Source organism: Cytophagaceae bacterium ABcell3 (genome assembly GCA_030913385.1).
Classification (GTDB): Bacteria; Bacteroidota; Bacteroidia; order Cytophagales; family Cytophagaceae; genus ABcell3.
The window spans coordinates 695,172-752,842 of record CP133159.1 but is presented as its reverse complement, the minus strand read 5'-3'; the positions used below and the strand labels follow the sequence as shown (position 1 = coordinate 752,842).

The 57,671-nt window shown below is 39.0% G+C and carries 49 protein-coding genes and 1 tRNA gene (1 of these 50 only partly in view); 18 read left to right on the top strand and 32 right to left on the bottom strand.

The annotated features are described in order from the left end of the window. Window positions 1-2 precede the first annotated feature (2 nt). Window positions 3-884, bottom strand: coding sequence for a PorP/SprF family type IX secretion system membrane protein (locus RCC89_03200; protein WMJ72177.1), 882 nt, complete (start codon window positions 882-884; stop codon window positions 3-5). A 112-nt stretch (window positions 885-996) separates the two neighbouring features. Beyond that, a complete protein-coding gene (locus RCC89_03195) occupies window positions 997-2,490 on the bottom strand; it encodes a glycosyltransferase family 39 protein (GenBank protein WMJ72176.1) in 1,494 nt (497 codons plus the stop codon). Window positions 2,491-2,662: 172 nt separating this feature from the next. Here RCC89_03195 and RCC89_03190 point away from each other — a divergent pair, with 172 nt between their 5' ends. Both RCC89_03190 and RCC89_03185 read left to right on the top strand, forming a co-directional pair. Beyond that, window positions 2,663-3,742 (top strand): site-2 protease family protein, encoded by a 1,080-nt coding sequence (locus RCC89_03190; GenBank protein WMJ72175.1) that lies wholly within the window; start codon window positions 2,663-2,665, stop codon window positions 3,740-3,742. A gap of 1 nt (window position 3,743) precedes the next feature. Continuing rightward, window positions 3,744-4,679 (top strand): calcium/sodium antiporter, encoded by a 936-nt coding sequence (locus RCC89_03185; protein WMJ72174.1) that lies wholly within the window; start codon window positions 3,744-3,746, stop codon window positions 4,677-4,679. A 13-nt stretch (window positions 4,680-4,692) separates the two neighbouring features. Here the strand turns inward: RCC89_03185 and RCC89_03180 are convergent, their stop codons facing one another. The 10 genes from RCC89_03180 to RCC89_03135 all read right to left on the bottom strand — a co-directional run bounded on the left by RCC89_03180 (window position 4,693) and on the right by RCC89_03135 (window position 20,027). Continuing rightward, on the bottom strand, window positions 4,693-5,727 hold the full coding sequence (locus tag RCC89_03180) for a type IX secretion system membrane protein PorP/SprF (GenBank protein ID WMJ72173.1): 1,035 nt from the start codon (window positions 5,725-5,727) through the stop codon (window positions 4,693-4,695). Between the two features lie 15 nt (window positions 5,728-5,742). Next, on the bottom strand, window positions 5,743-11,862 hold the full coding sequence (locus RCC89_03175) for a PKD domain-containing protein (GenBank protein WMJ72172.1): 6,120 nt from the start codon (window positions 11,860-11,862) through the stop codon (window positions 5,743-5,745). Between the two features lie 358 nt (window positions 11,863-12,220). Continuing rightward, window positions 12,221-13,807, bottom strand: a complete 1,587-nt coding sequence (locus tag RCC89_03170) for a transferase (GenBank protein ID WMJ72171.1) — start codon at window positions 13,805-13,807, stop codon at window positions 12,221-12,223. Window positions 13,808-13,918: 111 nt separating this feature from the next. Next, complete coding sequence (locus RCC89_03165) at window positions 13,919-14,131, bottom strand: DUF1653 domain-containing protein (protein ID WMJ72170.1); 213 nt, start codon at window positions 14,129-14,131, stop codon at window positions 13,919-13,921. Window positions 14,132-14,186: 55 nt separating this feature from the next. Further along, window positions 14,187-14,795: a hypothetical protein gene (locus RCC89_03160; protein ID WMJ72169.1), complete on the bottom strand. Its 609-nt coding sequence runs from the start codon at window positions 14,793-14,795 to the stop codon at window positions 14,187-14,189. A 120-nt stretch (window positions 14,796-14,915) separates the two neighbouring features. Further along, complete coding sequence (locus RCC89_03155) at window positions 14,916-15,182, bottom strand: hypothetical protein (GenBank protein WMJ72168.1); 267 nt, start codon at window positions 15,180-15,182, stop codon at window positions 14,916-14,918. An 829-nt stretch (window positions 15,183-16,011) separates the two neighbouring features. Then, window positions 16,012-16,596, bottom strand: coding sequence for an outer membrane beta-barrel protein (locus RCC89_03150; protein WMJ72167.1), 585 nt, complete (start codon window positions 16,594-16,596; stop codon window positions 16,012-16,014). Window positions 16,597-16,687: 91 nt separating this feature from the next. After that, window positions 16,688-17,272 carry an outer membrane beta-barrel protein gene (locus RCC89_03145; GenBank protein WMJ72166.1) on the bottom strand — a complete coding sequence of 195 codons (585 nt, stop codon included), beginning with the start codon at window positions 17,270-17,272 and terminating at the stop codon, window positions 16,688-16,690. 102 nt (window positions 17,273-17,374) lie between these two features. After that, window positions 17,375-18,865 carry a HAMP domain-containing sensor histidine kinase gene (locus RCC89_03140; protein ID WMJ72165.1) on the bottom strand — a complete coding sequence of 497 codons (1,491 nt, stop codon included), beginning with the start codon at window positions 18,863-18,865 and terminating at the stop codon, window positions 17,375-17,377. Between the two features lie 4 nt (window positions 18,866-18,869). Continuing rightward, window positions 18,870-20,027, bottom strand: a complete 1,158-nt coding sequence (locus RCC89_03135; GenBank protein WMJ72164.1) for an acyl-CoA dehydrogenase family protein — start codon at window positions 20,025-20,027, stop codon at window positions 18,870-18,872. 240 nt (window positions 20,028-20,267) lie between these two features. Between RCC89_03135 and RCC89_03130 the strand changes: the two genes are divergently transcribed. Next, window positions 20,268-21,425, top strand: a complete 1,158-nt coding sequence (locus RCC89_03130; protein ID WMJ72163.1) for a serine hydrolase — start codon at window positions 20,268-20,270, stop codon at window positions 21,423-21,425. A gap of 56 nt (window positions 21,426-21,481) precedes the next feature. Here RCC89_03130 and RCC89_03125 read toward each other — a convergent pair whose 3' ends face one another. Then, window positions 21,482-22,507 carry a hypothetical protein gene (locus RCC89_03125; protein ID WMJ72162.1) on the bottom strand — a complete coding sequence of 342 codons (1,026 nt, stop codon included), beginning with the start codon at window positions 22,505-22,507 and terminating at the stop codon, window positions 21,482-21,484. Between the two features lie 213 nt (window positions 22,508-22,720). Here RCC89_03125 and RCC89_03120 point away from each other — a divergent pair, with 213 nt between their 5' ends. The 4 genes from RCC89_03120 to RCC89_03105 are packed head-to-tail and all read left to right on the top strand — an operon-like array spanning window position 22,721 to window position 25,437. After that, complete coding sequence (locus RCC89_03120) at window positions 22,721-23,581, top strand: AI-2E family transporter (protein ID WMJ72161.1); 861 nt, start codon at window positions 22,721-22,723, stop codon at window positions 23,579-23,581. 18 nt (window positions 23,582-23,599) lie between these two features. Beyond that, window positions 23,600-24,817 (top strand): ISL3 family transposase, encoded by a 1,218-nt coding sequence (locus RCC89_03115; GenBank protein WMJ72160.1) that lies wholly within the window; start codon window positions 23,600-23,602, stop codon window positions 24,815-24,817. Next, window positions 24,784-25,104 (top strand): AI-2E family transporter, encoded by a 321-nt coding sequence (locus RCC89_03110; protein ID WMJ75631.1) that lies wholly within the window; start codon window positions 24,784-24,786, stop codon window positions 25,102-25,104. Before RCC89_03115 ends, RCC89_03110 begins: the two co-directional genes overlap by 34 nt. Window positions 25,105-25,149: 45 nt before the next feature. Continuing rightward, complete coding sequence (locus tag RCC89_03105; GenBank protein WMJ72159.1) at window positions 25,150-25,437, top strand: 2TM domain-containing protein; 288 nt, start codon at window positions 25,150-25,152, stop codon at window positions 25,435-25,437. A gap of 271 nt (window positions 25,438-25,708) precedes the next feature. Here the strand turns inward: RCC89_03105 and RCC89_03100 are convergent, their stop codons facing one another. The 5 genes from RCC89_03100 to thpR form a co-directional block, all read right to left on the bottom strand. After that, a complete protein-coding gene (locus tag RCC89_03100; protein ID WMJ75630.1) occupies window positions 25,709-26,314 on the bottom strand; it encodes a lipoprotein signal peptidase in 606 nt (201 codons plus the stop codon). A 55-nt stretch (window positions 26,315-26,369) separates the two neighbouring features. Beyond that, window positions 26,370-29,666, bottom strand: coding sequence for an isoleucine--tRNA ligase (gene ileS / locus RCC89_03095; protein ID WMJ72158.1), 3,297 nt, complete (start codon window positions 29,664-29,666; stop codon window positions 26,370-26,372). 16 nt (window positions 29,667-29,682) lie between these two features. Further along, window positions 29,683-32,166 (bottom strand): MMPL family transporter, encoded by a 2,484-nt coding sequence (locus RCC89_03090; GenBank protein WMJ72157.1) that lies wholly within the window; start codon window positions 32,164-32,166, stop codon window positions 29,683-29,685. Between the two features lie 782 nt (window positions 32,167-32,948). Continuing rightward, window positions 32,949-33,701, bottom strand: a complete 753-nt coding sequence (locus tag RCC89_03085) for a DUF72 domain-containing protein (GenBank protein ID WMJ72156.1) — start codon at window positions 33,699-33,701, stop codon at window positions 32,949-32,951. Continuing rightward, on the bottom strand, window positions 33,682-34,230 hold the full coding sequence (thpR, locus tag RCC89_03080) for an RNA 2',3'-cyclic phosphodiesterase (GenBank protein WMJ72155.1): 549 nt from the start codon (window positions 34,228-34,230) through the stop codon (window positions 33,682-33,684). The genes RCC89_03085 and thpR overlap by 20 nt, the downstream gene beginning before the upstream one ends. Window positions 34,231-34,490: 260 nt before the next feature. On the opposite strand from thpR, the gene RCC89_03075 reads away from it, so the two are divergent. The 3 genes from RCC89_03075 to RCC89_03065 all read left to right on the top strand — a co-directional run bounded on the left by RCC89_03075 (window position 34,491) and on the right by RCC89_03065 (window position 37,204). Next, entirely contained in the window at window positions 34,491-35,387 is an 897-nt protein-coding gene (locus tag RCC89_03075) for a lysophospholipid acyltransferase family protein (protein WMJ75629.1), read from the top strand. 22 nt (window positions 35,388-35,409) lie between these two features. After that, window positions 35,410-36,207: a DUF481 domain-containing protein gene (locus RCC89_03070; GenBank protein ID WMJ72154.1), complete on the top strand. Its 798-nt coding sequence runs from the start codon at window positions 35,410-35,412 to the stop codon at window positions 36,205-36,207. Between the two features lie 262 nt (window positions 36,208-36,469). Continuing rightward, entirely contained in the window at window positions 36,470-37,204 is a 735-nt protein-coding gene (locus tag RCC89_03065; GenBank protein WMJ72153.1) for a DUF481 domain-containing protein, read from the top strand. 252 nt (window positions 37,205-37,456) lie between these two features. Here the strand turns inward: RCC89_03065 and RCC89_03060 are convergent, their stop codons facing one another. From RCC89_03060 to era, 5 genes are all read right to left on the bottom strand, one after another. Next, window positions 37,457-37,825, bottom strand: coding sequence for a preprotein translocase subunit SecB (locus tag RCC89_03060; GenBank protein ID WMJ72152.1), 369 nt, complete (start codon window positions 37,823-37,825; stop codon window positions 37,457-37,459). 109 nt (window positions 37,826-37,934) lie between these two features. Beyond that, window positions 37,935-38,483, bottom strand: a complete 549-nt coding sequence (locus RCC89_03055) for a hypothetical protein (GenBank protein ID WMJ72151.1) — start codon at window positions 38,481-38,483, stop codon at window positions 37,935-37,937. Between the two features lie 365 nt (window positions 38,484-38,848). Then, window positions 38,849-40,969 carry a M1 family metallopeptidase gene (locus RCC89_03050; GenBank protein ID WMJ72150.1) on the bottom strand — a complete coding sequence of 707 codons (2,121 nt, stop codon included), beginning with the start codon at window positions 40,967-40,969 and terminating at the stop codon, window positions 38,849-38,851. A gap of 86 nt (window positions 40,970-41,055) precedes the next feature. Next, window positions 41,056-41,718, bottom strand: a complete 663-nt coding sequence (gene hxpB, locus RCC89_03045; GenBank protein ID WMJ72149.1) for a hexitol phosphatase HxpB — start codon at window positions 41,716-41,718, stop codon at window positions 41,056-41,058. Between the two features lie 401 nt (window positions 41,719-42,119). Further along, a complete protein-coding gene (gene era / locus RCC89_03040; protein WMJ72148.1) occupies window positions 42,120-43,007 on the bottom strand; it encodes a GTPase Era in 888 nt (295 codons plus the stop codon). Window positions 43,008-43,247: 240 nt separating this feature from the next. On the opposite strand from era, the gene RCC89_03035 reads away from it, so the two are divergent. The 6 genes from RCC89_03035 (at window position 43,248) to RCC89_03010 (ending at window position 48,159) form a co-directional block, all read left to right on the top strand. After that, window positions 43,248-44,255 (top strand): hypothetical protein, encoded by a 1,008-nt coding sequence (locus RCC89_03035; GenBank protein ID WMJ72147.1) that lies wholly within the window; start codon window positions 43,248-43,250, stop codon window positions 44,253-44,255. Between the two features lie 65 nt (window positions 44,256-44,320). Further along, window positions 44,321-44,506, top strand: a complete 186-nt coding sequence (locus tag RCC89_03030; protein ID WMJ72146.1) for an HNH endonuclease — start codon at window positions 44,321-44,323, stop codon at window positions 44,504-44,506. After that, window positions 44,503-44,952 (top strand): SMI1/KNR4 family protein, encoded by a 450-nt coding sequence (locus tag RCC89_03025; protein WMJ72145.1) that lies wholly within the window; start codon window positions 44,503-44,505, stop codon window positions 44,950-44,952. The genes RCC89_03030 and RCC89_03025 overlap by 4 nt, the downstream gene beginning before the upstream one ends. Window positions 44,953-44,967: 15 nt before the next feature. Next, window positions 44,968-45,414, top strand: coding sequence for an SMI1/KNR4 family protein (locus tag RCC89_03020; GenBank protein WMJ72144.1), 447 nt, complete (start codon window positions 44,968-44,970; stop codon window positions 45,412-45,414). 622 nt (window positions 45,415-46,036) lie between these two features. Then, window positions 46,037-46,378, top strand: a complete 342-nt coding sequence (locus tag RCC89_03015) for a hypothetical protein (protein ID WMJ72143.1) — start codon at window positions 46,037-46,039, stop codon at window positions 46,376-46,378. A 146-nt stretch (window positions 46,379-46,524) separates the two neighbouring features. Next, window positions 46,525-48,159, top strand: a complete 1,635-nt coding sequence (locus RCC89_03010) for a hypothetical protein (protein ID WMJ72142.1) — start codon at window positions 46,525-46,527, stop codon at window positions 48,157-48,159. Here RCC89_03010 and RCC89_03005 read toward each other — a convergent pair whose 3' ends face one another. The 3 genes from RCC89_03005 to RCC89_02995 are packed head-to-tail and all read right to left on the bottom strand — an operon-like array spanning window position 48,160 to window position 53,554. Next, window positions 48,160-49,461 carry a restriction endonuclease subunit S gene (locus RCC89_03005; GenBank protein ID WMJ72141.1) on the bottom strand — a complete coding sequence of 434 codons (1,302 nt, stop codon included), beginning with the start codon at window positions 49,459-49,461 and terminating at the stop codon, window positions 48,160-48,162. Then, window positions 49,458-51,104: an N-6 DNA methylase gene (locus RCC89_03000; GenBank protein ID WMJ72140.1), complete on the bottom strand. Its 1,647-nt coding sequence runs from the start codon at window positions 51,102-51,104 to the stop codon at window positions 49,458-49,460. The genes RCC89_03005 and RCC89_03000 overlap by 4 nt, the downstream gene beginning before the upstream one ends. Before the next feature lie 56 nt (window positions 51,105-51,160). Then, window positions 51,161-53,554: a DEAD/DEAH box helicase family protein gene (locus tag RCC89_02995; GenBank protein ID WMJ72139.1), complete on the bottom strand. Its 2,394-nt coding sequence runs from the start codon at window positions 53,552-53,554 to the stop codon at window positions 51,161-51,163. A gap of 310 nt (window positions 53,555-53,864) precedes the next feature. Between RCC89_02995 and RCC89_02990 the strand changes: the two genes are divergently transcribed. Then, the gene (locus tag RCC89_02990; protein ID WMJ72138.1) at window positions 53,865-54,518 is read left to right on the top strand and encodes a hypothetical protein; all 654 of its coding nucleotides are present in this window, start codon (window positions 53,865-53,867) and stop codon (window positions 54,516-54,518) included. 71 nt (window positions 54,519-54,589) lie between these two features. On the opposite strand, the gene RCC89_02985 is transcribed toward RCC89_02990, so the two are convergent. From RCC89_02985 to RCC89_02970, 4 genes are all read right to left on the bottom strand, one after another. Then, window positions 54,590-55,012 (bottom strand): protein-export chaperone SecB, encoded by a 423-nt coding sequence (locus tag RCC89_02985; GenBank protein WMJ72137.1) that lies wholly within the window; start codon window positions 55,010-55,012, stop codon window positions 54,590-54,592. Next, a complete protein-coding gene (locus RCC89_02980) occupies window positions 55,009-55,245 on the bottom strand; it encodes a hypothetical protein (GenBank protein ID WMJ72136.1) in 237 nt (78 codons plus the stop codon). The genes RCC89_02985 and RCC89_02980 overlap by 4 nt, the downstream gene beginning before the upstream one ends. Before the next feature lie 4 nt (window positions 55,246-55,249). Continuing rightward, complete coding sequence (locus tag RCC89_02975) at window positions 55,250-55,792, bottom strand: hypothetical protein (GenBank protein ID WMJ72135.1); 543 nt, start codon at window positions 55,790-55,792, stop codon at window positions 55,250-55,252. A 209-nt stretch (window positions 55,793-56,001) separates the two neighbouring features. Then, window positions 56,002-56,074, bottom strand: a tRNA-Met gene (locus RCC89_02970). Between the two features lie 174 nt (window positions 56,075-56,248). On the opposite strand from RCC89_02970, the gene RCC89_02965 reads away from it, so the two are divergent. Next, the gene (locus RCC89_02965; GenBank protein WMJ72134.1) at window positions 56,249-56,518 is read left to right on the top strand and encodes a GIY-YIG nuclease family protein; all 270 of its coding nucleotides are present in this window, start codon (window positions 56,249-56,251) and stop codon (window positions 56,516-56,518) included. 43 nt (window positions 56,519-56,561) lie between these two features. Here the strand turns inward: RCC89_02965 and RCC89_02960 are convergent, their stop codons facing one another. Both RCC89_02960 and RCC89_02955 read right to left on the bottom strand, forming a co-directional pair. Beyond that, window positions 56,562-57,218, bottom strand: a complete 657-nt coding sequence (locus RCC89_02960; protein WMJ72133.1) for a DUF4276 family protein — start codon at window positions 57,216-57,218, stop codon at window positions 56,562-56,564. Next, window positions 57,215-57,671 carry the final stretch of an AAA family ATPase gene (locus tag RCC89_02955; GenBank protein WMJ72132.1) on the bottom strand. Its footprint extends 653 nt past the window's final position, so only the last 457 of its 1,110 coding nucleotides appear in the window; its start codon lies beyond the right edge, outside the window — the gene reads right to left on this strand; its stop codon occupies window positions 57,215-57,217. Before RCC89_02955 ends, RCC89_02960 begins: the two co-directional genes overlap by 4 nt.

Genomic DNA, 57,671 nt, shown 5'->3' with positions numbered 1-57,671 from the left:
GATTAAAAAAACCTGTAGTTTATCATGATTTCATGAATGCTAAAGGCAATATTTCGGCTTGTTCCGAGAGGGATATCGTAAAAATAAGCCATCCGAAAACTTTTAGAAATATCCAGCCCGGTCATAAAATTGACTAGGGAGACGGTTCGATAGCCTAGCCCAAATTTGAATGTATCATGAAAGGTCATAACAGCGTTGAAATCTGCTTGGGCTGGTGCACCATATACATACTTGACAAGGGTATTGAGGTGCAATTTTGTAAAGGCACTGGTCTCCAGATGAACGCCACTATTCAAAAAAATATGCCTGTTCAAATTTATGTTGTCAGCCCCAAAGTTGTTCATCAGTTGAGGGATAGAAGCACCTATATAGAAAGGATCTTTACTATAGAAAACACCGAAACCGAACGTAGGAAGAAACCTATTCACATTAGCAGCAAAATTAGGATCATTATCAATGTTCAAGCTTGTAAGATTCTCATAGTATCTAGTAACTCCAGCACTAAGTCCAAACGAGAGCATTTCAGGCACATAGCCCCATGAGGTATAGGAGTTTTTGTTTTTCGAAACCAGCTGATACGAATACACTCCTTGAAAAGAGGTCACATTGCTTACACCAATTCTGTCATTACTTGCTAAGGCACCCAGTCCGGTATTTTGCCCAGGACCTTTACCATGTCCGGTTAAAGCTACGCTGCTACCAGCCCCATCTATTCCGCTTAATTGGCTCCGGGCAGAAAAGGTAGCCTCCGGCACCTGATAATATCCCGCAAATGCAGGGTTAATAGCCAATGGATTGTACATATATTGGCTAAAAGAGTAGTACTGTTGCGCATAGCTAGAAAATGCTATTGCCAATAATGCAACAGTTAAAAAGGGCTTCATCTTAAAAGAGTACATATAAAATAATTGCTGGCAATAAAAAGTATGCTTAACCTATTAGCCTTTGTAATGTTTCTGTTGTTATATATTTCTAAACTGCTGGAACTTGGGTGATTTAAGGAGTTTCAGCTACTTTTCTTCTATAAATAATAGCACTATACCCATCTTTTTCCATGTCAGAAGTGATGCCAAGCCTGGAAATAGCCCGGCTGATAGGATTCTGCCTACTAATTAATCTGGCAACTTCAACGAAATCTTCTTGCTCAAAAAAGTGTCGAATAACCTCTGGACGACGCATACGAAGCTGTTCGGTGACTATAAAGTATTCATAACCCCACTCCTCTGTTAATGCTTGCTCTCTTTCTTCTAATGTTCCAAAAAGATCTGCATATTGATAATCGGAGCCAGACCGCTTCACGGCATAATAATACAATGGATCACCTACCACTTTACTTCCCTCTGGAATATGGTCTTCTATAAAACTATAAGCTATTTCAGGATTACGTTCTAACCTTTCAAAAAGTACCTGAATGTTTTTGATGAGGAAAAAGCCTGCGTTAAATGCGAATAAAACAACCATTAAGTAAACTACCGGGTTTTTTAAAGTTAAATGCCCACTGAGGTGAAAGCTTTTGAAAATAATTATATAGTAAAATGGCAAAATCAACGCTGAATATGGCCCCATGTCCCTTACTAAAAGATAAAAAAGCACCACAGACAATATGCTGATACATATTAGCGCATCAAAAAACTTGAAACCTTCTCTAATAAGTCCATAAATAAGTGAAATACCGGCCACCCCAATAAGCAAGTATTCATGTCGTGGTATATACAAATTGCCCCCGATAAAGGTAACGTCTACCGTATGTTTTCCTGTGGCAATACTTTGGTAATAGGAAATAAGTCCGCCAAAATCGCCAAAAGCGTACCAGACCCACATTCCATAAAGAATTACAAAAGGCAGGCCCCAGAGCAAAATTTGCAGCAAGCCTTTTACCCCCCCCCTTTTAAAAGTCAATACTAAAAAAACTATAAAAACAGCAGCAAAAATAAAAGCCACCCGAGGAGTGGTCAGTAAACCCATTGCACCATAAAGGCCAGATGCCAAAAAGTACATGATCTGCTTATTTTCCAGCCCCTTCAGAAGCAAGTAAATACATGTAAAAACAAAAAACGCAGCAACCAAATCCATACGTCCCTCGTGAAGACTCAAATTAAAGAAAGGGTCGAGCAAGAATGTAGCTATGAGAAATACCGGTAGCGACACATCAGCGTCCTTGTATCTGTTACGGAAAATTCTAGCAGTAATAAATACCAAACCTATGCCAAAAAGAAAATTAATGATCCTGAACTGAAAAATGCCCAGCCCAAAAAATTCAAAAGACAATCCACCTAAAAAGTAATAAACGGGTCCATGAATTAACATTTCGCGACCTTCCTGAATGGTTTTAGTGACTCCAGGTACTAGTTTACCTGTTTCAGCCAAACTGAGAGATATACTAGCAAAAAAAGTTTCATCAAACCAAGGCAAAGGGTTTAAATTAAGCGTATAAAGATGCAGTGCGAGGTATAAGGAAAAAATAAAAAAGACGACTATCCGGTTTTGCATTAGTGATTTATATCATTGAATAGAGTAAGGGAAATTTTTTATGTAAAGATATAAAATAATTAAATCGCATTCTTATAAATTACTCACTGAAACTAAATGATAACCTTATTCAGCAATCACTGGTTGATAGTATAGGCAGGTAACATCATTAGCTTTTTAAAATAGGATTTTTATGAAATGGTCATGGAACATTGGCCGGATAGCCGGCATTAGAATTCTAATTCACTGGACTTTCCTGCTACTAATTGCTTGGATCGCCTTTGCCGAAGCTGGCAGAGGAGCCGATTTGACAGGCATTTTATTAACTGTCGGTTTTGTTCTTACTATTTTTGGCTGTGTTGTATTGCATGAGCTAGGACACTCACTGACTGCCAGAAAATACAACATCGGCACCCGCAAAATTACGCTGTTGCCCATTGGCGGGGTGGCAAGCCTTGAAAAAATGCCCGAAGACCCAAAGCAAGAATTGGCTATTGCCGTTGCTGGTCCGGCGGTAAATGTGGCAATAGCACTTGTATTGCTCTTTTTTATACCGTTTGACCAAATCCCTGTAGAGGAAGAGGAACTAGCGGCCATTTCAAGGGAAAACTTTTTGTTCAGCCTATTTTCTGTCAATGTCATATTAGTCCTTTTTAACATCATTCCAGCATTTCCTATGGACGGTGGAAGAATTTTCCGGGCATTGCTGGCTCTAAAAATGGACAGGATAAAGGCTACAAACATTGCATCCAAAACAGGGCAAGTAGTGGCCATTGCATTTATTTTTATAGGCTTGTTTTACAACCTCTTTTTAGTATTTATAGGTATATTTGTGTTTTATGCCGCCCATGCAGAAAATTTGCATGTGCAACATTTTGATTTATTGAAAGGCTATACCATTCGGGATGCAATGATGACCAGTTTTATGGTTCTTCATCCTGAAAATACAGTAAAAGATGCGGTAGATAAGCTTCTAGCTGGTTCAGATCAAGATTTCCTGGTCGAAGATGAAGGCAAACCTATAGGCTTGGTTTCTACCAATAATATTCTTGCGGCCCTGAAAGACAATAAAATGGAACATCCTGTAACAGAAATCATGCGTAGGCAATTTGATACCTTTCAGGCAGATGACAAACTAACAGAAGTATTTGCCGCTGCCCAGAAATCAAAAAGTACGTTTTTCCCGGTCTTGGAAGGAGAAAGGGTCATCGGCGTAATAAACCAAAACAATGTAAATGAATTTTTAATGGTGCAGTCTGTGCTAAAACAGTGATATGACGCTAGTTTGGTTATTTACCTTTATTGTTTCTCTCTATATATTGATTAAAGCAGCCGATTACTTTAATCTCTCCGCTGAGAAAATTGGTCTTTCTTTTAATTTATCACCTTTTGTAATAGGTGTATTGCTAGTTGCTGCAGGGACTTCTTTGCCGGAGCTGGTAACTTCCATTGCTTCAATTTTAAAAGGAGCTCCTGAAATGGTCGCGGGCAATGTAATGGGATCCAATGTCGCCAATGTGTTCTTTGTCTTAGGACTGGCCTCTGTTATAAGCGGCAAATTCATACACCTGAACTTCGACTTCAGTGATATAGACATTCAATACCTTACAGGCTCTGCCGTATTTTTAATCATCACTTGCTATGATCAAAGCTTTAACCGCTGGGAAGGAATAGTTGGGCTAATTGCTTTTGCTGCTTATCTTACCTATTTAAACAAAGCCCCTCTCCCTGAAAACAAGAAGCCAGACCACGCTTCGAGTAAGGCAGGCTTGAAGTACTACATTATTTTTGCACTCAGTCTTGTATTTCTTGTCATAGGCGGCAATTATGCCATAGAGTCTGTGGTTAACATGGCCGCTATCTTTAAAATACAGGAAGAGCTGATAGCTGCTACCGCTATAGCTGCGGGAACTTCCTTGCCGGAGTTATTTGTCAGTTTAGATGCTTTTAAAAAAAACAAAGCAGAATTGGCCATTGGCAATCTGGCAGGTTCATGTATCTTCAATGCTTTTGCTGTCATGGGCATTGCCTCTCTTTTTGAAACACTTCCCATTGAAGGCAATATCGTTACCATTGGAATTCCTTTCACTGTTTTCTCTTCTCTACTTTTCTTCTTCACCATTAGAGACAAGGTAATTAATAGGTTTGAAGGCATTCTTTATCTAGTATTTTATGTCTTGTTCCTAGCCAAAGTCCTGGAAATATTTTAACCTGAAATATGCTTTAAAAGTCAGGGCATGGGATAATCATATCTCTACGTTTTTTAGGCTTCTTCTTACGGCGTTCGGGAAATACATAAGAAATAGAAAGCTCATGGGCGCCACCAGAATTGTAAACCTCCATACGAGAAACAGTAAAGTCGTAACTATAACCAAAATAGAACCCATTAAACTTAGTCCCTACCAAAATAGCTACCGCATCCCTGAAAGGATACCCCTCTTCGGAAGAGAAGACTGGAATACCGCGGTACCATGCCCCCACAATAATAGGTTCATAATTCCAGTACATCCCCAAATCCAATTGCCTAAAATTACCTTGCTGCTTATAATTAAAGGAAGGAATCAACACATTGTCCGGACGTGATTTATAGGAGCTTCTTATCCTATTGTTATCGAGGTTAATTTTTGCACCTCCGTGCACAGACATACGGATAGGCAGCGCTTCTCCACTTCGCACAAAAGTAACATCAGGACGGTTCAGGTGATGCGCTGAAAAACCTATCCAAACTTGACTGTTGTGCACAACTACTCCAGAGGCCACATCAAAGAAATACCTACTGTTCATATTAGAAAAGTCCTCCTGTGTGCCCGTCAATCCCCTTTCATAAATCTGATCCCCAAACACGAGTTGACTATAATCGATCCTACGGTTACCCACCCCAAATTGTAACCCTGGACGAATACTCCACGAAGAGTTGACATCTATCCTATGGCTATAAACAACATTAGCTGTCTGGGTCCTAAACCTGGACGTTCCGTTAACTTCAGAAGCTACCATTACACCAATTCCGCTTCTTTGTTGAGGCATACTATGGTCAAATGATGCTACATGTGCTCTATAAGGCTTTGCCAACCCAGTCCACTGAACCCTATTATGCAAAGTTGCCCGGTTTTGGCCAGTGGCCCCAGCAAAACCAGGGTTTAGCAACAAAGGAGATGCATAAAACTGTGTCAGTTGAAAATCTTGGGCATGAGATAAGTTTGCCAGCAAAACTAGAGCAACTGTAAACTTGATGATATTTTGGTAAACCTGTTTCATAAGCTTAAAAAGTTTTTAGTTACCACGCAGAAGCGTAACATCCCCTAAAATTTCTTGGACATTTCCATTTATATATCTCACTTTTACTTTATACACATAGACCCCTTCCTCACACAATCTATTATCATAATAGCCATCCCAGCCGATGTTGATATCGTTGCTTTCAAAAATTAAAGAACCCCATTTATTAAAAATCAGCAATTCATACTCTTCTACCCCAGTGAAAAAACCAGGAGAGAATACATCGTTCAGACCAGTACCAACAGCATTGCCACCAGACCCGCCTACACGAGGGGTAAAAGCATTAGGCATTACTAAACGCCCGCCTTCCCTTGCCTTGACTGCCGCTGGCAATGTTCTGGTGACAGAACATCCATACTCATTGGTAGCGGTAAGGGTAACATCATACTCGCCAGGTTCTTCATAAGCTATTACAGGCTCCGCTTGGTTAGAAACGTTTCCATCTCCAAAATCCCATTCATAAGAAACTGCATTGCGTGTATCGTTAACAAAGGTTACCTCATTGGGAATGTAAACTTCTCGAGGACGAGGCTCAAAGTCAACTTCCGGCAATGGCATCAACACGATGGCTTCATATTCAATCTTCTCAGCCTCGCCACCAGGCCCAACAACAGTAAGCTTGACATTAAACACCTTCTCCTCCACGCTATAATTATAAAAAGTATACGAGATCGCAGATAGAGAAGTAGTTTCAATGACATTGCCATCCCCAAAGTCCCAAATAAACCGGCTGCCATGAGAGGATTTATTCTGAAATGTCACAGTTATACTCCCACAACCAGAGCCTCCGCCCGTAAAATCAGCCACTGGTGGAACCTTAGTCACTGTTACCTGATTGCTTGAAGAGTCTTCGCAGAAAGCATTTGCCACAATCAAGCCAACATCAAATACACCATCATCAGTAAAGATGTACTGAACAGGATCTTTTTCATTGGATGTATGTCCGTTGTCAAAATCCCATAAATAATTACTGCCTTCTTCCGAAAGATTCTCAATAAATACCGTATCTCCGGCATACACATTTACAGAAGACAAATTAAACCGGGAAACAGGCCTTTTGACAACAGTAACTTCCTGATGTAAAGTATCCTTGCAGGAATGATCTGATATGGCAATCAATGTAACTCCGTGGATCTCCTCAGACATTTCAGCATTATTGAAAGTATGCATCAGGTGTTCTTTGTTGTCTAAAAGATTATCATTGTCATACCATAAATAAGAAGAAGCATTTTCACTTAAATTTGAAAAATTAACCTCCAAAGGCTCACAGCCCTCATATTTATCAGCTTCAAAAGCTGCCACAGGTTTTGGAAATATTGTTACACCCCGAGAAGCGGTGTCAGAACATCCAAACTTGTTGGTTACATAAAGAATGGAACTCACCTCCTTTTCAACACTACCCATATTTTCCCATAGAAAGGAGAAGTCACCTTCACGTATCTCTTCCCCGGCACCCAAATCCCAAAGATATTCTTCATCATTGTCGCTTGAAGAGTTGTTTCTAATATCCAGTTCTAAAGGACTGCACCCCTGAGACGGTTGAAGGAAGGTAAAAGAAGCGATCGGCTTTGGACTTACTTCTATAGACATATAAGCGGTATCATTACAAGCATGCTCTGTAGTAGCTACTAACACCACCTCCAGTTCGTTAACCTCTGAAGAATTATTCTCAAATACATGGGTCAAATCTTGATTGTCCCCTAAGTGAGGGTTTCGGTTACTTGACCACAAATATGCGCTTGCACCTTCACTAAGATTAGAAAAGTTTACTTCTAGCGGAGAACAACCCTCAACAACATCTGCATCAAAATCAGCTTTTGCACGAGGGTATATAGTGACAGATTCGGAAGTGCTGTCGGTGCACCCGTAACGGTTTTCTACTACCAATCTTACAGAAACTTCTTGGTCGCTGAATTCATTATTCTCCCATGTATGATCAAAGTTAAGGGATTCTATCTCCGTGTCTTCTCCCTCCAAATTCCACATAAAGGATTCGCCACTATTATTAGATGACATGTTTCGAATATCCAACACAAGAGGGGTGCAACCTTGGGCAGGCTGTACAAACTCAAAAGAAGCTTGTGGTGTAGGGTTTACCTCTATATTCATATGGGTCGTATCACTACAAGCATGTTCAGTCGTGGCCAGTAATTCCACTTTAATCACTTGTGCTTCAGCAGTATTATTTTCAAAAATATAACTCAAGTCACTGTCCTCTCCCAAAAGAGGATTTTGGTTACTTGACCACAAATATTCGCTTGCCCCTTCACTATGATTGGAAAAGTTTACTTCTAAAGGAGAGCAACCCTCGACAACATCTGCATCAAAACCAGCTTTTGCACGAGGATATATTGTGACAGATTCGGAAGTGCTGTCGGTACATCCGTAACGGTTTTCTGCGTAGAGGCTTACATTAACTTCTTTATCAGTGAACTCTGCATTCTCCCAAATATGCTCAAAGCTTAGCGTTTCTATTTCCATGTCTTCTCCCTCTAGATTCCAGACAAATACCTCATCGCTGCTATTAGATGACATATTTTGAATGTCCAGGACAAGGGGAGTACAGCCTTGGCCGGGCTGTAAAAACTCGAACGCTGCTTCTGGTGTAGGAAAAATAACTATTTCTTGAACCGTAGTATCTCTACATGAATATTCCGAAACAGCTATTAGCCTGACACTTATCGTATCAGAACTGTTGGAATTATTTCTAAAGGTATAATCAAGATCTTTGTTGTTTCCTAAAGGGTTGCTAATGCCTTCAGCCCAATAAAAACGCTCTGCACCACTACTCAAGTTTGTAAAAGCGACCTCTAATGGTGCGCAACCCTCTGTCAAATTGGCCTCATAATCTGCTTTAGGCTTATAGTAAACTACAACAGATTCCGAAGTTGAGTCAGCACACCCATATTCATTTTGCACAACCAAATTGACAGGTATGGAATCATTCCTCAATTTATCATTCACCCAAGTATAAGAGAATTCCATTTCAGTCATATCTTCTACCCCTTCACCAAGGTTCCATGAATATATTTCACCATTTACATTGGTAGATAAGTTTTCTATGTTGACCGTAAGTGGCGAACAGCCTTCTGGTGCATCCAAGAACTCAAAGTCAGCCGTGGGAACAGGATTAATAACAACTTCCTTTTCTGCGGTACCTGAACACCCAAACGGGTTTTGAACCTGTACCCTGACGGTATACTCTTCAGGAGCTCCAGGATTGTTGCTATAATATACTTGGGTCGGATTAGGCTCAGTGCTTTCATTGCCTTCTCCAAGATCCCATTGGTAAGATGTGAAATGGCCTTTGACAGATAAAGACAATTCAGCTCCACTACAATCATCTCCCTCTATGACGATTTCAGGTAAAACTTCAGGATAAGTAGCAATAACCCTATAAGCCGTTGCCACACATCCTCCAGGTGCCAACCCATTAACACGAACAGTGTCATATTGTAGAACCAATGATTGATTGCTAAAGGTATGACTTATATTTCTTTGGGCAGTACTAACAGTGTCATCTCTTCCGAACTTCCATACATATTCATCAAACCCACTGCCAATAGCAGCAAACTCAATTTCCGCAGGACTACATTGAGGCAACACAGGATTATGCGATAAATCTATGGAAGGCGAAGGGTGCACAATGACGTTTTTGGTCAATGAATCTTTACAACCAACCTCTCCCTCAGCAACCAGAGAGATATTGAATTCCTTTACCCCATCAGAAAAGTTGTTATATTCATAAGAAAGGGAGTCCCAGTCTGCATCAGGCGTAAAATAGCTACTGGTATCACTCCAATAAACCCTAAAAGCTTCAGCGTTTCTAGATAAATTAAGAATATTGGTTTGAAAAGTCCCACAACCTTCAAGGTCTGTAACACTGAAATCAGCCTCAGGTGCAGGATGTATGGTTATTGGAAAAGACTGTGTGTCCGAGCATCTTCCAGAAGAAGCTGTGAGCGTAATTTCATATTCTCCGGTATCAGCATAAACATATTCTGGATTTTGAAGCTCAGAGGAGCCTATTCCATCACCAAAATCCCAGTGCCACTGAGTAATGCCCCCGCCTACAGAAAAAGGAGCAAGATGTTCGCCACTGATAGGCGCTTCACGATCCCCAGAACCTGGCCTTCTCCAGGCTACAGAAAGGTGGTTTTCTCCAAAACCTTCTTTTTTGTATAAAATCTCTATATATACCCGCTGCCCTGGTGTCAGCTGAATATTATGAGACCTTTGGCTGTTAAACCGATCATAGTCACCATCTGCAACCCCTTGATTCAAATATGCAATTCTACTTTTGTTTTCGGGATCTTCGTCAGTGCTTAACCAAAGCTCTGCTTCACCGTCAGCGGCAATCCAAAAAGTATAGCTCCCTGACCTAGGAGGACAAATAAAGCCACGAACCCTTGCACCAAAATCGCCCTCGTTATGTGGCCCAGTAGAAAGTTCAGGCAGCAGTCCACTATTTTCAGCTAAAGGGGGCTGATTAGCAATATCTGCCATGTTTACATGAGGGCCACCCATCCCATCAAACTGCTCAAACAAGATATTGCCAGTCGCACAATTGTTCGCGTTGTTATTATTAGATCCAGGCCCTAGAGAAGACAAGTCCCTGACTTCAATGGCATGATTTTGACAACCTGCCTCTACTTCTGCGTCTACAGTTATTTGAGGATAGGTATATAAGGTAGTTGACTTGCTATCTTCGCACCCCACGGCATTGGCTGTTACTAGCCTAAGTTCATATACACCAGGCCGATTCAGGTTTATTTTCTCTGGCACCTCGCTTTCGCTTATCAGGGAGTCGTCAAGGTACCATCTATAAGTAGAAGCATTAGTAGACTCATTTTCTATATTTACCTCCAAAGGATTGCACCCTTCGCGAACATCAGGAGTAAAGTTTGCTTCAGGAGATTGCAAGACCTCTATCTGAACAGTGGCAGTATCAGAACATTGGGTAGACCCGGCAACTTCTGCTACAAGCGTCACCTCATACACACCTGGTTCATCATAAGCATAAGTCATGCTATTACTATTGTTGGTGTTACGCCAGCCTGTATTGTCGCCAAAATTCCACCGGTATCTGGCCACATTGCCCGAAGTAGTATTTCTAAATACAATTGGTTCATCAACACAAACCTGTTCCTTGTCAGGTTGTATTTCAGCGTCTGGAGAATCAACAATTCGAACAGTGACCGATGATGTCCTGACCCCACAAATGTTGGAATCAGCAAGAAAAACTGTAAACGTAGAGCCAACAGGGCCATCCACATAAGCCTGCTGCACTTTATTTTGAGGCGTGTTTGGCAACCAATTGGTCAGCTCACCGCCAACCTCCCTTAGATCCCACTGAATTCTTCTCGCACTGTTGTTACAATTATATAATGTAACGTCAGTAAAAGTAATGGTATCGCCATTACAGAGCTCTAGTGCAGAAGCCTCAATAGCTGTGCTGTCCAAGTCCCACATATCATAAGGGCCATAGGTAGAAAAGCTAGAATCACTTAAGCTAATGGCAGTAAGTTTAACAGTCATATTACACCCTGCCCTTCCCCGCTCATAAATATGACTAATTGACTCCCCTACCGTGCTGGCATCCGCATGAACAATATTTCCGTCGCCCCAGTCCCAGACAAAGCGGGTAAAAGGAGATGCATTGGTAGTCTGGTTAACAAAAGTTAGCTCATGCGGCACACATCCGCTGGCCATATCTGTTGGAGGAATAGCAGATGCCCCTGGCTTACGGTCATTGATTAAAGTACCAGTAATAGTTGTAGTGCAACCATTGCGTGTTTCTGTTAATGTAACCGTATATTGCCCCAAAGGGTAAGTGTGCGCAATAGGAGTTCCGGCCTCCCATAAGGTGCCGCTTACAATGGGACTGCCGTCGCCAAAATCTATTGTGTAGTCATGTACATCCTCCGGAGCATATAACTCCAAAGTAAATTCATCAGGTGAAGATTGATTTTCTATATTATTTACCCAAACCGGAGCAGATGATGCTTCTAAAAGTTGCAAATCAAAAAGCTGCGGATCCGGACATTGACCATATGTCTGCTGATTCAATAAAAGCGAAACAGCAACTGCCAGAATTGATAGTAGTCTTCTCATAATCTGCTTACAAATTGCTGAACACTTTAGTACGGTAAGCCCTAGAAAATGGTTACTATTTTTTTTACAACAGAAAAGCCTGTCGTTCAACGAGTAATGACGTTATGATATTAATTGTTGACACATTAAATATACATACATAAAGCTGGTGTTGCCCCAAGTTTAACTAGTCAGACATGAAGAAACGCTCCCCCGTAACGGAAATTTCTTATGTAGCAAATTACATCAGGATGTACCCTGGCTAGCGAAACCTAAACAAGAACGACAAAAGAATAACTATATTTAAAACAAAAAAATAATAATTTACCGAAACACCTTAAACGTAAAGCAGAACTAATCCCAGAACACTTAAGAGGGATTACACTTTCTTTTCTGCAATTAAAATCATGTTGGTAACAGGATAGTCTAATGGAACAAGCTGTTTATTTACCAACTCAAACAATTCTGCTTTTCCTTTAAACCTATTTTCGACTAGCCATGGATTGGTGTATGCGTTAGATTGAGGACTTATAGAAAATCCGGCCTTTTCTAAGTGTTCCTTCCAGTCAGAAAAAGACCAGAAACAAAAAGTTTCATACATTTCACTTTGCCAATTATCTATATAGTCCTTTTTGGTAATAAACTCCATAGCGTCCTGTAACTTCAGTTTTACAAATACCTTTCCTTCAATTTCCTGCTCTTCATACCTAAGTACATAACCTTCAGTCTGCCTAAAATCTTTAGCAAACTGTAGAAATCGCCCATAAGTGGAAAGGTTTTTAAGATAGCCATTTAGATCTTCAGAAGGTATTTGCAGCAAATCATTCAGTCCATCTTGCTTGTTAAGTAACATAAAAACCTCTTTATCTTTGTGTTCAGCCCCCACAACATCCCTGTTTACCCAAACCCCTTCAGGAACAAGCTCTTCAAACCTATTGTTAATGAATGCGATAAGATCTTCCCGGGATCCATAACTTTCTATTTCATGCGTAAGCGAAGAAGTAAAAATAGAATTCATGGAACCAGGCTCAAAAACAAGGCCTGTAACTGCATTTTTCTGGGAGAAAAACACGTATGGGTTTTCAAATTCATGGTTATGTTTACGCTGTTGGCAGATATCAAATAAACGCCTTGAAACCTCAATTCCATAAAAGTCAGATTCTCGAAGAACGGGGTCTTGGCATGCAAGCTTAATCCACGAACCAACAGCACAGCCAATATCACCGACCCTGCCTGGCTTAACATAGGGCGCAGTTTCCCGATATTTCAATTCCGCAATTTCATCCATCTGCCTGACATAGCTATTATAGTCACGGGTTTCAGTAATGTCGCCATCATCACCAATTATTTTATCATTGAATAGCAGCTTGACTTTGTCACCAAAATCATATCTATTCCAAACATTATATGATGCCGGGTGCATCTTATCTAACACAGCAACTTCCTCTTTCCAAGAAGTAGAAGCGGCTATTTTTTCAACAAGCGACCATGGCTGTTCCGTATGGCACGTCCATGTTGAAATATCTTGAAGCTCTCCTGGAAGCATACGAAAACCTTTATCATCGTACATCTTAAAAACAGGCGTGGAGCATATAACAACTGTATTTTTTGGAGTAAGGCATATTTTCCCATCCGTTTCGTGTTGAATCTTCTTAATAGTGTATCCGGCAAAATCTTCCACCAAGCCTACATCTTCAATGCCAAAGGTAAAGCAAGGGACTCCCAAACCAGAGGCAAAAGATTCAATAGCTACAGCACGAAGATAGAATGGCAAGGGGTTCCTACGGGTATTGGAGTGATTAGAAGAGGTAACAGCAAAAAATATGGATTCAATAGGTTCTTCTATATCAAGGGCTTTACCATAAACGTCCACTTCTTTCTTCAGGCCACCATTAATAAGCCGAAAAAGGTATTTAAACTGAAAGTCTGTCAGCAAGTGGTGCCTACCTGGAAATAAAATATGCATTACTAAAATGGATTAGACCAAAAAAATTTATACAAAATAAGCAGGAAAAAATAAAAACCAATGAACAATTATACCAAGTTGAGTACCATAAAGATAAGCTTAGCACAGAACCTAATTAACAAATTGAAAACGTGGGACTAAACCGTTCTCAGTTTTAACTTTTTCAACAAACATTTCCAATGGTCGAACCCACAAACTTTGATCTCCATATAAACACTGATAAACAACCAGGTTTTCTTCCGTTTCACTATGTTTAGCCACGCCTATAACTTTATAAAGATTTCCCTTATAATGCTTATAAATACCTAATGCTATACTCTCCATATACTTACTATAAAAAAAGCCTCTTAAAAAAGAGGCTTTAAAATTAGATTTAATATTAAAAGTTATAACGACCACCTAAACCAACTTGCATATGGAAGAGAAAAGGATTGTCAAACAACTCCATAAATAGATTTCCATCAAGAAAAACAGACACTGGAAAATCTGCGAAGGTATACTCCATGCCTAACACTCCGTCTACACCTAAATCAATATTAGTAACCCGTCTACCATCTACATAATGCCATTGATTACTGTTATGATATCTGTACCTATAGTTGTACCGAAAGCTTTGAAACCTAAACTGTCCCCCTACCCCGTAGTACCATCTCAGGCCAGGCACGTCGAGAAAATCATGATGGAAAAGGTAGTGCACCTGCAAACTAATAGGGGCTGTACCCCTGTGCCCTCTATATTCTATATCCCTATACAAATAATGGTAATCTTGGTCCCTATACCAATCTCTGAACCGAGAGTCGTACCACCCTCTACCATAAAACATGTTGGTCCTTCCAAAGTTGATCTCAAGCGCATTGTTGCCCATATATCTTTTTGCAGTAATACCTGTAGGGTCGCCAGCCCGAAGGCCTAAACCCCAAAAGTCCTGTGCAAAGGCGTTTCCAGAAAAAAAGGCAATAGCAAAAAAAGAAAATAGAAATTTTTTCATCTGTTATAGAAGTAATTTTTTCGTACTTCCAGATATACGGGGCGCTTTCCCATTAGATTCAATAAAAAGAGTCTTTTTCTTACTTCTATTAAACTAAAAGTACTTGTAATGTAATTCCGATCACAAGTCCGAAAAACTCTGTCCGATCATGCCTTCTATCTGATCACAAGATATAAAGGATGGTTTTTTATCAATATACAAAATAGCCTGTTTTTCATTGATTTCATACCTGCCCTCAACAGACATCCCAAATTTAGATATTGAGAAATGCCCGTTTTTTTCATCCCCGTCCAATTTACCCCCGTTTTCAACAATTGCAGATTTTGCGACATTGAAAACCTTCTGAGGGTCTTTGTCATGATCAAATTTAAACTCACAGTTTGCCATATTCACTCATTTTTAATTTATAAAAACACTCCAGCTTGCCGAGCATTATTCTGATTTGCAATAATACATTAAAAACATATGAAAAAGTAGTACCCTGCACCATACATACCACTAAGGCTTTGGTGACTGATTTGTTTCTACACCATAAGAACCTATAAAATAAAAAGCAAAAACTAGTAAAATAAAAAAACCTCCTGGGAAAGGGAGGCTTTTTTAATAATTAAACAGGGTTATGAATAAGTGTTATGTACCTATATATACTACTTACCATGTATAGGTAACCGGCAAACTTAACTTTTTTTTAAAAAAACTTATTTTATAAGGAAATAGATTAGAAAAAAAATATAAAACATTAATAATAAATCAATTACATATAAATAAAATTTACTCACTAACGTGTAAAAAAGGTTTAATTTAAAAAAATGGAATAGCCATAAAAAAAAACCTCCTGGGAAAGGGAGGTTTTTCAATAATTAAACAGGGTTATGAATAAGTGTTATGTACCTATATATACTGCTAACCATGTATAGGTAACCGGTAAACTTAACTTTTTTTTTATTTTTTTTCCTTTAAAAACCAGAAATATATATTAGGGCTTTCAATTACATCACAAATCAAATAAAATCCTAATCTACAATTACTTAAGCAAACATATATAATGTACAGGCAATAGGGCAGCTCTATATAAAAAAAGTCTCCCGGGAAAAGGAGACTCATTTTGAAAATTAAACAGGGTTATGAAGTATTCTTTATTATATCCCTTCAGACAAAGCAAAGGTAAGCCCTTTTTATTTCATATTTTAATTAAGTTATCAACACCTAAAGTATCCTAAAGCCAGAAAGCCACGGAAGCAGAGAATACCAGCAAATTTATCCTGTAGTCCATTTCCTGATAGGTACGATTTAAATTCCATCCATACCTAGCTGTCAGCCCCCAGTCAACCCTTTCTTGCTTATACTTAAAGGAAGCACCTATCAGATAGTTTAAAGTATGTCTTTTCACTTGCTGGCTTACATCCACATCTAACCGCTCATAATGTGCCCTTAAAAGAAGCATGGGCGAGAAGCCTGTATGAAAGTCAAAAAAATGGGACTCTGACGCTAGTAAATAAGAAAACAATACCGGCATTTCAAGATACCGGAAGGTGTAGCCATCGTTTATCTGTTCTCCTGAAATATTATAAATAAAATTTACCCCCGTATTTAAAAAACCAGGTTCAATACTAAGCCCTACTTTTTCAGACAAAGCCCGCCGGTAAGTCAGAGATGTTCCAAAGCCGAGATGTGTAGAGGATTCAGGCTCTTGAGGCAAAGAGAAAACAATGCTGTTTTTAATTCCCAAAGCATTGTTTTGAGCATATAGCGTATTACTTACAAACGCAAAAGCCAACACGGTCCAAAAGAAAAACTTCATAAATGCAAGATACTACACATTACCGTAGTAAAAACGGATAGCCCATAGGAATAATATGATGATACAGAAAGATAATAGAAAAAATGTAACACTAAAATCTATAAGCCGCTGTAAATAGGAAATTCAACAAATTTATCCTGTAGGCTTCTTCTGCATAAGTGCCCCCAAGGTTAAACCCGTACCTAACCGTCAAGCCAAACTCCAACGGGTCCATCATGTAGTGCCCAGAAAGTCCAATAAGATAATTGAGAGTAAAATTTTGAAGATCATCCTGAACGTCTATTTCTAGCTGCCGATGCCTGGCATTGGTCAAAAACATAGGAGAAAAACCTGTTTGGACACCAATAAAACTATCGAGCAATGGCAAGGGATATTGATAAGACACCAATACGGGGACATGGATATATGAATAGTGGTAATGTTCCCGAACAGCATCAGGCAAATCTTCGAATTCGATAAGGTAGGATTTACCGGTACGCATGAAACTAGGCTCAGCAATAAGACTGATCCTTTCTGTCAAAAACCTTCTGTAAATCAACCCATAGTCATACCCAAAATCCGTTTGGTAAAAGTCTTGAGGAAGCGAGAATACCATTCCTGCTTTAATACCGACCGAATTTACTTGAGCATAAGATGAAAAAGGGAGTAATAGTAGAAGAAAAAAGTGTTTTCTCATAAAGACAGCATAGTAATACATTAAGTAATATGCTAACCTTTTGACCCAAGAAAGTGTTTGTGAAAGGTTGTGCCCAAACTCCTTTTAAAGCCCCTTTTGAATCTAGACTGGCAAAAGAATGGTAAAAGTAGTTCCTTTGCCCAGTTCACTGTCCACCCGAATATTACCGCCAGAGTTATTCAAAATACGCTTGACCAAATAAAGCCCAACACCTGATCCCTCTACATGATCATGAAAGCGGCGGAACATCGAAAACATTTTACTGACTTTATCTTTAGAAAGCCCAAGTCCATTGTCGGAAACACAAATTTGAACCCTATTCCTTTTGCTTTTGCACGTAACATCTATAACTGGAGGCCGATCGGGGGACCTGTATTTAATTGAGTTTGTTATTAGATTGTAAAAAATACTATGAAGGTTAACTCGAGAAAACTTAATTACCTGACAGTCATCTGCGTCAATATTTATTACAGCATTTGACTCTTTGACCATATTTCCTATAGAAAGCAAAACATCTTTCAGCAACTCGTCAATTTTAATATCTTCAGGGTCTTCAGTAATATTCTTCTGTACTTTAGCGATTTCAGTAAGATAACCTATGGTTTCTTTAAACTTTAGAACAGACTTTTCAATTAGGCTCAACAAAAGAGAGATCTCCCCTAGATTTGGATCCTTTTCTCGAAGGATATCTTTAAAGGAGTAAATCAAACCTTCAATATTAGATATTGGAGCCTTAAGGTCATGCGAGGCGGTATATATAAAGCTATCGAGGTCATTATTAGTTTTCTTTAATTCTTTGACAAACTCCTTGAGCTTTAACTCGCTTTGGGTAACCTCGGTAACGTCATTTAAAATAACTGTTTTATACAAAAAAGTATTTTGAAAATTTACCTCTGAAACCCTAATATCTACATAGCATTTTTCGGACAAAGCAAAAGTTTTGGAAAGCCTCTTTCTATAGCCATCATTTACAAAATTATAAACCTGCTTTTTAATATTGTCAGGGAAAATTTGATCAAATCGTTTACCTAAGATTTCCAGTTCAGGACTGTTAAAAAAACTCAGAGAAAATTTATTCATAGCCAGCACCATACCCTTTTCATTGAGCAAAATTGCGCCAAGAGGTGCATTGTCAAAAAAATTATTGAGGTACTCCTCTTTAAGCTGCTCATGGTTAGGCATTGCTTGGATAGACAGTTCAGCATTTTTCAGTACCTCGTAGTTACGCCTCTGCTTCGTTCTTAAAGCAAGCTCCTCAATGGTTTCTGCCAAAAACAAATCATTTCCGTCAGGCACACATTTTACAGAGTTCCCGATAAAAGGCGTCAGCATAAGTGCTTGCTGTACCTCCTGATAATGCGAAGGCTCAGAAATAATAAGGATAGACAAACATTTATCAGAGGAGTAAGCTTTTTGAGCTATTTTTATCGGGTTACCTACTTCGTCCCCAATTAGCAGAACATCTTGTTTTCCCTGAGAAAAGAAACCGTCAATATTATCAGCAGATACATTAATAAACACAGAGTCTTTACTATGATCTCTAATACCTTGCAGATACCGTTCACTTAATCCTAAATGCAATATCTCAGCCATACAATTAATCTCCTAAAAAAGGTAGCCCTAAAACAGCTCTCCCCAACCAAGTATATAAAATATCTGTCGTAGGTGCCATTATATGAGCAGCACGTGCATCTCTCAACAAAATTTCAATCCTAGAATTGTCCCTATAGGCCATTCCCCCAAGCAATGTCATAGCTTCGTTAGCCAAATCAACAGCGCAATGAGCCACTTCGGCTTTAGCACTCATAATATATGAAATGGACCTAAATTCTCCCTTATCTCCCTCATGCGCGGCATGATATACCAGTTGTTTCGTTCTTTCCAGTTTTGACCATAACTGACCCAACCGATGCTGAAGTACAGGCACATCTGCCAGTCCCGTTCCACTGTGAGAATAGCTCCTTTTGGTTATATGGTTTACAGCTTCATTAAGAGCTGCTTGCGCTATGCCCAAATAAGTACCGCTCATAGCTATCAGAAAATAAGGTGCAACTACATTAAACATATACCAAAGCTGGTCACCCTTTTCGCCCAAAAGATTCTTTGCAGGCACGACAACATCTTTCAACTGTAAAGACCTAGAAGAATTCCCTCTCATGCCCAACCCTCTCCAGTCCTTTCCCCACTGCAAATTATCTGCACTAGCCTCCAGCACAAAACAAGAAAATTCATTTGGGGGCGCCTCGGGATCAACAGCTAGTGTGGACAGTACATAAGAATCCGCATACCCACCATTGGTAACAAAGGTTTTTTCCCCATTCACTTTATAAAATTCATCGGAAAGGGAAGTCAAAGAAGTTTGTGGGTAATAAAAATGCGCCCCAGAACCAGGTTCACTAAGCGCTAGCGTAGTCAGGTGCTCTCCTTTAGCTATAGGACGCAAAAATTTGTCTTTATGATAGCTAGTGGCCTTTGCTTGAATTACAGCACTAGCCACATAGTGCATCCCTAAACACATGCTGGCAGAAGCACACTTTTCTCCTATTAACTCACACACCTTAATTATACTATAGAGGCCTAAGCCATGCCCACCTAGATCCTTAGAGACAACGAGTCCACCTAACCCCGCTCCCTGAATTGCCTTCAAAGACTCCTCAGGCCACTTATAGTTTAGATCAACCTCTTTAGACTCCTCTGCTATAACCCCATTGGCTATGCTTCTAACCTTATCTAGGATAGGCTCTATTCCTGTCATTTTACCATTATTAATACTAACCTAATATAGAAACTTACTTGAATCTTCATAAACAAAAACTATCAACCTGGCGGATTATACCAAAATACCTTAGCTATAAACATAAAAGTATTTAAGTAGTATTAACCAGTTTAGATATTATAAGTTTAACCACTTTGTGCAATAGAACAAAAAGAGTATCAAAAACACAAATAAAAATTTGTCTTATCTATAATCATACTATTCGTTTCAAGTAACGCTATGCGGTTATCGTCATGGATATACAAAAGTCTATTTGCCATATCGGCTATTATTATTGCTGCCAATGTTGCCATTGTATTAACAGGGAACACTTACCTATATAGGGTGTTAAGGCACAGAGGCCCCAGTTTATTTGACTACCAATACTTTCCTCAAAGAAGCATAGCTAAAAGCAATAACCCCGAACACTGGGAAAAAGCTTACAATACTATCAAGCTATCCGATACCTTACGTGCAGTGTTAAGTCATGTTGGCTCTAAATCATTTCTTGTTGTTAGAAATGATTCTATTATTTATGAAGAATACTGGTCAGATGCAGGCGCTCACACCTATATAAACCCAGCATCTGTAGCCAAAAGTTATATGGGAGCCTTGATAGGTGTAGCTATTAAAGAAGGCTACATTACTGATGTAAATGACCCTGTTGGAAAATATTTGCCACATTTCAACGAAGGGGAAAAAGCTAACATGTCTATTAAAGACTTACTTACGATGAGTTCAGGGTTTGAATGGAGTGAATCTTCGTCTAATCCATTTAGCCATGTAGCTAGGGCTTATTATGCAGACAACCTATGGGAGGTAATAGAAAATTTAAACATAAAATATCCCTCAGGCAAATATTTTCAGTACAGTAGCGGCGATAGCCAAACGCTGGGATTCTTGTTGGAACAGGCTACAGGAATCCCCGTCAGCACTTACTTGCAAGAAAAACTTTGGAAGCCTATGGGTGAACCAGACTCTGCTATGTGGAGCATGGACGAAAACCAAACTATGGAAAAAACATTTTGTTGTCTAAACGCAACTACCCGACAGTTTGCACGACTAGGACAATTGTACTTAAATAAAGGCAATTGGAATGGTAAACAACTCATTGATACTTCCTACATTGAAGCGTCTACAAAAGCTGCAAGCCATATAGAGGACGGAAACAACCCTGGTCAGAAGGTAGATTTTTATGGCTACCACTGGTGGATATACGACAAACATGAGCCAGTAGATGTAGTCTATTACGCCAGAGGTATTCAAGGGCAATATTTAATAGTGATACCTGAAAGGAATTTAGTTCTGGTAAATATGAGCGAAAGGAATCTGGGGCACTATCAAAACCATCCCCGAGATTTTTATATCATTCTTGATGAAGCGTTAAATCTGTTTTAGCTTACTGAAAAACTTGTTGCACACCAAACATGACCAAAGTATTAGACAAAAAAAGCTTACTTCTTTACCCACATAACAAGTTCCACTTTTTCCTTCTGTAAGCGTTTGGCCTCTATCTTGCCCCCTAAGAAATGAAGTTTGGCTTCTGAAAGCGAAATGCATACATCACACCAACCCAAATATTTCAGAACATCGGCATCATCAGGAACATATATTCCATTATCAATAACCGTTAGTTTTATAAAGCCTTCCACCTCTTCCATCATTATGTTCAATATGGAAGGCGAAATCCTTTCCCGATGGTTCAGCAAGGCAAATAAAACATTACCAACTGTTCTAAAAATAGCCTGTTTGTTACCGTAAAATGTAGTCAGGACCATATCTTTAACAGACACGACAGCCTTACGTTTTTCAACAAGTCTATTTTGGTAAACAAGGACTTCATTTAAAACATCCCCCATATAAATTTCTTCATCAGGGTTCGCTATATTCTCCCATTGCTTAAACACCTGAGAAATTTGCCAGTGAAGTAATCTCAGTTTGTTTGCAGAAGAAATAGCAACAGATTTAAGCTCTGATAATTTAAAACTTTCATCCCCCATTAAATTTAATATACCACGAGTTGCTGTAAGTGGACCATTCAAATCCCGCTCTGCAAGTTTACGTATTGTTTTCATGCTGCACTTAAGGGTGCTAAAGCTTTTACCTCCAACAGCTTGTGCATTATAAACTGGACGTGCTTTCTCAAATACAACATCAATTTCATCAAAAGTGAGTACATAACCTGTAAATTCATCAGACAAAGCTTTTATATTTACCCTATACTTCTTTCGGATTCCATCTTTGTCTTCGAGTGCTATTATGATCTTGCTGTTTTCTTTTGCCATACCATTGGAGTAAAGCCAATCATATATTTGATAGCTCAATTGATCTACAGGCTTACCTTTTAACCCGCTAGCGACTTTTCCTCCAAATATTTCTTCAAAAGAAGATGTGAAATTTTGTATGTTATATTGACGGTCCAGAATAACTACTATGGCATCAATAGCTTGAAAAACATTTTGAGGAATATGGTATTGCATAAAAAATATATTGGGTATACCCATTGGAAGCCTTGCCGACTTACCAACTCAATTACAAATTAGAACTCAATATAAAAAAAATACCTAACTAAGCGTGAAAGAGGAAAGCCATTCATGCCGAATTAATTTTGCGCTAGCAGAAAATAGCTATTCCGTCGCTAACAGTAAACCCTTTCCCTTTATTCCGGTTAAAAAATAATAACGGATAAAGAAATGGACAAGCGTTACCAATTTTTTAAAAAACTCACGGTATATATCGTATTTTTTATTGTACTGATTTTTGCCTTAATAAAATCAAAGGAATTTCTTGTGCCAATTTTACTGGCCATCTTGTTTTCATACCTACTTTACCCCATAGCCCAATTTTTAGAGAAAAGAGGTACACCCCGAATTCTGTCAAACCTTGCAGCTATATTTTCTGCCATCTTAATCTTGGCAGGGTTTATCTTTTTCCTTTCTACTCAAGTCTCTTTGCTTACAGAAGATTTACCAAGACACATGGAACAGGCAACTACCAATATAAACCGTATCGCAGGTGGTTTTGCCTCACTAATAGGTGTACCAGAGGAGCAGTTAAGGCAAAGAACGATTTCAATGGCAGCTGATTTTATTGAAGATTATGGCGAACTGCTACGCTCCGTGTTTGCAGTCACTACCAGTACGGTGGTCAGAATATTCCTCATGCCCGTATATGTATTTTTTCTGCTGTACTATAGGAACAAGGTATTTGACGTGATTTTATGGATGGCCAAAAAGGACCAAAAAGGTGAGACACAAAAAATAATCAATGAGGTAAACGCTGTTTCGACAAATTATATGACAGGACTGCTAATAGTAGTTCTTATCCTTTCCATTACCCACTCCGTTGCTTTGACTATCATAGGCTTGGAATTTGCTATATTAATAGGAGTGGTAGCAGCTATTTTTAATTTCATTCCATACTTCGGTACGCTCATTGGCGCCATTTTCCCCCTTGTTTTCGGATTCCTGACATCAGATACGCTAACAACTGTACTTTGGATAGCCATATATTTTGTCAGGGTCTATATGATTTACTGTGGAAAGGTGATATAATGTAGTTATTTTTACAAAATGAACAGTATCGAAATATTTCAATTGGCTTTGCAGTTAACAAAGCCTTGGTCGGTAACCGATGTTAGGTTTCAGGAAGCATCCAATGGTAAACAAGAACTTCATATAACCATTAGCTTTGAGCGTGGTTTCGTATTTGAACCAGAAAGTAAAGTTCATGATACTCAATATAGGACTTGGCGTCACCTCAATTTTTTTGAACATGAATGTTATCTTCATTGCAAAGTCCCTCGAATCAAAACAACGGATGGAAAGGTAAAAACCGTGGAAGTGCCGTGGGCTAGAAAAGGAAGTGGTTTTACTTTGTTGTTTGAGGCTTTTAGCATGGCTTTGATTGAGCGAGAGATGCCCGTGAACAAAGCAGCTGATTTAGTGAATGAGTACCCACAGCGCATATGGAATATATTTAACTACTGGATACAAATTGCCTATCGGGCAGATGATCAAAGCTCGGTGACCCAATTGGGTATTGATGAGACTTCTGTAAGAAAAGGACATGATTATGTGACCGTAGCAGCAGATTTGGCTACTCGCCGTGTGATTCATGTTACTCCAGGCAAGGATCGGCACACTATCGGAAGAATTAAAGACCATTTAAAAGCAAAGGGTGTTGAACATCTGTCAATTACCGACGCATGCATTGATATGTCTACAGGTTTTATCGCAGGCATGCTCGAACATTTTCCTAACACCTCGGTAACATTTGATAAATTTCATGTAGTCAAACTGCTTAATGAAGCTATGGACGATGTACGTAAGCGAGAAGTCCGAGAACACTCAATACTTAAAGGACACAAATACACGCTATTAAAGTCCACACACAAACTTAGCGCTAAACAGAAGCAGGACCGGCAGGTACTTATTGAACTGTTACCAACTATTGGGAAGGCTTATCGGTTAAAGACCTTATTTCAGAGCTTTTGGGAGTTTAAAACAAAAGAAGAGGGCTCTGCTTTCTTGGCTTACTGGTGTGACCTTGTTGAAGAGGAAGGCTTGTATGCCTTCAAGAAGTTTGTAAACACAATAAAGTCCCACTGGCAAGGAATTACCAATTATGTCGAGTCCCAGATTGCCAATGGTGTCATGGAAGGGATTAACAGCAAAATACAACTAGCTAAAAGAAGAGCTCGTGGATATCGGAATATTACAAATTTTATCAACATGATTTACTTTATTTCCTCTAAATTGAAATTCAATTACCCACAGTATTCCACATAGGGCCTTTTGTCATTATACAATTTGTAGAAAACAATATACTAACTCCTGCCATTACAGGAGGGAAAGTGGCATTGAACCCATTTGTCACCATTTTAAGTCTAATCTTCGGCAGCATGATTTGGGGAGTAGCAGGAATGTTCATTATTGTGCCTTACATGGCCATGGTTAGAATAATATTAGAGCACATCGACTACCTAAAGCCATTAGGGTTCTTAATGAGCGACAAAGGCACTGAAAAATATGCTTTGTCAGGAGAAAAAATAAAGGGGGTTTTTAAGAAACAATAAAAAAACATCGTGATAATGTTTTGGTATTAAAAAAAAGCTAAACCCATGACGCAACATATCTCTTTAGAAGAATATAAAAAGGCATATCGCGAAGTAGTCGCAAAAGAAGAAAAAAAAGACTTCCGCTACCATATGATTTGGTACATATGCATCAATGTATTGCTGGTAATAGTTAATCTAACATTAACACCGGGTAACTTATGGTTCTATTGGCCATTATTGGGTTGGGGTATTGGCATTGCCAGCCATTATTACCAGGTCAATACTTTAGATAAGTATTTAAAGAAAAAAGAAAAATACGCAGAGGAAAAAGCAATGGCAGGAAAAAAATAAAGGGAATTTATTTCTACTGCCCTCTGTTTGAGCGACTCAAATCAGCCACTTCGGTTTGTGTCTTCGTCATAGTGCTTATGCTTTGCAATATAAATGTGTTATTTTTTTATGCTTTACCACTCATGCAGCAAACTATCGCATAATTCAGCATGGATTGCATTACAAAAAAAATTCCAGCTAAAATTTCAGGGCAAAGACCGCTACTAAAAACCTATAATAAAAAAAACGGACAGGAAAACCCATCCGTCTTAATAAAACATTCTACAGCAAACTATTCGTTTGCTTTCTCATTTTCATTTGACTGCTCTGCTTCTGCAAAGAACTTTTTCTGCATTACCAAAATAACTACCACACCTACAAATATAGCGGCATCGGCCACATTAAATATTGGCCAAAGTGGATAGTACTGTCCACCCAAAAAAGGTACCCATTCAGGAATCCAGCAGTTACAAATATCAATAAAGAACATGTCTATGACTTGGCCATGAAACCACGGTGTCGGGGCATCTGCAGGAGCATTGCCCAGTAATACACCATAAAAAGTACTATCCACCACGTTCCCGATAGCACCACCTAAAATTAGGGCGATTGACCATAACAACCCTGGATGTACATGTTTTTTTGCTAAAGTATACAGGTAATAAGCAATACCTACCATAGCAAACAACCTAAATATACTTAATACCAGTTTCCCATACCGACCGGCTATTTCTAAGCCAAAAGCCATACCTGGGTTTTCGGTATAGTGAAGTTTGAACCAATCACCGAAAATCGGTATCTCATATCCTAAAAACATATGATGGTGAACCAATAATTTTACCACTTGGTCTACCAGTATAATACCAAGGCTGAGAAGATAATACTTTGTGTATTTCATAGTGTCAATTGGCAGCGCTTTTTGCGACAAAGCTGCTGCCTGCGTATGTTCCATATTATAATTCAATTTTTAGGATAAGCTGATGATCATCCATATCTATCACTTTTCCATCAGTGATACTATCATTTAACTCAAGAGACAAGGCTTGAGTTTCACTACAAATATATTCTTTATTAGAATCTAGCGCAGCGTTGATGAGATCATCAGTTTTTTGGATTGTAATACGGATTTTATCTTGCACCTCTAGCCCCATATCCTTCCGAAGGTTCTGGACACGGTTCACGACATCACGCGCAATACCTTCTTTCTTTAAGTCTTCAGAAATGGTGATATCAAGTGCTACTGTCACATTGCCTTCGCTGGCAACCATCCAACCTGGTATATCTTCAAAAGACAGTTCCACATCTTCCAAGGTAAGCTCTATAATTGAGCCATCGCCAAGTTTTGCTTTATAGCTATTTTCTCTTTCCAGTAGTTGAATATCCTCTTGTGAAAACTTATTGATTATGGCGGTCACCTCTTTCAATCTCGGCCCATATTCTTTGCCGAGTTTTCTAAAGTTAGGCTTCACTTTCTTAACCAACACACCAGAGGCATCATCTACATACTCAATGGTCTTAACATTAACTTCTGAAAGAATTAAATCTTCTACAGCCTGCACCTGCTTTTTAAACTGGTCATTCAGCACCGGAACCAAAATCTTGGAAAGCGGCTGCCTTACTTTAATGTTTTGCCCCTTTCTAAGAGAGTGCACCAAAGATGAAATGGTTTGTGCCAAAGACATCCTTTCTTCAAGTTCAATATTAATGGCATTCTCATCAGCTACAGGGAAGTCGCTCAAATGTACAGATTCAGCGGTTTCTTTTCCTGAGACCTGATTTAAATCAAGCCATAGTTTGTCCATATAAAAAGGCGCCACCGCACTAGAGAGTTTTGCCACAGTAGCCAAGCAAGCATACAATGTTTGATAAGCGGCAATTTTATCTTCATTGTACTCGCCTCTCCAAAAACGTTTCCTGTTCAAACGCACATACCAGTTACTCAAGTCATCTGTAACAAAGTCCTGAATTTCTCTTGTAGCGCGCGTAGGCTCAAACTCCGCATAGGCATTATCTACGTTTTTGATCAAGGTGTTAAGCCTAGAAATGATCCACCGGTCGCTCTCAGTCCTTTTTTCCAAAGGCACATCGGCCTCTGCATAGGTAAAGTTGTCAAGATTGGCATAAAGCGCAAAAAAAGCATAAGTATTCTGAAGGGTTCCGAAAAACCTTCTCTGAACCTCGGTTACACCTTCAAGGTTGAACTTTAAATTGTCCCAAGGTGGCGCATTAGAAATCATATACCACCTGGTCGCATCAGGTCCATATTTGCTTATGGTGTCAAAAGGATCGATTGCATTGCCTAGCCGTTTAGACATTTTGTTGCCGTTTTTATCAAGAACCAGGCCATTGGCTATTACATTTTTAAATGCAACACTATCAAAAAGCATTACAGCTATTGCATGCAGCGTAAAAAACCAGCCACGGGTTTGGTCTACACCTTCGGCAATAAAATCGGCAGGAAAATTCTTTTGGAAAATTTCATCATTTTCAAAAGGCCAATGCCACTGAGCGTAAGGCATCGCACCCGAATCGAACCAAACATCTATAAGGTCAGCTTCACGGTGCATAGGTTCTCCTTTGCTGCTGACAAGTACAATATTGTCAACATACGGCCTATGCAGGTCTGGGATATCCTCTGGGTTGTCGAAGCCTGCTTCTTTTGCCTTTTTTATTTCTTCTTTCAATTCGGCAATAGAACCAATGCACTTCTCCTCACTGGCATCCTCCGTTCTCCATACAGGCAAAGGGGTACCCCAATACCTTGAGCGCGAAAGGTTCCAGTCTACAAGATTCTCCAACCAGTTACCAAAACGCCCACTACCAGTGGAGGCTGGTTTCCAGTTGATCGTTTTATTAAGTTCTGTTAACTTATCTTTTACCGCAGTAGTTTTAACAAACCAGCTTTCGAGCGGGTAGTAAAGTACAGGGTAGTCTGTTCTCCAACAATGCGGGTAGCTGTGCTCGTATTTCTCTACCTTAAAGGCTTTATTCTCTTCTTTTAATTTAATAGCGATCAGAACATCTGTAGACTTAAACTCTGGGTCAGACTCATCTTGAGCCCCAAAGTTTTTCACATACATTCCCGCAAAGTCTGTTACTTCCTTAACAAAACGGCCACGCTTGTCTACTAAAGGCATGTCGTTACCGTTTTCATCCTTCACAAGAATAGCAGGAATTCCCGCTTGCTTTGCGACCCTGGCATCGTCTGCACCAAAAGTAGGGGCAATATGCACAATACCGGTACCATCTTCAGTACTAACAAAGTCTCCAGGAATTACCCTAAAAGCAGCACCTTCAGGTTTAACATAAGGCAACAACTGCTCATACTCCATGCCTACAAGGTCTGCACCTTTATATTCTGCAATTATTTCATAAGGAATCAGCTTGTCTCCTGGCTTATAATTTTCCAAAGGAACTTTGGCAGCCTTTGCAGAGAAGAAGTTTCCAACCAAATCTTTTGCTAAAATCACAGAAATAGGCTGGTGTGTGTATTGGTTAAAAGTTTTTACTTTCACATAAGTAATCTTCTCCCCAACAGCCAAAGCAGCATTGGACGGAAGCGTCCAAGGGGTAGTGGTCCAAGCGAGAAAATACTCATTGTCATTACCCGTCTTAAACTGTGCTACTACAGAAGTGTCTTTTACATTCCTATAGCAACCAGGCTGGTTAAGTTCATGAGAGCTAAGTCCGGTTCCGGCCGCAGGAGAATAAGGCTGTATGGTGTAACCTTTATATAAGTAGCCTTTATCATAAAGCTTCTTAAGCAGGCTCCAAACAGACTCGATGTAGTTGTTATCAAAAGTGATATAGGGGTTTTGCAGGTCTACCCAGTACCCCATCTTCTCTGTAAGGTCGTCCCACTGCCCTTTGTATTTCATTACCGCCTCACGGCAATTCTGATTGTACTCTTCAATGGAAATTTTCTTTCCAATGTCGTCTTTGGTAATGCCAAGCTCTTTTTCCACCTGCAGCTCCACGGGCAGGCCATGGGTATCCCAGCCACCTTTTCTTTTTACCTGAAAACCTTTCAAAGTTTTGTAACGGCAAAAAATATCTTTGACCGTACGCGCCATCACATGGTGTATGCCCGGTGTGCCATTGGCAGATGGTGGCCCTTCATAAAAAGTAAAAGCAGGAGAACCTTCCCTGCTATTTACTGATTTTTCAAAAATTTGCTTTTCTTTCCATTGCCTGAGGACCTCTTCCCCTACAGAAGGCAAATTCACGTTTTTGTATTCCCTGTATTTCATCAGAAAAAATGTTTTTTTAAATCTCGCTTCTTGCGATACGTACCGGATCCATTTTAACAGGAGCCGACTTTTCTTCTGCATCAGAAGATGCCATATTGTAAACTTTTTGATTCTTGACTTTAAGCTTGGAGATATCCAGCTCTACATCATCTTCTTCCATATGAAACCTGGTCTGCTTTCTAACCACTGGAAACAAGTTTTTATTGATACCAGCGCTAAAAGTAAGCAATAAAGAAGGAAGAATGGTCAAGTTGGTCAGCATGGCAAACATCAATGTGATAGAGGTTAAAATACCCAAAGCCACTGTGCCACCAAAATCTGACCACGCAAAAATAACAAATCCACAGAAAAGAACTATAGATGTATATATCATACTTGTACCGGCTTCTTCAAGGCTTCTGGTTACGGCCTGAAGCACGTTGCCACGGTAATGTATCAGTTCTTGTTTGTATTTACTTAAATAATGTATCGTATCATCTACCGATATACCAAATGCAATACTAAATATCAGCGCCGTACTAGGTTTTAACGGAATATTGAAAAAGCCCATGATACCCATAGTCGCCAATAGCGGAATAACATTTGGGATAAGAGATATAAGGACCATTTTAATGCTCTTGAACTGCATGGCCATAAGAACAGATATCAGTGCAAAAGCAAACAAAAGACTTCCTGTAAGGCCATTGATAAGGTACTCATTACCTTTCAAAAACAGCAGTGTTGTGCCGGTGACCCTAAATTCAAAGCCACTATCGGCAAGCATTTTGGACAATGCCGGGTTAATCTCCTCATGGACCAGCCTGTTCATTTCATTGGTTCCAAGGTCAGCTACTTTCGTCGTAAAGCGCACTTCCCGACCATTAGGGTCCATTAAGGAACGAAGCATGGTGTTTTCCTCTTGCTGGTTTCCAAAATAACGCATTATGAAAGGCATATCCCTACTAGTAGGCAATACATATTTTTCAGGAATGCCGCCATAAAATGCCTGCGTAGAACCTTTGATAATGTTTAAGATGGAGATAGGAGGCGAAACCTGCTCTAAAGAATTAAGATACTCCTCTACCTGCTCCAGCTTTTTCATGTTCGAAAGACTTTTTATAGCATTGTCTTTCCCCATGTCCACTACAATTTCCAAAGGCATAATGCCATTAAAGTTTTCCTCAAAAAACTTTAAGTCTGATTTGACAGTACTCTTTTCCGGCAGGTCATCTACCATAAAAGACACTGCCTGAATTTTGGAAATTCCTGCAAAGGCACCAGCTAAAACCAGTCCTGCAAATACATATACAAAAGGCCTATAACGAAGCACCAAATGCTCCAAACCAAAATTTATACTTCTTATTAATTTAAAATCAAGATGCTTCAACTGCTTGGAGCTAGGCTCTGGCAGGAAGAACAACAAAGAAGGCACCACCATTATAGTGATAAAGAAGGTACAGATACTGATAATACCTGCTACAAGGCCAAACTCTTTTAGAATAGTAACATTGGTAAAATTAAGTACCAAGAAACCAATGGCTGTAGTGGTATTGGTCATAAGGGTAAGCTGACCAATTTTTTGAATGATCCTACTGACCGCTTTGGTCTTATTACCGTGTTTCCTATACTCATTGTGGTACTTATTGTACATATAGACACAGTTAGGTATGCCTATGACAATAATTAGTGCCGGCAGAATACCTGTGAGCAGTGTCATTTTATACCCAAACAGTACTATCGTACCCATGGTCCAAAGTACCGTAATGGTGATAATCAGAAATGTCAAACCTACTGCAAAGAACGAGCGGAAGAAAAAGAACAAAATGGCAGAGGTAACCACTACCGCAAGTGCAAGAAACAGCTTAAACTCACTGGACACGTTATTTACCATCGTTGCCCTCACAAATGGAAGACCTGCATAATGCGCCTCAATATCAGTGTCAGCAGAAAACTCTTTGCATACAGCAAGAATCTCATCCATCATCTCTTGACGCTTGGAGGAGTTTAACACGTCAGGCTCTATAGTCAACGCAATGAGTGCAGCCCCTGTATGCTCGTTATACAGCATGCCGTCATAAAACCTTTGGCTAACAGCAACAGCCAATAAGCTGTCAAGCTCCACCTGTGCTTCTGGCTTGTTCGAAAATACTGGTTGAACCTTAAACTTACGCGCTTCTGAATCCCTAACAATCATCGGAAGCTTAGCCAGAGATACGACCTCCTGCATTCCATGAAGATTAGACAGCCTTTCATTCAAGTCATAAAACCTGTTAAAGTTGTCCAATTGAAACAGTGCGCTGTCGCTGATACCGACAACCATTAGGTTGCCATCTTCGCCATACTTCTCTTTAAATTCATTAAAATAAAGCAGGTCTTTATCGTCAGAAGGAAGCACCTTCACAAAGTCATAAGTAAGCTCAATGTCTTTGGCTTTGTAGGCCATAAAACCAGTAAGCAGGAAGGTAAACAGAACCAGCCAAAGCCTGTTTTTGATGATAATGCTAGAAATTTTAAACCACATATTCCTCAACTAAACAACAAAGGTAACGATTTTTAAAAATTTAGGTCTTTTTTTGCAGAATACAGAATTACAAAGATAGTTTTTTCTGTTTTTTTTCTTAGATACATACAATATAATTTGCATGCATTTTATCTGCTTTCAAATCTCAACAGTAAAGCAATAAATATGATTCACTTTTTATTATGGTCTGTTGAAAAAGCCCGTAGGAAAAGTTAGACGCCTTTTTATAGCAAGGCATAAAATGGCCGTAACATAAATTCTTATGGTATACCCAGCATCCACAAAGCAAATGGACATTGAAAAAACTGTAGTTTCACCTTAAAACATATTGAACCTGAAACATGCATAAGAACTTTCTAACGCATAGTCCAGGCTAGACCTTATTTGCTATAATAAAGAATATTCGGCTTCAGCATTAACCTTAGCACAAGCAATATATACGGCAAAAAATAAAGCCGGTTCCTTATTCAGAAACCGGCTTTTCTCAGTTCTTCTCAATATCGGTGGAGCAATCCCACAAATAAACGAGCAGTAAAAGTCTGAAACTTACAAAAAATAAGTACTTGTGAGATACCCCACAAATAAAAAAAATAAAAAAGGCAGCGCTGTGTTTACGGACATAGCACTTAGTTGATTAGTTTAAACAAATTATTTATTCGACTACCAAGTTAAACATTTTTTTTAATTTTCTTACATCACAAAAAACTTTTTTTAAAAAAATTTTAAGTCACCAAACAAACATATGAAAACAGTTCATTTTATGTTTCTCAAATCTATGACCGTCAAATAGTAGCACCAGATTTTTCTAATATTTGGTTAAGCCTTAGGGCATTTTGTGCAGCATAGCCATTTTGGTCATTATCAAAATAGAGATAAACATCTTTTCCTTTTCCATTCCAGCTTTTTATCTCCTTAGCCCACTTATTCAAGCTTTTGTCATCATAACTTCCTTCATACTTTCCCCCTGGCCCATGCAGCCTAACATAAACCCAATCGGCGGTCAGTTGAAATGGCGATACATGACCTTCTAACTCATAAATACAAAATGCGATGTTCTTTTTCTCTAACAAGTCATAGACCTCCTCGGAGTACCATGTATGGTTTCTACACTCTAAGGCATAGCGGTAACCTGTAGGCAAAGCATCAAGGAAATAATGCAAGCGGTCTAAATTAAGCTTCCACCCAGGAGGAAGTTGAAAAAGGATAGGCCCTAGCTTTTCCTCAAGCACATCCGCCCTGCTAAAAAGGTTTGCCAGTGGTTCGTGCGGATCTTTCAACTTTTTCATGTGCGTAATGTATCTACTGGCTTTTACCGAAAAAACAAAACCGTCCGGCACAGCATCTTTCCATGTTTGAAAAGTTTTTTCGGCAGGCAACCTATAAAAACTGGCATTGATTTCTGTAGTGCTAAAGTACTTTAAATAATGTTGCATAAACTTACGTGGGGGTGTCTTATCGGGATAAAAACTCCCTACCCAATGCTTATAATGCCAACCTGATGTGCCAATAAAAAATTTACCTGTACTTTGGCTCATAATCCTTTAGCTTAAATGACCCTAAATTGGTATACAAAGAATTCTCTCTTGATAGTTTTGACTCCCAAAGCTCAATATGTTCCACCTTCCAAGTAAGGCTGCTTTTAAAAGCTACCGGAAGGTTTTTTCTTTCAAATGGCTTTTTCTTAATCCTGCTTAAGGTAATGTGCGGAATTGGCTTACGTTGTTCTTTCCCATCTGTAAGCATTTCAACTTTTCTCACCAGCTTAACAAAAGCCTGTGACGGTTCACCCCTAACCCAAATCATAGCGCGGAACCCGCTTTTTTTAACAATAATATCTTGAAAAGACAAGGTAAAGGCAGGTATATCAGCTACTCCGTGAGACAGCTTTTCTAACAGCGACGGTATCTCTTTCTCAGGTGTATCCCCAAGAAAATGAACAGTAATATGCCAGTTCTGTTCAGGAATAATTTTATCCATCTCTCCAAGCTTTTCAGCCACTGACCGGATCTCATCTTTAACAATATCCGGAACTGGGATAGCTACAAATAATCTTTTTGCTCCCATAAAAAGCTTTTATAGGGAAAACATCTAGAAGCTTTTCTTGTTCAACCTGAAATATGTAATAGAAACTTTCTATTACGGCCCCTTTTGCCCCACACATGAGAACCATAGCAAAAACAAAATCCCCGCAGGAAAACTCTATTGCATTTAATTGGTTATATAAATTATCTCAGCAAATGAATGTTTCTTTCACCATAGTAGATAATTTTGTAATTTCAAAGCATCAAGCATAACCCTGCCGTTTATCTGGTCAATGCCATCAGATATTCTGCCAACATAGGTCTTATATGAAACAGCTGTTTGCCAGGCTAGCCATTGGCGTTATTTATACCCTTTCCCTCTTGCCACTTTCAACATTGTATGGCATTTCTAACTGCTTATACCTTGTCGCTTACCGTGGCATAGGTTATAGAAAAAAAGTAGTAAGGGAAAACCTAAGAAACTCCTTTCCTGAAAAAAGCAGCAAAGAACTTCTAGATCTTGAGAAAAACTTTTATCGATACCTGTGCGATTTGATTGTTGAGATCATCAAAAAGTTTACGATAAGCAAGGAAGAAGGATACAAAAGGTGCAGCTTCAAGGATTCAACAGTAGTGGATGAACTGGCCAGTAAACAGCAAAATATTATAGGTATAACTGGCCACATCGGCAACTGGGAGTGGGGAGACATTTGCTTAGGCAACCACATCAAGCATAAAGCCTATGCTATTTATAAGCCCTTGTCTACCAAAGTCATTGACCGCTTGATGCACAAGCAACGTCGAAGGTTTAATGTGGAGCTGATAGCAATGAACGACACGTACCGTCGGGTAATCAGCAACAAAAACCACCTGAACGTTACATTTTTCATAGCAGATCAAACTCCAAGTCCGCAGGGGGCCTATTGGACAACATTTCTTAACCAAGATACGCCTGTGTTTAGAGGCCCAGCCCGCATTGCGAAAAAAATGAACTACCCAATGGTTTATGTATCGGTAAAAAGGAAGGCAAGAGGTTATTACCAACTGGAAAATGAGCTATTGGTCAAGAACCCTACGAACCATACAGAGGAAGAACTTTGCGAAATTTATATAAGAAGAATCGAAAAAGACATTATCGAAAACCCTGAAACCTGGCTTTGGTCCCATAGACGATGGAAGCACAGCCGCCCAAAAACTTAAGTAGAAAAAAAACAAATCACTAATGCTCAGAACTTTAATCCTGGTCATATTAGCCCTTTCTTCGTATTCGGCAAACTGTCAGATATTAAACCTTGAGAAAAAGAAAATCGAAAAAAAGGACACTACAAACTATTTTTTGGCAAACACCAATGCCACGATGACCATAAACAATGTCAGCGCAGGCATAGATGACCCTATCCACATTATGGGCTTTGGGATAGGAGCAAGTGTCGGATATGTTGGGAAAAAGCATTTCTACCGCCTAATCAACAGAATGGACTATCTCAATGTAAACGAAGATATTATAACAAATACAGGCTACTCACATTTTCGGATAAGTTTTAACCACAACCAAACCTTTCACCCTGAAGTTTTCGGCCAGTACCAGTTTGATAATATCCGGGGGTTGCACCCAAGGTTATTGGCAGGCGCAGGCCTCCGTTACCGTTTTTTCCAAACCGAAAAATTGACTTTGATTGTGAGCCCTGGCGCCATGTACGAATACGAAAAATGGGCACAACCTTATATAGAAGGAGTCTTTGTAGAAATGAACCTAATCAAGTCAACGAATTATTTGAATGCCCGCTGGAAAGTCAACAGCCATATTGACCTCAACGGCATTGCCTATTTCCAAACAGGTTACGACAGAAGCATTAGCGGGTTTAGGCACCGGATAAGTGGTGAAGCTAACCTATTGGTTAAAGTGAGCAAAAAATTGAATCTCACTACTACCTTTATTGGCAGCTATGAAAGCAAACCTATAGTCCCCATTGTTCCATTTATTTTTTCGCTGACAAACGGCTTGCAGTTCTCACTATAAGGCGAGAAATATATAAAAGTATGCCACTTCATCAGATTGCTTTTGTTAATTTCGTTCATTAAACATGAAGTATGCGATAAAACTTTCTATTACGCAGCAAAAAACAATCAAATCATTTGTTTTGCTTCTCATAACGAAATCTATCGCATAATTCAGGTTAAAATAGTTATCCTATGCGCCTCACCGAAGCACGAAGATGTTTAAAAAATATTTCATTTTAATAATAGTAAGCTTTCTTAGCCACCACGCCTCCAGTCAAATTTTGAATATCGAAAAAACACGCCTGGAGCGTAAAGATACCGCCAATTACTTTGTGGGAAATGTGTCTGCTTCTTTAAGCATGTACAACAGGAGCGCAGGCGAGAAAGACCCAGTAAATCTTTTAGGTTTCAATAGTGGCGCTGACTTTGGCTATATAAGCAAAAATCACGTTTATATGCTTATTGGAAAATTTGACTATTTGAAAATCAACGAAAACGTATTCCTAAGCACGGGATATGTACATTTCCGAACAAGCTTTAACCATAACGAAACCATTCACCCCGAATTTTTCACCCAATACCAGTATGACAATTTTCGTGGACTTGACCCAAGGCTATTAACGGGAGGCGCTATTAGGTATCGATTAATAAAAAGTAAAAGCATAAACATTACCTTAAGCACAGGAGCTATGCTTGAATATGAGCAGTGGCAGCACCCATACGAGGCAAACAATTTTCAGCAAGTAACCCTCATCAAGTCTACCAGTAATATTTCGACAAGGTGGAAAATTAAAGAACATATAGACCTGAATACTATCTTTTACTTCCAAACAGGCTATGACAATAGCATTAAGGCATTCAGGCATCGCTACAGCGGAGAAGCAAATTTGCTGGTAAAAGTAACGGAAAGACTCTCTCTAAAAACCACTTTTACGGGAAATTATGAAAACAGGCCCATTGTCCCGATCACGCCGTTTATATACTCACTGACCAATGGGTTTCAAATAAATTTGTAGAGGGTAATTCAAAAAGCATTGATTTCATTAGTAAAGAAAACCCAGGTTTAAACAGGTTTTAAAATACACTATGAAGCCTTCCGGTTTTATCCACCAGTAATATCAGGCTGTCAAATCAAAAGTTTATCCGCAACATAATTATCTGAGAGATGGTTTCTGATAATAGAGGTGTAAGGTTTTATGCAATACAATTGCCGCCATACTCAACACCGCCTATAGATTAGCGTCTATTATATACAGAATTTCTTAAATTTATGTATTCTCCTTATTTGCCTTTTTTGTATTTTGCTCAGCCTGTTTATCTATTAGTAGCTTATTTACATCTATTGATGGCAAAGTATACTTGCCTAACGGACCATTGGCAGTTGCAATAGTTAAATTATTCCGCAAACTATTTATACAAATATTTAACCCTGAAATATGGAGAAGGTTAGACTTTTCTTTATTCGACAATTCTTCAGGTTTATCAAATGCAAAAATACAAACACCTTCAATAAATAAAACATAGCCGGGTAGGGGCTTTTCTAAATCATTAATATTAATTTTAGTAAATAACTGAAACAAGTTCTCGTCAATACTCTTTAAAGCAAAATCAATATCTATGTTATAGTTGTTAAACACTTCACTGACATTAAGTTCTAGACCTTCCTGAGGCCCAATAAAATGGTACGAATGATTTAACAGAAAAAAACTCTACAAGACCAGAGTAGATTTATAGGCTTTCATAAAGTTAGGCTGCCGTTATATTTTTCGAAACATCAAAAAAATCGCAACAATCGTCTGATTCAGAGTAATCCGGTTTCTGATTTTTCCATACCCAAAAACCTTCGGGTTCATTAGGAATGCTTTTTAATTTCATCTGTTCTGTCACTTCTTTATAATCCTGAGAATTAACATGTGCATTAACCTCAAAAGTTATATTAAATGACTTTTGAATTTTAGCAAGTGAGAGTAAATTAATTAACTTATCACCAGAATACAGTTGAGAAATAAAACTAGTTGATTTACCTAAAGCTTCAGCTAAATACTTCTTCTTAAACTTGGGTCCATTTGCGAAAGATCTCTCAACGCCCTCTAAAAATTTAAACATTAATACCTGGGCATCAAACTCAAGCTCTTCTTCTTTACTATTAAATACAAAGATATCCTCAAACTCTTTTGACACATTATACTTTTCATTGAACTTCATACTCATCCTCCTATTTTTACTGATAGTTGCTATTTCTTTTGATAAACCACCAAACTTATTTTTTTTATGTAAAACTACTGTAACAAACACGGAAATTATCCTCTTTATAACCTTTCACCATACTTTCTCTCAGCAGGACATGTCCATTTTCTATTCCCTCTTCCCTCTTTATAACTGGCAAATACCACATTATGTCAAATGTAAACAAACTAACGTAGTCATTTACTTTCTGCTAAAGCAGAGAACAGGTCACGTTCCTTAAAGGGGCGTTTTATTCTATTGATAGAATCTTACAAAACTTTTCAACCCCTTAAAATAAAAAAACTATGGACTTGACAAGGCTAACAATCGACAGGAAGAAAAAAACACACTTTACTTAGAGGTTAAGAAGTGTAATATATATTGTTTGCAGGGATAAAAAAAGGCCTCAGCAGATTACCGAGGCCTTTGTATTGTTACTTAGTCAGCAAGTTCATTTTTTTTGCTTTCTGATCTATTTTTACCACATTGTTCTCTAGGTCTGTGTCAGCTGTTTGCATTTTTGGATCAAGTACAAATTGCTTTACCGGTTTATCTGTTATGAAAACCTTAGTCACTTTCTTGTCATTTTTTCGCCAAACCTCTACAGGAACCTTCTGCGTGCTGCTCGTGCCGTCTTCGAATTGCATTTCCAAAATTATAGGCATAATCAAGCCTCCTACATTACGGAATGTCAGCTCATAAAAATGCATTTCCTCATCTACCAGCTTCCTGTCACTTTCTGACATATTTTTGTATAGCTTAGCAAAATCATAGGTACTTGTCAATGGAATACCTTCTGAATCATCACTGGTTTTCTTCTTTTCTTCAGTATCTTTATTTAGCACTTTATATTTAGGGTTCTCTATTGCTATATCTACATGGTCAGTGGTATAGAACCAGCCCCTAAAGAACCAGTCAAGGTCAACTGCTGAAGCATCTTGCATAGTCCTAAAGAAGTCTGCCGGCGTTGGGTGCTTGAAAGCCCAGCGTCTCGAATACTCCTTAAATGCCGCATCGAACAGTTCAGGTCCCATAACAACATCTCTTAATATAGCCAGTGCGGTCGCGGTCTTACCATAGGTAATATTGCCCATTTGGTTGATGGACTCTGGGTTGGTCATGATTGGCACCTGCTTATCTTTGTCGCTAGCCATAAAGTTAGCTATTTTGTACGCAGGCCCTCTTCTAGAATCATAACCTTCCCTCCACTCCTGCTCTGCCAGATACTGAATAAATGAGTTAAGCCCTTCATCCATCCATGCCCACCTACGCTCATCAGAGTTAATAATCATCGGGAAGAAATTATGACCCGTCTCATGTATAATTACCGAAATCATGATTTCTTTTAACCTTTGAGAATAGTTGCCATTAGCGTCTGGGCGAGCGCCATTAAAGCTGATCATCGGATATTCCATTCCGAAGATAGGGCCGTGGATTGCGATAGCCACAGGATAAGGATAATCTAGTGTATATTTAGAATAAACCTTTAGCGCATGTGCTACAGAAGCTGTGGCATACTTACCCCACATTGGATTTCCTTCTTTAGGATATAAAGACATAGCAAGGACACCCTTTCCTCCTAGCGGAACATTCACGGCATCCCAAACAAATTTACGAGAACTGGCAAAAGCAAAGTCACGTACATTTTCTGCCTCAAAAACCCATGTTTTCTTATCTTTAGCCCGAGACTTTTCATTAGCCTTAGCCTCTTCCTCCGTTATGATCCAAACCTGCTCCTCCGACTTACGAGCTTGAGCAAGCCTCTCTCTTTGCGTTTTGGACAATACAGCTTTCTCGTTTTTCAACTCGCCAGTAGCCGCCACTACGTGGTCTGCCGGAGTAGTAATAGCTACTTTATAGTTACCGAAAGGCAAAGCCCACTCTGCTTCCCCAAGGAACTGCTTGTTTTGCCAGCCCATGTAATCGGTAAAGACTGCTAGCCTTGGGAAAAACTGTGCTATTTCATATAAATAGTTATCATCTTCTTTGAAATACTCATAACCAGAGCGCCCACCATAAACAGCATGCTCTGTAATGTTATAACTCCAGTCTATATTCAGTTCAACCTTTTTGCCAGGAGCCAATGGCTTTGGCAGATCCACACGCATCATGGTGTTATTGATGATGTGCGAAAGCTCTTTACCAGACTTGTCTGCAATCTTAGAGATTTTATACCCTCCATCGAAAGGCACCATCATCTTGCGCAGGGCGTCTAGCTTCATGTCATCTGACAGGTGTCCGTGTTCTGTCTCATTGGTTACAGAGTGTGGCTCAAACAAATTTTGGTCAAGTTGCACCCATACAAAGTGAAGTGTTTCGGGGGAATTATTGTGAAAGGTAACCTTTTCACTTCCGATAATTTGTTGATTCTCGTCATCCAGCTCAACCTGGATATCATAATCAACCTGAGGTTGCCAATAAGAAGGTCCTGGTGCACCCGCCCCTGTACGGCAGCTGTTAGGTGTCGGCAAGTCCAGGGGAACAAAATCTTGTTGTGCGTGTACCGAAAAAACGATAAAATAAGATACACATAAGAAAAAAACTTTCCTGATCATATCTGAAATAGTTAATTGAAATGTTATACGCTTGAAAATTAAAACAGAATTACTTGGCGAACAATAGAGGTTCTTAAAGAGCAACCTCAGGAGGCGGTAAAAAATTCCAAGTGCCTCTCATTAAAATCCTTTAATGAAGATAATTTAAAATCTGCAATGTCAAACCTTGTTTGGGAAAATGACTTTGAATCGGGTATGGCTATCGCATGCATCCTGGCCGCTTTTGCTGCTATTAAGCCATTGAAAGAATCCTCAAAAACAAGGCACTCGTGAAACTCCCTGCCTAATTCCCTACCAGTATATATGTAAATAGAAGGGTGCGGTTTGCCGAATTCTTCCTTTTCCGCTGAGTGAACCAGCTTCATATCGTCCTTAATGCCCAGTTTTTCAGTGACTGCATGAATCAGCCGAAACGAGGAGGAAGAAGCGATGGCAAGATCAATCCCCTTACTTTTGAGCATACTTATGGTATCATATACCCCAGGCATAGGCTGCCCGGTAGTCCGAATCAGTTCCTCTACATGGTCTACCACCGCATTTTCTATTTCCAAAAGGGATTTATTCTCCCAAGGCTTCTTGCGGTACCAGTGTTTAACTACTTCATCTATTCTGAGCCCCATGGTACTTTCGCAGTGTTCATCCGTTAGCTCTATTCCCACTTCACGAAAAACTATCTTTTCGGCCTTACGCCAGAAGGGCTCTGAATCAATCAACAAGCCATCCATATCAAAAATTACCGCTTTAATCATAGCAAAATATCCCTTTTCCCATCAAATTTTCTGCAAAATACTAAGAATTAACAAACCTGAAATATGCAATAGGACTTTCCATTTCATAATTTAGGTGAAACAATAAAAAAGTTCTGCCGTAGAATAAATTGGTTTAGCCGTTCTAAATAAAAAAAGGGGCAATCCATTGCTGAATTGCCCCTTTCAATAAATAAGGTAATGAGTAAAAGGTAAAGGTAAACTTAAGTTCATTAAACAAATACCATGCCTCAAAGATAAGGAAAATAACAGTCTGTTTATAATTTTTATTACACGTAAAAAAATATTTTTTTTACAGCGAACCTAAACCTGTCCTTACAGGGTTGCACAGCTAACTCATCCCACATAAGCAATGGCCTGTTTTACCAAGGCAAAATAGCCACCTAACCATTGTACCCGAACATTCTTAATTTGCTCGGTCTTGTTCTCCAATCAGGCTCGACTTTAACAAAAGTCTCTAGGTGCACCTGTTTTTGGAAAAACTCTTCTAGGTCTTTCCTTGCCGCTATTCCCGTTTTCTTCAGCGCTTCCCCACCTTTGCCGATAATAATGCCTTTCTGCGTTTGCCGTTCCACAAAAATTTCCGCCCGCATGCGGATGATCTTTTCATCCTCCTTAAACTCCGTTACGGCTACTTCGCAGCTATAGGGCACTTCTTTTTTATAATTCAAAAATATTTTCTCCCGGATGATTTCGGACGCAAAAAACCGTTCAGGCTTATCTGTCAATTCGTCTTTAGGGAAATATGGCGGATGCACGGGCAGGTAATCCATGATAAGGTTAAAAACCTTCTCTACATTGAACCGCTCCAGCGCTGATATGGGAATAACCTCAGTAGCGTCAAAATTCTCCTGCCAATAGGCTATTTTCTCCTCAACCGCCCCTTCCTTGGCTTGGTCAATTTTATTGATAAGCAGCAATACAGGTGCCTCTGCCTTCTTCAATTTGTCGAGTACATCTTGTTCGTCGAACTTCTCATAAATATCCGTAACAAAAAGGATAACATCAGCATCTTCCAAAGAAGCGTTCACGAACTTCATCATCGACTCATGCAAGGCGTATTTTGGAAGAATAATTCCAGGAGTATCGGAATACACCATCTGAAAATCATCCCCATTGAGAATGCCCATAATCCGGTTTCTGGTAGTTTGGGCTTTTGAAGTAATAATAGACAAGCGCTCTCCTACCAAGGTATTCATTAAGGTAGATTTTCCTACATTTGGCTTACCAATAATACTGATAAAACCTGCCTTATGCTGTTTTTCTGACACAGTGATATTTTTTTCCTAAAAATAACTGAAAAATTTAACTTTAGTAAAAATAACAAAATTACTGTTGCCAAACATAAAAATGGGGCAACACAGGTTTTTTGTGGTAAGGAAGATATCTAACACCTATGGCAGAACCGCTTATTCTTGCAAAAGCCAGTGTGTAAAATTTCAGAAAGTATAATAGATTTTTCCACAAAAATCTCCGAGATTTGGGGCTATCTATAACTACCTTATTTTTTGATGTTTGATCCTCATTTTTTTAATTTAAAATATTGGCTGGAAGACTGCGTAAAATCATCGCTTCCCAATGCTAAAGAAAGCCTGAAGCGTCCACTAAGTGACTTCCAGAGCCACTTTGACTTCAAACTCTATCACTTTGCTTCTAACATTCCTTTCTTCCTTTCTCTGGATGGAGTACTTAATAAGCAAATAGCCCCATTCAAAATTTCCAGTAAGGTAACTTTGCTTGAAAAGGTGGGAAAAAAAGGCATCAACCTGCTTAACTATAAATTTGAGGTTCGCTGTGATGTATTATCTGATAAATTTCATGATAAACTGAACAAGGGTTTTGCCAACGCAAAGAATATTAAGGTAAAGAGGAGTTCAGCAGAAAATCCTTTTAGTACAGGAGGTTTTCAGAAGCCTGATTCATTAAAGGATATCAGAAAAAGCTTTTTTTCTTCTGATCTGCCTTTACCTAATTTAAAGGCTTCAACTACTGGTGTTGTAACAAAGATAGAAGAAACATATTCTGGCTCCTTGCCTTTCCGTACTTCTCAAAGTGCTTGCACAATAACCATCTGCGGAAATTTATTAATCAAACATGCGCCAGAATCTATTGAGTATAGTACCAATGCCGATTTCAAAATATGTGACAGTTCTGTAGGCAGTAGCAAAAAAGAGCTGCTGAATGAAGCTGTTTATCTTGTACGCGCAAAAACGGGCAAAGGAGCATATATTAGTTTTAATGATTATAATGAAAGACAAGAGATAGCTCATAATTCTAGCTCAGGAGTTCAAAAGCGCAAAGCTGATGCAAAAGTTAACAGGTTTATCGAAAGGCCTAAGAATCAAGAAAAAAGCAAATTAGACCCCAAAAAAAACCTCCATATGCGCCTGACATTAATAAGTGGCAGAAAAAAGGGGGAAGTGTTGAAGTTATTGAAAATGGACATTGGAAATATACTGACTGGGAAGGAAATTCAGTGGTATATGATCCAACCTTTCCAAATTTTAGTGGGTATGTGAGGCAACAAGTGGACATTCCTGATATGAAAGGAGATTGCTATTTAGATTCAAAAACAGCAAATAGTATGGCTCCTTTAGGTCCTGCTTCGGAAGTTAACACTTGGCATCACCACCAGAATCTAAGAACAATGCAGGAAGTGCCACAAAAAATACACGCTAGGTTTACCCACTATGGTGCACGATCTATAATTAAAAATAAACAACTAAACGTCCATAAATCAAGGTACAAGGTAAGAAAAAGAAGAAAATGATTAATCTAACTAGTAATAATAAGCTTGAAGAAAATGAAATTTCTAACTTTGAAGAAGAAATCGGATTTTCTCTTCCGGATGATTATAGAACCTTCCTGAAAGATCATAACGGGGGGCTTGTGAATAATCAGTCAATTTATGTAGATGATCTTGAGCAATCAATGATGATGCATGTACTGTATGGAATTGATATTAAAAGGGCAGAAGTATTAAATTTAACCTATTGGCTTAATGAGTATGAAGATGAATTACCAGAAAGTACGCTTATTATTGGAGTGAATTCCACTGGCGGTTTTATCACTTATACCACTAGTGGAGAAGATAAGGGGATTTACTTTTGGGATCATCAACACTTCTTTCCTCAATCCAATGAAGACGAAGGTAACACATATTATCTGGCAGACTCCTTTAAAGAGTTTGTGGGTAGTTTGAAAGATGAAAGTTAAGGTAAGAAGAAAAAAATGATAAGAGTAAAGTCCTTTGGAACCCTTGGTGATGAAACCATTTCAAATTATGAAAAAGAATTAGGGTTCCCTATTCCTGAAGATTATCGCAATTTCATTAAAAATAACAATGGAGGTAGTGTAATAGATCAGTTGTTCTTTGTTGAAGATTTAGATCAATACATTCCTGCAGACGTTTTTTTTGGTATAAACATAGAATCAAGAACCTTTAACTTAGACTTCTGGCTGAAAGAATATAAGGAAGAACTCCAAGAGAATACCTTGATAATCGGCTGTCACCCCGGAGGTGGTTTATTAACCTATATAACTAGTGGAGAAGATAAAGGAATTTATTTTTGGGATCACCAGCATTTCTTCCCACAGTCAAGTGTAGATGAAGGTAATACGTACTATTTAGCAGATTCCTTTGATGAGTTTGCAGATGGATTGAAAGATGAAAGTTAAGCGGATGGAAGGATCTTGAAAAATTCAAGTGTCTGGCAGGACCTTTGTCTGTTTTTACCTTTTTAAACCTGAATTATGCAATAGATTTCGTCATGAGGAGCAAAATAACAATAAATCAGCACTTTTGGGTCGCAAAGCATAGCAGCACTATGGTTAAGACTCAAATGTGAGCGAAGCGACTGATTTGAAGTTAATTTGCTACGTAATAGAAACTTCTATTGCATGTTTCAGGTTAAAGTGTACGCCGTCAGGTCCGGGGACGCTGACGGGTCAGCAAATACAGGCAAAGAATCCGGCTGCCGACAAAACCAACAATGAAGAAACAATATAAAGCACATATCGCCAAAAGGGCAAAGTTATCAGAAGCAGACTATTGTTCTTCTGATAGTCTTGACCTATACATCCCTTATAAACCGCAAAAAAAATATACAGTTAAAGCAAAAATCAATAAAGTTAAAAATAATATTTCAAGACCGTCTATCATTTAAAAAAACTATTTAAACAACAAGCTTTAGATAGTTTCGCAATTATGATGTAAATTTACTCACGCTACAGTATTTCAGGAAATTTAGCAATCATTTTCGTCTTTTCCCTGTTAATTAAGAAATTAGTCTTAAAAACTATGGAATTTTCTTCAGCAGAGCACCTTCAGAAAAAATATTATTCCCTAAACGGAAAAAAGTTTAATGTTGGAAAACAGGAAGTTTCGGTTGAAGGAGTATTTATTGCCCCGGCCAACCCCTCTTTGCTTGACAGCTACATAAATTTCATTTGGCGTGAAAAATATGAAAGTGAGCTGTTTAACAACACCTTACTTAAGGCATTCTTTCCTGAGGCAGAAAGTTTTGAATGGGAGGTTTATGTAAAATTAAATTTAGAGGCTGATAATGCGCCAGACTATTTCTTATATGAAAAGCTTTCCAACTTGCCTCAGCTAAAAGGAGAAGAAAAGGTTTATACCTGAGTTGGTGCTTAAAACATTTTTCTTAAGACTGACATATATACACTTTCTATTCCGCCACTTCTTTACCATGTTTTAAGCACTATTACAATGATGTTTATATTTTAGCTTTTTAAATATAGCTTGGAAGCAGAGAATACAAATAGTCTTTGGAGCAATATAAAAAAATAAGAGCCTTTGAATCGGATATTCTTGATAAACATCATGAGACCTATCCTTTTTATCACTACTCTGAGGGTATTGTTATCCCATATCTGTTACAAGTATATGGAGATACTGAAAGATTCCGTGATGCTTTAATTAATAAAGGTCACGACCCTCAAAACCTATCTTTATATCTAAATAATATGCTTCATGGGATGGGGCATTGTATCCGATGGATGAACAAGCAAAGGAGTCCTAAATATTTAGATGCGGATAGTATACCTGTCAATCAGCTACAAGAATCAGCTGCAACATTTTTAAACTGGGGTGGAGAATATCATTCTATAGCTCAGGAATTTGTTATATGGTCAAGGGGAATTAAGAAAGCTATATTAGATGAGGAAAATAAAACTATAACTTTTCAGAATCCAAAAGACTATAATTATGCAGGTGTTTATAATAAGCAAGTTTTATATGCGCAGCAGATGCAGGAGATTTATTTCAGCTATCCGCATGAGGAAATGGAAAAAGAGTTCTCTGTCTGGATAAAAGATGTTGATATTTCCAGGCCTCCTATTGCTAATCATATCAAGTGGGAAAGAGGAAGGTACTCTTCATCTTATCCTCTGCTATTGAATAAAATGGCTGAAATTTTATTTCCAGAGCTTCCGGAAACAACGGATTTTAATGGTTATAACCTGAAGCAGTTGCGACAGTTCTATTCCTTATTTTTTATATCTTTTTATTTTATAAGATGGGTTGAAGCAGAGTTGGATTCCAGAACAACAGGAGAAAGCCTGTCATTCGGTTCTAATCCTTTATACTTGGCGACAGTCCAATTTATAAAACTTGCCTCAATAATTACAGGACTTTCTAATGATGTATCAAAATCGATAATAGAAGACCTTACTTTTAACCCCGATAATTTTCACTCAAGTGTTACTATTCAACCATTTGTTGTTTCACCTACAGGCACATATTATATCCTGCCGAATTTGTTCTCACAAGTAGAGCCCTCCAGAATGATTCTCGGAGCCTTAAATAAAGGGAAGAAGAAAGAAATTTATGACAGATTAATAAATGATATAGAAAAAGCTAACCTAAGAATGCTTGGTGGCTCAGTAAGAGAAATTAAAGGGTGTATCTCTTTTGCAGAGAAATCTATCAGGTTAGGTGGCAAAATAATTACCCCTGATTTGCTTCTTATTGATAAAGAAAGAAAAGTAATGCTGATAGCAGACTACAAGCATTATATGGGCCCTATAACTGCCTCTGAAGTAGATTATAAAATAAAGGAGCTAAGTAAAGCCATTAAAAAGGTGGTTTTGTATAAGGAAGTCTTGAGCAGTTTATCTCTTATAGATAAAACCTGTATTGATAATTTTAAAATTTCTGGTCTTATCATAACACACAAACCTTTACCAGTTCCTCTGCCTGAGGATAGCGATGTAATGGTGATTGATATGCCAACTTTTATTGATAGCGTTAGTTCTATCCAGGCGCAAAATAAAGGACTTTCTGAGCTTCTATTACAAATTCACCATAATGAACAAGATAATTTAGCAAGCTTTTCTGAATTTGAATCAGAAATTGAAGTTGGGGAGTGGAAAATCAAACGCTATCAGCACAGATATAAGTAATTATATTTCTCCCACCAACTCCCTCTCCGGCTCCAGTGCTTCTCTCAGTACCTGCTGCAGCAACTGCTCATTGTACTGCTGACTAGCTTTTATACGCTCTTCCAGTTGGTCGCAGTAGTTCATTAGCTCTTCAAGTTTAGCAACAATGCGAAGTTGTTCGGCAAGAGGTGGAAGAGGGGATAAAGTATTTAATACAATATCTCTACCAATCCCAGGGATAGAACTCTTAGATTTTGATTTGTAATCAGTCACATTAAATTCAACAATTTTTTGTATAAAATAAGAAGGCAGCGAAGCAAAATTCCTTATCGCCATTATTTGCCTGGCAATATGAACCTTTTTAGCCTCCAAAGTTGCCATTTTCCCAATCCCTGAGCCTTTGCAGGTGACCAACAAATCTCCCTTATATGCTACTGATCTAGGAGATTTTGTCCATCTATTTAGAATAACGTTGCCGTTATTAAAATTACTTGCGCCAGTAAGATAGGGTAGGCCATCTGTTTTTTGGTCGGAATATTGACTTGGATTTAAATCCTGTCCAGAAATAAGTTCAACTACCTCCCCCAACCTACACCAAACCCAATTGTCCGGAATATCAAAAGGAACCTCCTCTTCACTGACTGGTGGCAGCGGTTTCCCTTTTTTAATTTTTTTCTCTTTTATTAACTGCTCTTTTTCAGCTTTTATTTTTTTCAGAAGCACGCTTGCCGGTTCATCATTCGGGTCTTGCGGAACAAGTTTTCCCTGAATGGCCTCCCTTAGAAAAGCCTGCCGAAGCTGTTTTACCAGGTCAAGCTGGTGGGTGAGTTCTGTGGAAAGCTCCTGTCCTGATGATTCAAGTTTTTTTACTTTACCTATAACTTTTTCTTGTATCCTGATTGGAGGAAGCGGAATTTCCAGCTCTTCAATTTGTTTTGGATGAATTCTTTTTGAACCAACTCCTCTTGCGAACTTTTCAAGTTCCAAAAATTTATTTCCAACTTTAAAAAAATAGAATATCCATTCTGGCAAGCAGTCTTCTCTTACATCAAAAGAAGGGATATCTGCGCTGGTTTCAAATCCATCTAAAGATTCTGGCACTATTCCGAAAGCGCCTTTATGAAAGTTCTGTTTGCCATAAATAAACTGTCCTGCTTTTCTAATGTACTGATTTGTTGCACCTTCTTTTTCTACCCCTACAGGCCGTTTTTCAACTCCCAGAACATTTAATTTTACCCTTATCCTTTTATTAGCATCAGGGTTTTCAGCAGGTATTCGACTTTCTTGTAATAGACTTCCAAACGTTTCAATTTTCCAACTCATTTCACCACCTCCTTTAACTGGTTCAGCAATTTAGCACTTTGGGCAAAGGAGTTTTCGAGCATTAGCATCAGTTCACTGCTGCTGTATTCTACGGCTTCTTCTTTTTTATGCGGATTTTTTATGTCAAGGTCAAAAGCCTGATAGTAAATATTGTCTCCGGTCTGCTGGTTGTTTTTGGCCAATACCTCTTGCTCCTGGATGTCCTTTAGTTTAGACTTTTTTCTTTTTTCCAGCGTGGCATCATCTTTTATCTTCTGGTTTATTCCAGCCAGTTCCGCCTTCAGTCTGCTTATAGTTTTGTTTGCCTCTTCTGCTTTGTCCCAATAAGTTTCTGCCTTTTGCTTCGCCTCCGCTATTCTTTCTTTAATGTTTACCTTCCAGCAAATTTCAGACTCTTCACGCTTGTTCCACCAGTCCTTTATCGGTTCAAACTCGCTGATGTTAATGGGTCTGGTTTTGCTGTAGGCCTTTTGTCCTTCCGGTAGGCGGTGCTCATAGTACCAGATTTCAGAAGTAGGCTCACCTTTGGTAAAGAAAAGCAGATTGGTGGCTACAGTTGCATAGGGCTGAAATACCGAATTCGGCAGACGAATGATGGTGTGCAGGTTGCACTCTTCAAGCAATCGCTGCCTAACCCTTTGTTTAACGCCATCGCCCGTAAGGGAGCCATCTGGTAATACGATACCTGCACGTCCGCCCTTTTTCAGCAGGTGAATCATCAGCACCAGAAACAGGTCCGCACTTTCTTTGGTACGGTAGCTCTGCGGAAAATTGTTTTCGTTGTTGTTGGCAACAATGCCTCCAAAAGGCGGGTTGGCAAGAATGGCATCTACCCTGTTTTTTTCGGTATAGTTGCTCAAAGGCTGGTCCAGCGAGTCACGGAAGGTAATGTTCGGAACCTCCATGTCATGCAGGATAAGGTTGGTGGTTGCCAACAGGTATGGCAGGGGTTTATACTCCCAGCCTATGACATTCTGCGCAATACTTTCCCTTTCCTCAACACTATTGGCCTGATCCTTTAGGTGTTCAATGGCTGCGGTCAGGTAACCCCCTGTACCACAACTGGGATCCAGGATTTTTTCGTCCAGCTGAGGGTTTATCATTTCACAGATAAACTCCGTAATGGCTCTTGGGGTATAGAACTCGCCGCTTTTCCCGGCACTTTGCAATTCTTTCAGTATGGTTTCGTACAGTTCCCCAAAAGCGTGGCGATCTTTGGCAATATTAAAATCAATCTCATTCAGTTTGTTCAACACCTTTCGGATGTTGATACCGCTCTTCATGTAATTGTTGTTCCCTTCAAAAACCTCCTTCACAATTTTAGCACGCTTGTTTGCAAGGTCATCCGTGTAGCCAATCGCAAGGTTTCTTAACTCAGGGAACAACCTACGGTCCACAAATTCAATCAGCTCATCACCGGTAATACCTTCATCATCTCCCGCCCAGGCATCCCAGTGCAGCGCTTCAGGTATAGGGCTTACATAGGCATCATTGAGTACTTCGAGTTCTTTATCTTTATCAGAAAATATTTTCAGGAACAGCATCCAGCCCAATTGTTCCACCCGCTGCGCATCGCCATTCAAACCTGTATCCTGCCACATGATTTTGCGGATGCTGTCAATAATTCCTTTTAAATTTGCCATTGTGTTATTTAAGCGACTTTAATTTTTTTTTTTGTAATCGTTTAAGGAAACGAAGTCTATGCACCTGTTTTATATAATTCTTTTTCCAGTTCCTTAATAGCCTCCAGGTACTGCTTCTTGCCTCCGAAATTGCCCAGAATCTCTATGGCCGAACCAAATTCTGTAAGCGGCTTAACCTTCAGCACCTCCATGCTTTCAATATTGGTAACGCCTTCATCGGCATATTTATCCAGAAGCGCCTCCAGTACTTTTCTCGCCGCAGGGCCGTATTTTGTAAAATAATTTCTCTTTTTCACATTGTTTGCCCTTTCTTTGCGCGTAAGCGGTGGCTGGTCAAAGGCCACATGGCAAATCAGGTCAAACAAATCAACCTCACGGTTTACCGCATCTCTTAGGGCTTCTACCAACACACCCTGCTCTTCCAGCTCCTTTATTATAACTTCTTTCTTTTCAGCATTGCTCCAGGTGTTCAGGAAATCATCCAGAGAGGAAAACTTTTCTTTAATAATTTCCCGGGTATGGTCTTTCAGGCTTGTGGTTATAGGCTTGCCATTGTTGTCAAAATGCATCTCCCGGGATATTAAAACAGAAACATCCACGCCGTTAACATAAACCTTAGGCCTTGGTTCACTTGCTTTAGATGCAAGGTCAGGTTTTGAATAAAAGTTTTTTCCTTCTGTCAGATCTATTGGTTCTCCGGTAAGTTCATCGACAACTTCAGTGCCACTACAAGTCTCTTCGTCAACTACTCCTTGAAGATTATCCTCCTCACGTGTTTCTTTAATCCTGACAGGATCGCCGTCAAAATCTTTATCTGCGAACAGGTCAGTTACGTTCCGGAAATCCAGGATGGTAAAGTAAAGTTTATCATACTCCTCATTTATACGTGTACCCCGTCCTACTATCTGCTTAAATTTGGTCATAGACTTAATTTCTGCATCCAGCACAATGACCTTGCAAGTCTGCGCGTCCACGCCGGTTGTCATTAATTCAGAAGTGGTTGCAATTACAGGATAAATTTCCTCAGGATTTATAAAATTGTCCAGCTCACGTTTACCTTCCTCATTGTCCCCTGTAATCTGTATGATATACTTATGGTTTTTGGCCACCAAATCCGCATTCAGGTTTGATAATGCCGAACGCATCCGCTCTGCATGGTCAATATCGTTACAAAAAACAATGGTTTTCGCAAATCTGTCATAACCATGCAGGAACTCAGTAAGTTTACGGGCAACGGCTTCTGTCCTTTCATCAATTATCAGGTTACGGTCAAAGTCTCTGCGGTTGTATACCCTGTCTTCCACTTCATTACCGGACTTGTCTTTTTTGCCTTGTTCCGGCCTCCAGCCTTCGGCATCAACATTTAAACTAACCCGAATAACCCTGTAAGGAGCAAGAAACCCATCATCGATACCTTGTTTTAAAGAATACGTGTAAACCGGTTCACCAAAATAATCAGAATTGGAAACCTCTTTGGTTTCTTTTGGCGTAGCTGTGAGGCCTATATGCGTAGCCTTATCAAAATAATTTAAAATCTCTCTCCAGGCACTGTCTTCTTTTGCGCTTCCCCGGTGGCACTCATCTATTACTATAAGATCAAAGAATTCCCTTGAAAACTGTTTATAGGCATTGGCATCTTCATCTGCTCCGCTCAGACCCTGGTACAAGGCCAGATAAACCTCATAGCTTTTGTCAATCATGCGGTGCTTAATCACCGTCATTTTATCCTTGAAGTGCTTAAAGTCGCCCCGCTTTGTCTGGTCAATAAGTGCATTCCGGTCAGCGAGGAACAAAATCCGCTTTTTTGCACCGCTTTTCCATAGCCTGTGTATAATCTGGAAAGCCGTATAGGTTTTACCAGTACCGGTGGCCATCACCAGCAAAATCCGATCCTGCCCCTTGGCGATAGCCTCTACGGCACGGTTTACCGCAACTTGCTGATAATACCTTGGACTCCTGCCGCTTCCGTCAAAATAGTATTCCTGCGCAGCCATTTTTTCTGCTTCAGGTGTTATGATGCCCTTATACTTTTTATATTTTTCCCATAGCTCTTTTGGAGAAGGGAAGCTTTCCAGGTCAATTTCTTTTTCTATATCCTCACCCTCCGAAGTGCGGTCGTGGAAAAGAAATCCATCCCCATTACTGCTGAAAACACAGGGTATGTCCAGAATGGCAGCATAATCCAAAGCTTGTTGAATGCCGGCACGAACCGAATGTTTATTATCTTTTGCCTCAATGATGGCTATGGGAATATTAGGTTTATAATAGAGAATATAGTCCGCTCTTTTTCTTGCCCCTCTTCCGGTCAACTTTCCCCTTACATGAATCTTTCCATCTGTAAAGGTAACTTCCTCTAAAAGTTGGGTTTGTTTGTCCCAGCCAGCCTTTTCAATAGCAGGGGTAATGAACTTTGTGCAGATGTCTCGTTCTGAAAGAGCTTTTTTATCCATTTGAGGGCAAATTTAACCTAAATCAAATTAGGCTCATTGAAAAAAGTGTAATATTGACTAAATTTTTACATTTTTACGTGTTTATAAAATCTTTTGTTCCTTAAGTAAATTTACTATGAAACAGTTGATACAATTTTTACATCCTGGCCCCGAATCAAAACCGGATGGAGAGTCCAAGCCTTGGAACACTTTACCTAGTGAACATAAAAGAACTTTTTTGAAGTCGTAAGGCAAGTATGTAGATTTACAAAAAGATCGTACAGTCGAAACTGAACTGGTTTTTTGGGGAGAGTGGGAGGCGCCGGCAAGTTTGCTAAAGACCTACTCAATTAATTCAGGAGGCCTACCATCTTATCTGTTTGAGCCATATTACCAACTGCTACCCAATTATAAGGACTTACACAATACCGACCCATTCGTATTCGGCAGTACCTTTTATTATAGTATTTGCCAACAAGGTACAAAACCTGGACAAGGACTAACAGAGCTTCCGCCAGGTTCTGTTATACTGTTTGGCTCATCTGTCAACGGGGCATTCTGCCTTGATACCGTTTTTGTCATTAAAGATTCAATCCCATATAAATTAGACAAGGTGAGATCCTTAAAAGATAAAGTGCCACAGGTGTTTTACAAAGTAGGTTTAGAGCCAGTATGTACTCAAGCAAAACCGGAAACTGTTTTTAAACTTTATTTAGGTGCCACTTACTCCAGCCCTTATGAAGGTATGTACAGTTTTGCCCCCTGTAAAACATATGATGAGTACAACTCCGTTGGGTTTAAAAGACCTGCAATTAGGCTGGAAGGGTTTACTAGTGAAGCCAAATCTCAGGGAGTGACCATGAATAAAGATAAAGCACTTGATACTAACGGGATGAGGAAATTATGGAATATGGTAAGAGAACAGGTTTCTGATCAGGGACTCAAGGAAGGAGTAGAGTTTTGTATGCCAAAGAGGAAGGTTTGATTTTATAAATACTTTCCCTTCTGGCATATCAGACTCTCCGGATATTCCACGAAACTGCGCATACTAAAAACTCACTTTATTTCTTTCTGACTATGAAAATTAAATGAAGGCAAAATTATCGGATTATAACCAGCATTCAACATAATAGTAGAAAGAAATGCCCTTATAAAAGGAAAAACAATTGCAGGGGCATTATGTTTTATAAGTGGGCTTTCTAAATATTTGTCGTTAACTTCTACTCCTTTGCTCTCAAAGGATGCTAAAAATGATGTTTCAAGAAGAAAAGCTCTATTTTCGCCTTTAAGAGTTATGTCAAAAACAATATCAAAAAAATCTTTTTCTCTATCAAGCAATTTAAAGCTTACCGAGTATTCAGAACTATTAAAAACATCCCTGTTGCCCCATTCGGCTTCTTCAATGTTAAATTTTATATTAATAACATTGAACCGCTTTAAGCGAATCTTAGGCTGTTCTTCTGCTGTATACTTTGTCATGCTGCTAAAGGAGAATGATCATTGCCTATGGTGTGCTCAATTTCTTCAGCGAAAGAGCCACCGCATCTTTTACAAGAAGACAAAGTTATAGTTTTTCCTTTTAATAAATTCTCCAACTGCTCTTCTTCATCTAATTCAAACCACTCAACCAAATCCTCATCACTAAAAGAATCAAGAATTTTGTCAAACTTCCTTTGCATCTCATTTAGGTCAAATTTTGATTTTGTTTTCATATTATCAGGAGGTTTGTTCAATTAAATATTCTTCAAAATTGTTAACACAATCAAGAGTAAAAACTACTATCTGTATACGCTTATTATAATATAAGGGATCTAGCAGTGAATATGTTCTATTTTTTTTATAACTATTGTGAGGGAGGTCATCATAAATTATACCTTTAATTCCAAGTTTCCCCCAGACTTCTTTTTGCAGAAAACGATGTACTTGTTTTAAGTTTACTTCTTTTGGGATTTTTTTAATTCTTTTAATAGCCTTTTCAATGTTATTTTTTAGAAAAAAATAATCTTCTTCACAAAAGGTGGTATTAAGCAAGTTGTTTTCTTCAATATAGCCAGTATAAATATCATAGCTGCCAGTTTTCATTTTATAATCTATACCCCAATATCTTGCAAAGGTTTCGTCTGTCCAAAAATAATAGCCTGACCCTAACCATGCTTTACTATCTACACATTTTACTGGAGCTGTTAATGCGTAAGGCCTATTTTCTTGAGTATGAAAACCCTGAATACTAGTCTTTCCGTTTATTATTTCCCTTTTCATTCAATAGCTGTTGAACGAAAACAATATTATAAAATTTAACTCTAAAGAACAAAACTATATCTTTATTTTCAAATCCCTGATAATTATTTTTCTCAATTAAAACGAAAAATAGGCACAATATAGCCGGCAACAAAAAATTAAGCCTTATAGCCAAAGATAGAGCCCTTTAAAATACAAAAGCCTCAGATTTCTCTGAGGCTTCTCTCTAGTAGCGGGAGCAGGACTCGAACCTGCGACCTTTGGGTTATGAGCCCAACGAGCTACCAACTGCTCCATCCCGCGATGTGGTATTTTGCTTTTTCTCTGTCAAGAGTTCGGTCATAACTCCGGATAAGCTTTTCCCAAACCTTTCAACTTCTTTTTTCTTTCTCTCTCTTTGCGTTTGGGATTACAAAGGTAGTATATATGTAACAGAAGTCAATGATTTTGGTTCTATTTTTTTAAAAAAACCATAACTTGCTTGCTATCATGTACCACACCTACGTCTTATATTCTCCGCAATACCAAAAAATATACATTGGCAGCACATCCAACCTTAAAGAAATTGTAAATTCACATAATGAACATGCCACTAAAGGCTGGACAATCAGATATCGTCCATGGATTTTATTTTACAAAGAAGCTTTTCAAACCAAGCAAGAAGCCTTGGAAAGAGAAAAACAGCTTAAAACTGCCCAAGGAAGACAGTTTATATGGGATATGATTAATGGTAGTTATACAGCGTAGCCGCTTACCACCTGTCTGTCGGCTAATAACACTTAAGGCATCTTCAAATACTTTCCAACTCCTGAATCCAAGCATTAAAACGTGGGCATTTCTTCCTAATCTTTGGAAGGCCTATTTCTTCAAGCAGCAAGCTACCGAAAACTACTTTCCTATAATTCCTAAAAATCCTTTCTAGACGTTTGGAAGGTGCAGTTTGTTTATTGTTGTTGATATCCTCGGGGTTGGGGAACTCCTTTAGTGTCGCGTCTAAATATTCAATATTTTTAAACTCGCTTTCCTCAAAATTACTTAAAACCACTGAAGGGTCACTAAAAATTAGCGCTTCTAGCTCGTGTAGTTGAATATATGGTATAAAACGATCGCTAAGCTTCTTGTTCACCTCCTCTTTCATGCCTAATTCTATGACAGACACGCATTCTGCCTTCGTTGCTTCCTTATGCGCTTCTTCCCAACAAGGAAAATAGTGTTTGTCATAAAGCCCATAATAATCTATGAGCAAAGTAACATAGGCATTAGTGTCGTTTTTTAAATAAATCTCAATCTCATCTTTTAACTTTGGCCAAGGCACTATTCCTCCTCGGGAAGCCCTTATTTTCGGATTTTCTATCCGTATGCCCTTACTATAAAAATAAGGCGCCAGCACGCCCTTGCAAAATTCTTGCTCAGTAGCCCCCTCTCCGATAATGATCAAACGTTTCATTTGGTAAAAGGCTGGGCTGAGTTAATAATGTTCCTACTCCAAAGTTCGCCAAGAGAATGTCCTTTAAGCCAGTCTTCCAGCTCATGGGGATCTAACCTATTAAAAATTGACTGCTTGCCCTTTCCATCTCGATCTACCGTAATAATGTCTTCAGGAGCAAAACAGTCCACCAAGTTAACAGACTGTGTCGATACGATTACCTGCGCTTTGGCCGATGCAGATTGCACCATACCTGCAAGTTTGGAAATAGCCATTGGATGCAGCCCAAGTTCCGGCTCATCAACAATGATTACAGAAGGCGGATCCGGCTGTAGCAAAAGTGTCGCTAAAGCAATAAAGCGCAAAGTCCCATCGGAAAATTGATACGCTGAAAAATTTGACTCCAAATCGCTTGCATCAATCCACCGCAACTCAATTTCAGACTCCTTCCCAGGGACGCTACCAGGTTCAAGA

What these genes read in the sequence shown, in the direction of transcription:
- RCC89_03200 (WMJ72177.1), bottom strand. Translation starts at nt 884, where the DNA reads ATGAAGCCCTTTTTAACTGTTGCATTATTGGCAATAGCATTTTCTAGC.
- RCC89_03195 (WMJ72176.1), bottom strand. Translation starts at nt 2,490, where the DNA reads ATGCAAAACCGGATAGTCGTCTTTTTTATTTTTTCCTTATACCTCGCA.
- RCC89_03190 (WMJ72175.1), top strand. Translation starts at nt 2,663, where the DNA reads ATGAAATGGTCATGGAACATTGGCCGGATAGCCGGCATTAGAATTCTA.
- RCC89_03185 (WMJ72174.1), top strand. Translation starts at nt 3,744, where the DNA reads ATGACGCTAGTTTGGTTATTTACCTTTATTGTTTCTCTCTATATATTG.
- RCC89_03180 (WMJ72173.1), bottom strand. Translation starts at nt 5,727, where the DNA reads ATGAAACAGGTTTACCAAAATATCATCAAGTTTACAGTTGCTCTAGTT.
- RCC89_03175 (WMJ72172.1), bottom strand. Translation starts at nt 11,862, where the DNA reads ATGAGAAGACTACTATCAATTCTGGCAGTTGCTGTTTCGCTTTTATTG.
- RCC89_03170 (WMJ72171.1), bottom strand. Translation starts at nt 13,807, where the DNA reads ATGCATATTTTATTTCCAGGTAGGCACCACTTGCTGACAGACTTTCAG.
- RCC89_03165 (WMJ72170.1), bottom strand. Translation starts at nt 14,131, where the DNA reads ATGGAGAGTATAGCATTAGGTATTTATAAGCATTATAAGGGAAATCTT.
- RCC89_03160 (WMJ72169.1), bottom strand. Translation starts at nt 14,795, where the DNA reads ATGAAAAAATTTCTATTTTCTTTTTTTGCTATTGCCTTTTTTTCTGGA.
- RCC89_03155 (WMJ72168.1), bottom strand. Translation starts at nt 15,182, where the DNA reads ATGGCAAACTGTGAGTTTAAATTTGATCATGACAAAGACCCTCAGAAG.
- RCC89_03150 (WMJ72167.1), bottom strand. Translation starts at nt 16,596, where the DNA reads ATGAAGTTTTTCTTTTGGACCGTGTTGGCTTTTGCGTTTGTAAGTAAT.
- RCC89_03145 (WMJ72166.1), bottom strand. Translation starts at nt 17,272, where the DNA reads ATGAGAAAACACTTTTTTCTTCTACTATTACTCCCTTTTTCATCTTAT.
- RCC89_03140 (WMJ72165.1), bottom strand. Translation starts at nt 18,865, where the DNA reads ATGGCTGAGATATTGCATTTAGGATTAAGTGAACGGTATCTGCAAGGT.
- RCC89_03135 (WMJ72164.1), bottom strand. Translation starts at nt 20,027, where the DNA reads ATGACAGGAATAGAGCCTATCCTAGATAAGGTTAGAAGCATAGCCAAT.
- RCC89_03130 (WMJ72163.1), top strand. Translation starts at nt 20,268, where the DNA reads ATGCGGTTATCGTCATGGATATACAAAAGTCTATTTGCCATATCGGCT.
- RCC89_03125 (WMJ72162.1), bottom strand. Translation starts at nt 22,507, where the DNA reads ATGCAATACCATATTCCTCAAAATGTTTTTCAAGCTATTGATGCCATA.
- RCC89_03120 (WMJ72161.1), top strand. Translation starts at nt 22,721, where the DNA reads ATGGACAAGCGTTACCAATTTTTTAAAAAACTCACGGTATATATCGTA.
- RCC89_03115 (WMJ72160.1), top strand. Translation starts at nt 23,600, where the DNA reads ATGAACAGTATCGAAATATTTCAATTGGCTTTGCAGTTAACAAAGCCT.
- RCC89_03105 (WMJ72159.1), top strand. Translation starts at nt 25,150, where the DNA reads ATGACGCAACATATCTCTTTAGAAGAATATAAAAAGGCATATCGCGAA.
- RCC89_03100 (WMJ75630.1), bottom strand. Translation starts at nt 26,314, where the DNA reads ATGAAATACACAAAGTATTATCTTCTCAGCCTTGGTATTATACTGGTA.
- ileS (WMJ72158.1), bottom strand. Translation starts at nt 29,666, where the DNA reads ATGAAATACAGGGAATACAAAAACGTGAATTTGCCTTCTGTAGGGGAA.
- RCC89_03090 (WMJ72157.1), bottom strand. Translation starts at nt 32,166, where the DNA reads ATGTGGTTTAAAATTTCTAGCATTATCATCAAAAACAGGCTTTGGCTG.
- RCC89_03085 (WMJ72156.1), bottom strand. Translation starts at nt 33,701, where the DNA reads ATGAGCCAAAGTACAGGTAAATTTTTTATTGGCACATCAGGTTGGCAT.
- thpR (WMJ72155.1), bottom strand. Translation starts at nt 34,230, where the DNA reads ATGGGAGCAAAAAGATTATTTGTAGCTATCCCAGTTCCGGATATTGTT.
- RCC89_03070 (WMJ72154.1), top strand. Translation starts at nt 35,410, where the DNA reads ATGCTCAGAACTTTAATCCTGGTCATATTAGCCCTTTCTTCGTATTCG.
- RCC89_03050 (WMJ72150.1), bottom strand. Translation starts at nt 40,969, where the DNA reads ATGATCAGGAAAGTTTTTTTCTTATGTGTATCTTATTTTATCGTTTTT.
- hxpB (WMJ72149.1), bottom strand. Translation starts at nt 41,718, where the DNA reads ATGATTAAAGCGGTAATTTTTGATATGGATGGCTTGTTGATTGATTCA.
- RCC89_03035 (WMJ72147.1), top strand. Translation starts at nt 43,248, where the DNA reads ATGTTTGATCCTCATTTTTTTAATTTAAAATATTGGCTGGAAGACTGC.
- RCC89_03030 (WMJ72146.1), top strand. Translation starts at nt 44,321, where the DNA reads ATGGCTCCTTTAGGTCCTGCTTCGGAAGTTAACACTTGGCATCACCAC.
- RCC89_03025 (WMJ72145.1), top strand. Translation starts at nt 44,503, where the DNA reads ATGATTAATCTAACTAGTAATAATAAGCTTGAAGAAAATGAAATTTCT.
- RCC89_03020 (WMJ72144.1), top strand. Translation starts at nt 44,968, where the DNA reads ATGATAAGAGTAAAGTCCTTTGGAACCCTTGGTGATGAAACCATTTCA.
- RCC89_03015 (WMJ72143.1), top strand. Translation starts at nt 46,037, where the DNA reads ATGGAATTTTCTTCAGCAGAGCACCTTCAGAAAAAATATTATTCCCTA.
- RCC89_03005 (WMJ72141.1), bottom strand. Translation starts at nt 49,461, where the DNA reads ATGAGTTGGAAAATTGAAACGTTTGGAAGTCTATTACAAGAAAGTCGA.
- RCC89_03000 (WMJ72140.1), bottom strand. Translation starts at nt 51,104, where the DNA reads ATGGCAAATTTAAAAGGAATTATTGACAGCATCCGCAAAATCATGTGG.
- RCC89_02995 (WMJ72139.1), bottom strand. Translation starts at nt 53,554, where the DNA reads ATGGATAAAAAAGCTCTTTCAGAACGAGACATCTGCACAAAGTTCATT.
- RCC89_02985 (WMJ72137.1), bottom strand. Translation starts at nt 55,012, where the DNA reads ATGACAAAGTATACAGCAGAAGAACAGCCTAAGATTCGCTTAAAGCGG.
- RCC89_02980 (WMJ72136.1), bottom strand. Translation starts at nt 55,245, where the DNA reads ATGAAAACAAAATCAAAATTTGACCTAAATGAGATGCAAAGGAAGTTT.
- RCC89_02975 (WMJ72135.1), bottom strand. Translation starts at nt 55,792, where the DNA reads ATGAAAAGGGAAATAATAAACGGAAAGACTAGTATTCAGGGTTTTCAT.
- RCC89_02960 (WMJ72133.1), bottom strand. Translation starts at nt 57,218, where the DNA reads ATGAAACGTTTGATCATTATCGGAGAGGGGGCTACTGAGCAAGAATTT.